Origin of the sequence: Pseudomonas sp. CROZ-RG-20F-R04-15 (assembly GCF_022662375.1) — a bacterium.
Lineage (GTDB): Bacteria > Pseudomonadota > Gammaproteobacteria > Pseudomonadales > Pseudomonadaceae > Aquipseudomonas.
Window position 1 is genome coordinate 1 of the sequence record NZ_JAKNQL010000011.1, and the last position, 57,671, is coordinate 57,671.

Genomic DNA, 57,671 nt, shown 5'->3' on the forward strand with positions numbered 1-57,671 from the left:
TATGAGCCATCAAAATACGTGCCAACTTCAATTTAAGCCTTATAAAACAAGGCTTTCAGTGAATCGACCGCGATCTTTAGCCATCGAGCCAAGGAAAATTTGAAAGAAGTGCGCAACTTCTTGCGCAGTGGTGTGCAAGAAGTTGCGCACTCGGCTGTAGCCCTTTAAATACATGGGCTTCAGAGGATTTAACAGTCGAAAATCGAGCAGGCACTGCGCAACTTCTTGCGCACTTCAAAAAATGGAAGATTTCAAAACCCAATCACCCAAGTGTTGGTGGTAATGCGGATCTCCGCTCACCATCGCTCTTCCGGCTGTCAGATTTTTCCTGGTTCAAATTGACCAAAATGCCTCAAACCCGTTAACTGTATATTCGTACAGTATCGGAAGTCGTGCGTCATGAGCTTTTCAGTCCTAGGCCCCATCGCCGTGGGCGGTCGAAAACTGCCCCTTTGTCTCTCGAGTGTGCCTGCGGGATTTCCTTCGCCCGCAGCAGATCACATCGAAGCCCACATCTCGTTGGATGAGGTCCTGAACATCCGCGCACCGCATGTTTATCTTGTTTCTATTTCTGGAGACAGCATGCAGGGTGCAGGTATTTTTGAGGGAGATCTCGCGATTGTGGATCGCTCTATTGAACCTGTTCACGGGAATATCGTGGTTGCCCTGTTGAACAACGATCCCGTGTGCAAACGACTGTGTCTGCGCGGCAAGGAAATCATCTTGCTGTCTGAAAACCCGAAATTTCCCCCACGCTACGTCCTTGAAAGCGATGAGTTGACCATTTGGGGAGTCATTACCGGCAGCGTACGCAGCCATGTCTAACACCCCGCCTGTATTTGGCCTCATCGACTGCAACAGCTTTTTACGCTAGCTGTGAGCGTGTATTCCGTCCGGATTTGGCCAGAGTACCGATAGTGGTTTTATCCAACAACGATGGTTGTGTGATCGCTCGATCCGCCGACGCTAAGCCTTTCGTGAAAATGGGTGAGCCGTACTTTCAAATCAAAGCGAAGCTTCGCCAGCACGGTATTGTTCCCTTCTCGTCCAACTATGCGCTCTATGGAGATATGAGCGAACGGGTCATGACCGTTATTGAGTCTCTGGTGCCCGCTGTGGAGGTTTACAGCATTGATGAAGCGTTCGCAGACCTCACCGGCATTAAGAATCTAGATGGACTCGGCCGTCAGATTCGTAACCAAGTTCTGCGCTCCACAGGTATTCCCGTTGGCGTCGGTATCGCACACACGAAAACCCTGTCCAAGCTGGCTAATCACACGGCCAAACGGTTGCAGGCACAAACGGGTGGTGTCGTGAACATTTGTGATTCCACCAAGCGGGATTGGGTACTGCGCAATACCGATGTATCAGAAGTATGGGGCGTCGGGCGACGAATGAAGCTTCACCTGGATGCGATGGGCATCAAAACCGCCATGGATCTCGCCAAAGCCGATCCTTGGACGTTGCGCAAAAACTTCAGCGTAGTGATCGAGAAAACTGCCCGTGAGTTGGCGGGGACACCCTGCTTGGAACTCGATGAACCAGATCCACCTAAACAGGAGATTTGCTGCAGTCGAATGTTCGGGCAACGACTGAAAGAGCTTCCACCGATAAAGGAAGCCGTCGCCACCTACACGCAAAGAGCTGCAGAAAAACTGAGGGCTCAGCAGTCACTGTGCAAAAAAATTCGAGTCAGCATTCGCACAGGCATGTTCAATCCAGAGGTGCTCACCGCGCTGCGAATGACGCAATTGCCAGGTACGCCGTGGTGGGGAGCGTCGGGAACCCGCTGGGTGCCGGAGGTAAACGGCGACATGCTGGAAATCCATGTGCATCTCGATCTGCTCGGCTGCACTGACGGCCATTTAGGAGTCGCCTTGCGCTGCAGCGACGATGGCCGTGAAGAAACCCTGCTCTATTACGATGCGTCACTGCAGCGCCTGGTGCTTGACCGCAGCCGCTCGGGTGCGCAAGTCACAGGCCAGCGCAGCGTCTCGATAGACCCGACACAAGAGCGACTCGAGCTGCGCGTGTTCCTCGATCGCTCATCCATCGAGGTGTTCGACGAAAACGGCCGTTTCAGCCTCAGCAGTCGCCTCTATCCGCGTTCCGACAGTCTGGGCGTGAAGCTGCTGGCAAGCGGGAGTGGCGGACGCGTCTCGATTGCCAAGGCATGGCCGCTCGGTTCTGCATGGTCATGAGCGGCGTCATTCGGGTCGCGAGAAGCCCGGGCCCTGTGTCATGATTCGGCGTCAACCTGACCGGCCGCACTTCGCATGACTTCAGTGAAAGACGTTGCACAGCTGGCCGGCGTGTCCCTGATGACGGTGTCTCGAGCGCTCAATACTCCGGAAAAACTGAGCCCCGAAACCCTCCTACGGGTGCGTCGTGCCATTGATGAACTGCAATTCGTACCCAGCCTGTCAGCGCGCAAGATGCGCGGTGACAACCTCCAGTCGCGCACCATCGGTGTGTTCGCGCTGGACACTGCAACCACACCTTTCGCGGTCGAGCTGCTGCTGTCCATTGAGCAAACTGCGCAGCAAGCCGGCTGGAATGTCTTTATCCTCAACCTGCTCAGCAACCCGCCCACCGACCAGAACATTGACCTGATGCTGTCGCACCGTCCGGATGGATTGATCTTCAGCGCCATGGGGGTTCGTCACGTAAGCATTCCCGAGCGCTTGAAGAGCAAGCCTCTGGTGCTCGCCAATTGCCTGGCAGATGACAGCGGCCTCGTCAGCTATGTACCCGACGACGAAATGGGCCAGTATCGCGCCGTACACCACGCGTTGAGCCTCGGCTACAAGCGTCCTCTGTGTATCAATCTGCCGAAACAGAGTCTGGCATGGGGGGCTGCGACAAAAAGGCCTGCAGCGTGCCTGTCAGGCATTCGGGCTGGCGCCGGACACGCTCCTGCAATACGACCTTTCCGATCATGATGCCTACAGTGAAACAGCCGCCATCCTCGACCGGCATGTCATTGATGGTCGTCCCCAATTCGATATTCTGATCTGTGGCAACGACCGTATCGCCTTTTGTGCCTATCAGCTGTTGTTGGGGCGTGGCCTGAAAATTCCCGACGATGTCGCCGTCCTCGGCTACGACAACATGATCGGCATTGCCGAGTTGTTCATCCCGCCGCTGACTACCGTGCAACTGCCGTACTACGAGATTGGGCGCCAAGCTGCACGGCATCTGATCGAGACCCTGGAGCTATCGGGAACCCAGCGAGTCGACTGTCCATTGGTGGTCAGGACATCACTGTAAGATTGGGTCAGCTCGCTGATAGCACGCTTTTGACTTGCCGAGTGGAATCAGAAATCCACTGTCGCTGAAAGCAGATAGGTTCTCGGCGTCGATAACGTCAACCCCGGCTCGCTGTCATCCGAGGCCCCGGCCGAACTCCAATAACGCTTGTCCAGCACATTCTCGATATTGCCGCGCAAGGTGATGGTCTTGTCGTCAACCTTAAAGGCATAACGCGTACCCACATCGAAGCGCTCCCAAGAGTCGATCTCCTTCTCGTTGGACTGATCCAGATACTGCGAACTCGAATAGATGCCCCGTGTTGTCAGCGTCAAGCCCGGCACAGTCGGCACGTCCCACTCTGCGCCCAGATTGACGTTGTATTTCGGCGTCGCCGGCGCGCGATTGCCGTCGAAGGTGCCGTTGGTGGTGTGAGTCAGCTCGCTGTCGATGTACATCACGCCGCCGAGCAAGCGAAAGCCTTTGAGCGGTTCGCCGAACACACTCAGTTCCACGCCGTCGTTCTGTCGTTTGCCGTTCGGCCCGAAGACACGCGTCGTGGCGTTGGTTTCGTAGGCCGGTTGTTTGATCCTGAACACGGCAGCCGTCAACGCATACGAACCGGCGTCGTACTTGGCACCCACCTCGACCTGACGACTGATAAACGGCGGGAAGATTTCGTCTTCGTTGACTGACGTCGACGGCGCGATCTTGCCCTGGCTCAGGCCTTCCATGTAATTGGCGTACAGCGACAATCGGTCCGTAACCTTGAACAGAATCCCGCCCGATGGCGAGACCTTTTCTTCGTCGTAAGCCGTGTCGCCTTTGACGTCATCGCTCCAGTCGTCGACTTTCACTCGTTGCCAGCGCGCACCAAGGGTCAGCAGCAATCGATCGTCGAAAAAGCCCAGGGTGTCGGACAACGCCACGCCGCTGAAGCGGTTTTCCGTGTAGACCTTGGCGTCGTAGCGCGTCGGTGTGCCCGGCTTGGCGGTTTCCACCGGGTCGTACAAATTGCTTCGGCCTGCGGCATAACGTGCGCCGCCATTCTCGAAATCCATATAAAAGTAGCTGGCCGCCAAATTGACTTCGTGGCTCACAGGCCCGGTGTGGAACCAGTTGCGCACACCGGCCGTGGCGGTACGGACATTCTCGTCACGGGTGAAATCACGCGGTTGCACACTGAAGTCGCCAGCATCGTTGGTCACGGAAACCGCATGCCGGAGGAAGTCATGATTACTTTTTCGCGCACCGACGCCGCCGTACACCATCACCGAATCACTGACGTCGAACTCAGCGTTGACGGTGCCGAAGGTGTCTTTGGTCCGCGCCTGGCTCCACGGTTGCGCGTAGTTATCGCGCACATCGTTGGCGTTGGGCACCTTGGCATTGGCCGCGACCTGCACGCGCTCCTGCGGCGCGTCGGTGTCGCGCTCGGTGTGGCCGATGTCGGTCGAAAGCCGTAGGCGCTCACCGCGAAAATCCAGGCCGAGTACGGCCATGTCACGGTCGACACTTTGATCATCCCATTCGGTATCACCGGACTGTTTGACGCCGTTGAAACGCAGGCCGAACTGGTTGTCCTCACCGAAACGGCGCCCGACATCCACCGCACCACCGACCTGATTATTCGACGCGTAATTGGCCGTCAGCGAAGTGATCGGCTTATCGGTAGCGCGCTTGGGTACCACGTTGATCCCCCCGCCCACACTGCCTCTCGGCGAAATCCCGTTGATGAGTTGGCTCGGGCCTTTGAGGATGTCGACGCGATCGGCCATTTCCATGTCGATCGTGTAAGTCGGCAGCACCCCATAGAGACCGTTATAGGCCACGTCACTGTTGAACAGACTGAAACCACGGATGGTGAACTGCTCGTAGCGGCCACCGGCCGGGTTGGTCGCGCGCACCGACGGATCGCTGGCAATCAGATCGCCCAAGGTGCGCGCCTGCTGATTCTTCACCGCCTCGCTAGTGTAGGTAGTCATGCTCAACGGGGTTTCCATGAAGTCTTTCGACCCGAGCAAACCCTGTGAACCGCGACGCGCTACCTGCCCGCCGGCAAAGACATCGGCGCCTGTCGAATCACTGGCACCGAGGATCGAAGTCGGCGCCAGTTGCAGGCTGCCGGCCTCCGGTGCAGGCACCAGGGTGTAAGCCTGATCGCCCACCGGTTGCAGTTGCAAACCAGAGCCCAGCAACAACCGGGTAAACCCCTCCTCCACGCCAAACTCGCCGGACAAACCATTGCTGCTGCGCCCGCTGACCAGCGCCGGATCGACTGACAGATTGACCCCGGCCAACCCGGCAAAGCGCGTCAACGCCGCACTCAGACTCCCGCCGGGCACCTGATAACTGCGCCGGGCGTCTTCGGCCCAGCTCGACTGGATCAACACCGGGCTGGCACTCAGGCTCAGCAGGAGGCTCAACTGCAACAACGGACGCAAACGACTTGGGAATACTGCGGGCATTGGAAGAAGCTCTCGATTTTGTTCACTTGCCTGGAATGACCAGCGAGGCAAAAAAAAGGGACAGGCTTCAGCCAACATTTTGCCGAGGCGCAAGAGAAACCCAGAACCGCGTACGGGTGTGGACTTCAATCGGCAGACTCGCCGCGAGCAGTGCAAGCACTTGATCGGTATTGTCGAGGCGGAAACTCCCGGTGATGCGCAACGCTTCCAGCGCCGGATCCCAGCGCAACAGCCCCGGACGATAGCGACTCAGTTCACGCAGGAAATCCCCCAGCGGTTGGTTCTGCGCCATCAACACACCGTCACGCCAGTCCGGCATTTTTTCGTCGAACAGCGCGATCGGTCCGGCGCCGGAAGCTTGCAGACTGACCTGTTGCCCGGCGTTCAAATTCAGCGCCGGCCCATGCAACGGCTGCAATTGCACCGAACCGCTGACCACCGATACGTGGCAATCACGCTCGTTGAGGCGCACACAGATTTCGCTGCGGCTGACGATGATCCGACCGTACGCAGCGTTGACCGTCAACGCCCTGCTGCCGGGGACGTTGAGCGCCATTTCGCCACGCACCAGGGTCAACTGATGGCTGGCCAGATCGACGTTTACCGCACTGGCGGTGTTCAGTTGCACCGTGCTGCCGTCGGCCAACCGTGTTCGGGTGTGCTCGCCAGTGCCGGTCTGTAAATCGGCGCGCCAGACGTCGAGCGGCAACTGACGACTGATCAACCACGCCGTCGGTACCAACGCCGCCAGACCCAGCGCTCGTTTCAGTGCCGCACGCCGCGCCAGATCCGGGCGATCCAGCGTGGCCATGGCCAATTCTGTCGGCAGACTGGAAAAGCGCTGGCGCAGCAATTGAATCTTCTGCCAGGCGTTTTCATGACGACTGTCGCTGCTGCGCCAATGCTGCAATTGCGCATGATCGTCATCGGAAGCATCACCGGATTCGAGTAACGCCAGCCATTGCGCAGCGGCACGTGCAACTTCGCGCGCGTCTGCGTCAGGCGCCATGCGCATCATAGATCCAACATCAAGCAATGCTCGTAAGCCATTGCCATGTAACGTTTTATGGTGCGATCGGAAACCTGCAAGCGCTCGGCAATCTCGCGATAACCGAGGCCCTCAAGCTGACTCCACAAAAACGCCCGACGCACCGGTCGTGGCAAACCATCGAGTAATTCGTCGAGCGCTTGCAGGGTTTCCAGCAGCAGCCAACGCTGCTCGGGCGACGGCGCGCACTCCTCCGGCAATTGCGCCAGTGCTTCGAGGTAGGCTTTTTCCAGACTGCGGCGGGTGTAGAAATTGCTCAGCAAGCGTTTGCCCACAGTCAGCAGATAAGCGCGCGGCTCGCGCATGTCGGCAATCGGCTGAGCGCTGCACAGCACGCGCAAGAAGGTGTCCTGACTGAGGTCAGCCGCATCCCACGCGTTGCCCATGCGTCGGCGCAGCCAGGTTTCCAGCCAGCCGCGATGATCGCGATACAGTTCGTGCAGGTGCTGCGGCGAGGGCGTCGCTGCTTCAGTCATCTCAAGAGTCCCGGCGCGAAGTAAGAATTCAAATGAGACTGATTCTATTTAACTCGCTCGCCGACACAAAGCCTTTTTATCCCGCGCGTTTTATGAGCGCTTCAGCGTTTCACTCGGAAACTCCTTGAACAATGCCCGATAACTGCTTGAAAACCTTCCCAAATGCCAGAACGACCAGTGCATCGCCACCTCGGCCACCGTAGTTTCCGTGGGCCGTCGCTTGAGCAATTCGCGGTGTGCGCTGTTCAACCGGCGCAGGCGCAGCCAGTGACTTGGCGTCATCCCGGTATAGGCCTTGAATGCCTGCTGCAATTGCCGCAATGGCACCCCTGCCACCTGCGAAAGCTCAAGCAGATTGACCGTGTCTTCCGGCGAATCCGCCGCCCACTCGCCTACCCGTTTCATGATCATCCGTTCTTCGCTACGTTTCTGTAACCCGCCGCGATCGAGGCTGGTATGAGCGTTGTCGAGAATGAACAAACAGTCTTCCAGCAGCTGCTGAGTCAGTGCATCTTTATCAAGCAGATCAACAGCTTGCGACACCTTCGTGAGAGTCGAGCTTAACCAGCGACTGAACAAGGCGTTCTGTCCGCAGTTGAGTTGGGTCATGAACAACCCTTCAAGTTTCGCCACATTCAAACCGTGCTGAAGGACGAATTGCGGGCCGAACACCACGGCGATTTCCTGGTAGTTCTCCGGAGTGATCCAGATGTTGCGGCTGTCTTCGTTGAGCAGGTACAGCGCGTTGTCGCTGCGATCAAAACAGAACGCCAAAGCACCCGACGGCGCGCTGAAATTCTGCTCGACCCGGGTGTTCATCTGCTCTTCGTAGACCTCGACGCCTTGCAGATCCAGATAGCGGATCTGCCCGGCGAAATGGCCCGGCGACATTTGTTGGTAATGCTGGACCCAGCCCGGTGTAACACGGACTTGTTCGGCGACATCGGCGGTGTTGAACGCTTGGACTTGTAGCGGATTGCACGTCGTCATGGGGTGACCTTGCGCACTCTTTTGGTGCGCTTTGGTGCTGCTTAAAGTGGATAGATGGAACTGCAAGGCTCGCCCAAGATAGTCGTCAACGCGCCACAGGGGAAGGGGCGGAAGATGAAACCCGCCCTCCCCGGCGTCTATAAAACCAATAACGAGGTCTTTATGAATGCCCCTTTCGATCAGCTGTTCACGTGGCTGAAAGATCACAAGATTACCGAAGTCGAATGTGTGGTCAGCGACCTGACCGGCATCGCCCGCGGCAAGATCGCACCGACCAACAAGTTCCTGCATGAGCGCGGCATGCGCCTGCCGGAAAGTGTGCTGCTGCAAACGGTAACCGGGGATTTTGTCGACGACGACATCTACTACGACCTGCTCGATCCTGCCGACATCGACATGGTCTGCAAGCCAGTGGCTGACGCGGTCTACGTGATTCCGTGGGCGATCGAACCGACCGCCATCGTCATCCACGACACCTTCGACAAGTTCGGCAACCCGATCGAACTGTCGCCGCGCAACGTGCTGAAGAAAGTCTTGCAGCTCTACACCGACAAAGGCTGGAAGCCGATTGTGGCGCCGGAAATGGAGTTTTACCTGACCCAACGCTGCGAAGACCCGGACTTGCCGCTCAAGGCACCGCTGGGCCGCTCGGGCCGTGCGGAAAGTGGCCGGCAGTCGTTCTCGATCGATGCCGCCAACGAATTCGATCCGCTGTTCGAAGACGTCTACGACTGGTGCGAACTGCAAGGTCTGGATCTCGACACCTTGATTCACGAGGACGGCCCGGCGCAGATGGAAATCAACTTCCGTCACGGCGACGCGCTGGATCTGGCTGACCAGATCACCGTGTTCAAACGCACCATGCGTGAGGCTGCGCTCAAGCACAACGTCGCCGCGACGTTCATGGCCAAGCCGATCGGCGATGAGCCGGGCAGTGCCATGCACATTCACCAGAGTGTGGTCGACATCGCCACCGGCAAACCAATCTTCGCCAATGAAGATGGGCAGATGAGCGAACTGTTCCTGCACTACATCGGCGGTTTGCAGAAGTACATCCCGAAAGTGCTGCCGATGTTTGCGCCCAACGTCAACTCGTTCCGCCGCTTCCTGCCGGACACCTCGGCGCCGGTCAACGTCGAATGGGGCGAAGAAAACCGCACCGTCGGCCTGCGCGTGCCGACTTCCAGCCCAGAGGCCATGCGCGTGGAAAACCGCTTGCCGGGCGCAGATGCCAACCCGTATCTGGCGATTGCTGCGAGCCTGCTCTGCGGGTACATCGGCATGGTCGAAGGCATCGAGCCGAGCGCTGCCGTACAGGGCCGTGCGTACGAGCGTCGCAACCTGCGCCTGCCGATCACCATCGAAGAAGCGCTGACACAAATGGAAGAGTGCGAGACCGTTGCGCAGTACCTGGGCGACAAATTCGTCCGGGGCTATGTCGCGGTGAAGCGTGCCGAGCATGAAAATTTCAAGCGCGTGATCAGCTCGTGGGAGCGTGAGTTCCTGATGCTCAGCGTCTAACCCAACCCAAAAGATCCCCCTGTGTCGATCGTTCCCACGCTCTGCGTGGGAATGCAGCCCGGGACGCTCCGCGTCCTATCCAAAGCCGAACGCGGAGCGTCCGTTGAGGCATTCCCACGCAGAGCGTGGGAACGATCATTATAAGAAGAGGTGTCGAAATGCGTCTGTTGAAATCCGTACTCCCGGTCGCCCTGAGCGTGCTGTTCAGCGCTGTAGCCCAAGCCCAACCCCAGGTCAGCGTCTACAACTGGACCGACTACATCGGCGAAACCACCCTCGCCGACTTCCAGAGCAAAACCGGGATCAAGGTGATCTACGATGTTTTCGACTCCAACGAAACCCTCGAAGGCAAACTCCTCGCCGGCCGCACCGGCTATGACGTGGTCGTGCCGTCCAACCACTTTCTTGCTCGTCAGGTGAAGGCCGGCGCGTTCCTCAAACTCGATCGCTCGCAGTTGCCGAACTTCAAGAACCTCGATCCGAAGCTGCTCGAACTGCTGGAAAAGAACGACCCGGGTAACGAACACTCGGTGCCGTACCTGTGGGGCACCAACGGCATCGGCTACAACGTCGACAAGGTCAAACAAGTGCTGGGCATCGACCACATCGATTCCTGGGCCGTGCTGTTTGAACCCGAGAACCTGAAGAAACTCACCCAGTGCGGCGTGTCGATGATGGACTCCGCCGACGAAGTCTTCCCTGCCGTGCTTAATTACATGGGCATGGACCCGCGCAGCGAGAACCCGGAAGACTACAAAAAAGCCGAAGCCAAACTGCTGAGCATCCGTCCATACATCACCTATTTCCACTCTTCGAAATACGTGTCGGACCTGGCCAACGGCGATATCTGCGTAGCCTTCGGTTATTCCGGCGACGTGTTCCAGGCCGCCAACCGCGCCAAGGAAGCCAAGAACGGCGTGAACATCGCCTACGCGATTCCAAAGGAAGGCGCCAACCTCTGGTTCGATCTGTTGGCGATCCCGGCCGACGCCAGCAACACCAAAGAAGCCCACGCCTTCATCAATTACCTGCTCGATCCACAAGTGATCGCCAAGGTCAGCGCTTCGGTCGGTTACGCCAACCCGAACCCGGCCGCCAAGCAGTTCATGGATCCGGAACTGGTCAACAACCCAGAGGTTTATCCACCTCAAGCCGTGCTCGACAAACTCTACATTTCTACCACCCCGCCCCAGGCGATCATGCGTCTGATGACCCGCTCCTGGAGCAAAGTGAAGTCGAACAAATGAATCAGTACACCCAAGAACACGCTCGCTCCTACTACGCAGCTTCGGCGCGGGCGACCACACCTTATCCGGTATTGGACGCTGACCTGACCGCCGATGTCTGCGTGATCGGCGGCGGGTTCACCGGGGTCAACACCGCCATCGAGCTGGCTCAGCGCGGATTGTCGGTGGTGTTGATCGAAGCCCGGCGTATCGGCTGGGGCGCCAGCGGGCGCAACGGCGGTCAGTTGATTCGCGGGATTGGTCATGAAGTTGAAGGCTTCGCCAAATATGTCGGCCAGGAAGGCGTGCGTTATTTGCAGCGCGCCGGCATCGATTCGGTGGAACTGGTGCGTCAGCGCATCGGCGACAACGGCATCGAATGTGATCTGCGCTGGGGCTTCTGCGATCTGGCCAATACCCCGGCGCAGTTCGCTGCCTTCAAGGATGAGCTGGTCGACCTCGCCGAACTCGGTTACGCCCACGAAACCCGTCTGATCGGCGCGGAGCAGATCCGCCAGCAAGTGGTGAATTCCGACATCTATGCCGGCGGACTGGTCGACATGGGTTCCGGGCACCTGCACCCGCTGGATCTGGTGCAGGGCGAGGCGCGATTGGCAGCGTCGCTCGGCGTGAAGATTTTCGAGCAGAGCGAAGTGCTGGAAATCATCCACGGTCCGACCGTGCAAGTGCGTTGCGCCAAGGGCTCAGTGCGTGCCGGCAGTCTGGTGCTCGGCTGCAATGCGCATCTGGACGAACTGGAACAACAACTCAGTGGCAAAGTCCTGCCCGCCGGCAGCTACATCATCGCCACCGAACCGTTGTCCGAGGAACGTGCCGCGCAACTGATTCCGCACAATCTCGCGGTGTGCGATCAGAAAGTCGGCCTCGATTACTACCGACTCTCGGCGGATCGACGCCTGCTGTTCGGCGGTGCCTGCCACTATTCCGGACGCGATCCGGCGGACATCGCCGCCTATATGCGACCGAAGATGCTCAAAGTCTTCCCGCAGCTGGCGGACGTGCGCATCGATTACCAGTGGGGCGGCAAGATCGGCATCACCGCCAACCGCTTCCCCCAAGTCGGTCGCCTCAAGCAACAGCCGAACGTGTTCTACGCGCAGGGTTATTCCGGCCATGGCCTGAACGTTACGCACTGGTGCGCAAAACTGCTCGGCGAGGCGATTCACGCCGGTCACAGTCAGGGCATGGACGTGTTCAGCGGCGTGCCGCACATGACCTTCCCCGGCGGCCCGGCCTTGCGCTCGCCGCTGCTGGCACTGGGCATGTTCTGGTATCGCTTGCGGGAAATGCTCGGCTGACAGCACTGTCGCGATCTGATCATTCCAACGCTCTGCGTGGGAACGCAGCCCGTGACGCTCCGCGTCACTGGACGCAGAGCGTCCCTTGAGGCATTCCCACGCAGAGCGTGGGAACGATCATCCTGCCAACAATGCGCGCTATACACATTTGCTCTATCGCCAAGCACTTCTATATTGATGAGGTGCTTTTGCGTTCCTGACGCTCAGTGCCCAATCAATCGAGGAGGACATGGATGAAGTCGTCAGCCACCGACGAGCCGCGAGCACCAGGCCAAGCCCCCGTGAAAACCCGCCGTTTCGGCATCTCGCTCGTCTGGATCGTACCGATCGTTGCCGTGCTGGTGGGCATCTCGCTGGTGGTGCATAACATCCTGCAGGAAGGCCCGACCATCACCGTCACCTTCAAGACCGGGGACGGTCTGACTGCCAACAAGACCGAAGTCAAATACCGCAATGTGGTGATCGGCCATGTCTCGGATGTGGAACTGGCCAGCGATCACAAAAGCGTCAACGCCACGATCAAACTGGCCAAGCAGGCCGAAGAGTTTACCCGCGAAGACTCGCAGTTCTGGGTCGTGCGCCCACGGATTGGTGCGGGTGGCGTCTCGGGTATCGACACCCTGCTTTCCGGCGATTACATCGGCGCCGACATTGGCGAGGCCAATAACCGCGCGAAGAACTTCAAGGGTCTGGAAAACCCGCCACCGATCACCTATGGCGAACCCGGCAAGACATTCTCGTTGCACACCGCCGACCTGGGCTCGCTGGACATCGGTTCACCGGTCTACTTCCGCAAGATCCCCGTGGGCCAAGTGGTCTCCTACGCGCTGGATCCTGATGGCAAAGGCGTGAACATCGAAGTGTTCATCCATTCACCCAACGACGCCTACGTCACCGAAAACACCCGTTTCTGGAACGCCAGTGGCGTGGATGTCAGCGTCGGCGCCAACGGTTTTGCGGTGAAAACCGAATCACTGTCGACCCTGCTGGTTGGCGGCATCGCCTTCCGGGCACCGGATTACAGCCCCAACGATAGTGTCGCTGCAGAAAACAAAGACTTCGAGCTCTTCGCCGATCAGACCGCCGCCCTCGCCCCGCCCAACGGCAAGGCGCAATACCTGAGCCTGCGTTTCGATCAGGCCTTGCGTGGGCTCAAAGTCGATGCGCCGGTCGAGTTCCTCGGTGTCGAGATCGGTCGCGTGGTGGCGGTCAATCTGGACTTCGACGAAGTCAAACGTACGTTCCCGGTCAACGTCGGCATCGTCATTTATCCGCAGCGTCTGGGCCGGGCGCATCAGAAAATGCTCAAGGCATTCAATGGCGACGAAAACGACGAAGCCACCGGCGCGCGCCTGCTCGGCACCTTCATCGAAAACGGATTGCGCGCCCAGGCACGCAACGGCAACCTGCTCACCGGCCAGTTGTACATCGCTCTGGATTTCTACCCGAAAGCGCCGAAAGTCGCGTTTGACGCCACCGCCCGACCGATCAGCATCCCGACCATCCCGGGCAGCCTCGAACAGTTGCAGGAAAAACTCGAAGCGATGGTCAACAAGATCAACGCACTGCCAATTGAACGCATCGCCGGCAACCTCGACAGCAATCTGGTCGAACTGCGCAAAGGCCTGGCCCAGTTCAACGCCAAGACCTTGCCGGGCGTGCAGAGCACTCTCGCTGATGTCAGCAAGACCTTGCAGTCTGCCAGCTCGACCCTGGCCGAGGACTCACCGCAGCGCGAGAAACTCACCGAGACTCTCGACGAACTCGGGCGTATGTCGCGCTCCCTGCGTGAGCTCTCCGACTATCTCGGTCGTCACCCGGAATCGCTGATTCGTGGCCGTCCCGACAACGCCGCACCGCTGGACCTGAAAGGACCGCCACGCAATTGAGCACAGGAGCTAACTCAATGGCTTTACCGCTGAAGATCACCGTGCTCGCTGCTTTCATGTTGCTGGGCGCTTGCCGCAGCGACCCGATCAGCTTTCATACGCTGACTCCGGTGCAACCGGGCAGCAGCCGCGCCGGGGCGCAAATCCCGATTGAAGGCATCAGCGTGCCGCCGCAAGTTGATCGCCCGCAAATCGTCATTCGCCAGGGCAATAGCGGTCTGGCGATTCTGGAGACTGAATGGTGGGGCGCGAGTCTTGCCGATGAATTGCGCAGTGCGCTGATCGATCAGTTGAACAACACCAGCGGGCGTGGCAATGTCTCGGTGCGCATCGAGGTGCAGCGCTTCGATTCGATTCCCGGCCAATACGCCTTGATCGATGCCAAATGGCGGTTGCGGCCATTGGGTGATACCGACAGTGAACTGGTGACCTGTCGCTCAACCTTGCAAACACCTTCGGGGCCGAGCATCGACGAACTGGTCAGCGCCCAGCAGAACAACGTCAAACGCCTCGCTGCGTTGATCAGTCAGGCGGCAGGCAACCCGCGCGGCTGTCCGCCCTCTTCCTGACACAGCGTTACCGTGAAGCGACAGCCATTCGGTTCGCGGGTGGTGAGTTGCACGCGCCAGTGTTGCTGCGTGCAGATCCGCTGCACCAGCGAAAGCCCCAGGCCGAGCCCTTCCCCGCGCTGTTCATCACCGCGCACGAAGGGCTGAAACATCGCGTGGCGTTGCTCTTCGGGGATGCCGATGCCGCTGTCTTCGACCACAAAACTGTTTTCGTTGAGGGTCAGGCGTACGTAACCGTGGTCGGTGTAATGCCAGGCGTTGCGCAACAGATTGCCCATCACTGATTGCAGGAAGGTCAGATTGAAACGCGCTGCGCCGGCGAATTGAGGATCGTAGATAAACTCCAGACCTTTTTCGCGAATCAAACGTCCCCAAACTTCAGTCTGCGCATCGGCGATGTCCTTCAAGGTGCAAGTCGACTGCACACTGACTTCTTCAGGCTTGCGTGCAAGCATCAAAAAGGTTTCGACCAATTGGCGCATCTCGTGACTGGCCCGGGCAATCCGGCTGACTTGTGCCGTTGAACGGGCATCGAGTGACGGGTTGACCAGCAGCAGCTCACAGGAGGTCGCCAGCACCATCAGCGGCGTGCGCAATTCATGGCTGACGTCGCTGGTGAAGAGTTTTTCCCGACTCAAAGTGGCCCGCAGGCGGCCTAACGTCTGATCGAATGACAGCGCCAGTTCGCCGACTTCATCTGCGGCGTAATCGGGGTGCAATGGCGGCGCGACCTCAATGAGCTGATCGCGATGGCGCACCTGTTGCGCCAGTCGAATCACCGGTGCCATGACCCTTCGTGCGAGCAATCGCCCAAGCACCAGCGCCAAAACGATGCTCAGGATAAATCCGACAATCACCACAATAAACAGCAGGCGCTCACGCTGTTCGAGGCTTTCCTGGTCGCGCAACAGCACGTATTTGCGACCGCCGACGGCTTCGACCATCGCGTAGAAGTCATCGTTATGGAATCTGATTTCCTGAAACCCCATCGGCAGCGCCGCCAGTTGCTCGGTCAGCGCCAGCGGCCCCTTGCCACCCTCGAAGAAAAACAGTTCGCTTTTTTCCGGTGTGTGGCTCCACAGACTGATGTCGTCCATTGCCAGCAAACGACGCAGACCGCCGCTGAGGGTGGTGCTGGTCAACTTGCGCTCGACCACATGCACGGTGGCGACGATGCCCAATGCAAATACACCCGCGACGAAGGCGCTCATCAGGGCAAATACAATCACGATCCGTTTCGTCAGGCTTTGCTTGAGATCCATGCGCTCGGGTGGCTCCTGTGTGGTTGTCCGGCGTCAAGGCAACGATAGACCAGGCCAGGCCGTTACTCGACAGGACAGAGCTTCACCGCAACGGTGAACGCCGGGTAAGGCCCTCGATGAATAAAAACAGTATTTGAGTTTATTTATCAAATAGCCGATTTAGTTGCACCGATCAACTTCTGGCATTTTTTTCACATGTTCTTCACTGCGCCCCAACGTGTGTAAACGTAGTGTTCAGCCTGCATTCAAGTAAACAGTCGTAAAGTTGCTCGCTGCCCAAGCCTTGCGTTGCACTGAATGAACTATCCGGCGTTTAAAGAGGCAACATTGTGGCGCAATTATTTCAATTGAAAAGTTTATTCCGCTACCGGCGTACGCCGCGCTTTCGGCTATGGATTGCACTGGTGTGTGTCGTGGTCGTGGCCATTCTGGTCAGTGGTTTTGTCTGGTGGCCACGCTCGCCGACCGACCTCGATCATGCCGGGCGCAGCACCACCGCTGAATGGATAAAAGCCTGGCGGGCCGGTGAAGTCGTTGCGCTGGTGCGGCACACCGAACGCTGCGACCGGTCGAGCAATACCTGCCTGGGCCCGGCGGATGGCATTACCGAAGTGGGCAGCAGCGCGGCGCAAGAGGTCGGCCAAGGCTTCGTCAGATTGGGGATGCAACAGGCTGCAGTGTTGAGCAGCCCGCTGACCCGTACGGCGCAAACCGCGCATTACATGTTCGGCCACGAGGCCCTCGCCGAAGACTGGCTGGCCACCTGCGGACCAACACTTCGCGATGAAATCATCGCGCGCAAAGTGGCGCAGCAGAATCTTGTGCTGGTCACCCACAGCGGTTGCATCAGTGATTTTGAAAAACAGACCGGTTTTCCTCACGCGATTGCCGCGGAGTATGGAAGTACCTTACTTGTACGAATTGATAACCAGAAACAACTTACAGTGCTGGGCATTATCAATACGCCGTTCTGGCAGACATTAGACGTCACACATAACCAATGAAAAAACCGCCACGGCTTCCAGTGTTTTAAGCCAGATACTTTTTTATTCGCCCCAAGGCTCAGTCATGACGTCCGATAACCCACCGTTGCGCCACGCTGCCCGTCATTTGCTGCAATCCCCGTCGCTGGTCGAACGCTGGGCGATCCCCGGGCTGATTCTGGCGTTTGTGCTGTTTTATCTATTGCCGCTGATGACCCACGGGCTGTGGATCCCCGATGAAACCCGTTATGGCCAGATCAGCCAGGAAATGCTCCTGAGCGGCAACTGGGTCGCGCCGCATTTCATGGGTATTCGCTACTTCGAGAAACCAATCGCTGGCTACTGGATGATCGCCATCGGCCAGGCGATTTTCGGCGACAACCTGTTCGGTGTGCGCATCGCTTCGGCCGTCAGCACGGGGGTCAGCGTCTGGCTCGCCTATCTGTTGGCGCGCAGGCTCTGGAACAACCCGCGCATCAGCGCTGCCTGTGCCTTGCTCTACATGAGTTTTGGTCTGATCGCCGGCCAGGCCGGTTACGCCAACCTCGATCCGCAGTTCACTTTGTGGGTCAACCTCAGTCTGGTCGCGGTGTGGTTTGCCATCGACAGCACTACCGCAAAGGCGCGCCTTGGCAGTTGGGCATTGCTCGGCGCTGCTTGCGGCATGGGCCTGATGACCAAGGGCTTTCTGGCCCTGCTGCTGCCGGTGCTGATCGCCCTGCCCTACATGATCTGGCAGCGCCGCTTCGGCGAACTGCTGCGCTACGGTCTGGTGGCGGTGCTGGTCGCTGCGCTGATCAGTGTGCCGTGGGCATTGGCCGTACACGTTCGTGAACCGGACTTCTGGCGGTTCTTCTTCTGGCATGAACACATTCGCCGTTTCGCTGCGGGCGATGATGCCCAGCATGCGCGGCCATGGTGGTTCTACCTGCCGTTGCTATTTGCTGCGACATTGCCGTGGGCCGTGCTGTTGCCGTCGACGTTGATCCGCACATGGCGCGAAAAGCGCGAGGCAAAAACTGCGTTTCTGGCGCTGTGGTTTGTGTTGCCGCTGGCCTTCTTCAGTCTGAGCAGCGGCAAACTGCCGACCTACATCATGCCGTGCCTGTTGCCGCTGGCCTTGCTCATGGGCCACACCGTGGTGAAATGGCTGGAGCAGCGCCACACCAAGGCTTTGCGCCTCAACGGCGTGATCAATACGGTTCTGGCCAGCGTTGCCCTGATTGCGCTGATCTATCTGCAGGCCACTAAAGAAGTCTACGAACACACCGAGATGTTCAGCCTGTCGCTGGTGTTTATCGTGCTGATCGGCTGGATCATCGCCAACGCTCTGCAAATCATGCGACCGCTGACGATGTGGGCCATGCCGGCGCTCGGCATTGGCCTGTTGGTTGCCTTGCTGCCCGCCGCCATGCCGGCAACGATCGTCGACAGCAAGATGCCCGACCAGTTTATTGCCGAGCATCAACAGGCCTTGAGCGAAACCTCGTCGTTGTTGAGTAACGATCTGGGCGCCGCGTCGGCCTTGGCGTGGCGTCTGAAGCGGCCGCAAGTGGATCTGTTCAATACCGTCGGTGAACTGAAATACGGCCTCGACGATCCGGCCATGGCTGCCCGCAAGGTCGGTCTGGACGATGTCGGTCAGTGGATGACTGACGCGCGCAAAAAAGGCTCGGTGGCGGTGGTGATGCGCGTCAACAGCACGCAGGAAGCCCAGGAAATCGAATTGTTGCCGGCCGACGGTACGCATTACCAGCGTGGCAACCTGCAGATCTACATCTTTGCCAAGCGCCAGCCATGACCGCCACGGCCCAAGAACGCAGGGCGTTATGGATTCTGCTGTCCGCGACTGCCCTGATGCTGCTGCTCGGGCTGGGCAGTCGCGAACTGTGGGGCGCGGAAACCCGTTGGGCCAATATCGCCTTGCAGATGCTGCAGAGCGGTAACTACTTCGACCCCTATCTCAAGGGCGATCCGTACTACGACAAACCACTGCTGTCGTATTGGCTGATCACGGCTTCGTCCTGGCTGACTGGCGGGCTGGGGCCGTGGTCACTGCGTTTGTCCTCGGTGATTTCAGCGTGGCTCAGCGTGTGGCTGGTGTATTTGCTGGGCGAGCAGCTGTTCCGCAAGGGCACCGGCTTGATTTCCGGATGGATGCTGGCGACGACGTTCTATTTTGTCTTCTGGGCGCGGGTCGCCACGGCCGACATTCTCACGGTCTGCGGGGTCCTGGCGGCGGTCTGGTGGTACTGGCGCGGGCCGGATGACACTCGGCTGGGGCGTTACGTGGTGTTTTTCGCCCTGCTGTCGCTGACGTCGCTGTTCAAGGGACTGATCGGTTTCATTCTGCCGGGGCTGGTGTTGCTGCCGCATCTGCTGCAAGGCCAGCGCTGGAAACGCCATCTCAATCGGCGTTTGTTCGCCGCATTGCTGATCGCCGGGGCGTTCTACATGACGCCGTTCCTGCTCTCACATGTCTATGGATCGCCTGACTATCGGCAAAGCGGCCTGGATCTGGTGTTGCGAGAAAACGTCGTGCGGTTTTTCCAGCCGTTCGACAACATCGGGCCGATTTACACCTATTTGTTGTACCTGCCGGTCTACACCCTGCCATGGGCGCCGTGCTGGCTCATTGCGTTGTGGGTGGCGCTGCGAAACTGGCGAAACATCGAACCAGACACCCGCTGGCTGATTCAGGGGCTAGGTCTGTTGCTGCTGTTTTTCACCGCCAGCGGCAGTCGGCGCAGCTATTACGTGTTGCCACTGGTGCCCTTCGCGCAACTGCTCGGTGCGTGGTGGATCACCCGGCGCATGGCGGCGCGCAATCTCGAAGGGCGAGGCTTGAAAATCGGTTTTGCGATCGCTACGACCTTGATGGCCGGTGTGCTCGGCATACTGTATCCATGGACCAATAGCGGTGGCGGCGTGATCCGTTTCGGCGAAACCGTGCGCGAGCAGGCCAGCCAACAGGCACCACTGAATCAGTGGCGTATGGTCATGATCGAGGTCGACAACAAAGTGCCGATGTACCTGCAAACCGGCGGCGCGCCCTTCTACTATGTGGCAGAAACCGCAGACTTCCCCCGTGCGGGCGACAGCGCGGCGATGTGGGCCTGGCTAGAGCGCAGCAGCGGCCAGCACTGGGACCCGCAACGCACCATCATCGTTGCGCAATATCGAAGCGGCGATCCGCTGCCGCTCGACTACCTCAGCGCCGACCACCGAACCATCACTACCACGCCGACTCGCGGTGAACAGGTGTTCCACGGCCGCCAGGACCAGAGCGTCGCCTACCTGCCCAATCCCTCCTGAACACCTGACGTGAAATGACGCACGGCAATCGTGCGTCGTCGAGTCGCTGCTAATCTGAATGGCAATGACATGTATTAACGGTTTGTTTGACGTTTTTTTCTCATTTGCCTCTCTACATTGCCTGCGGCTGAATATCTGCAAATCATTCGCATTGAAGTCTGCCCGCGAATGCCTGCCCATAACGTCTAAAAAATCAGGAGCGTTGTCGTCATGAATCCACAGGTTCCGTCCTTTCTGAAACGCGCATTGCTGGTCACTGCCCTGCTTGGCGCAGGCCCGGCCTTTGCGGCTGACGGTGTTGGTTTGCTGGTTTACAACGCCCAGCACGAAAGCCTGACCAAAGCCTGGGTGGCCGCATTCACCGAAGAGACGGGCATTCCGGTGACGATCCGCAATGGCGATGACACTGAGATGGGCAACCAACTGGTGCAGGAAGGCGCGGCCTCGCCGGCCGATGTGTTCCTCACCGAAAACTCCCCGGCGATGGTGCTGGTCGACAACGCCAAGCTGTTCGCCTCGATCGCGCCAGCCACGCTGGAACAAGTCGATGCGGCGTACCGCCCGGCTCACGGCCAGTGGATCGGCATCGCCGCGCGCTCAACGGTGTTCGTCTACAACCCGGCAAAACTGGCTGAGAAAGACCTGCCGAAATCCCTGCTGGATCTGGCTAGACCGGAGTGGAAAGGTCGCTGGGCTGCCTCGCCGGCCGGCGCAGACTTCCAGGCCATCGTCGCTGCCGTGCTCGAGCAGAAAGGCGAAGCCGCCACACTGGACTGGCTCAAAGGCATGAAAACCAACGCCACCGTGTATCGCGGCAACAGCGCCGTGCTCAAAGCGGTCAACGCCGGGCAGATCGACAGCGGCGTGATCTATCACTATTACAGCTTCGTCGATCAGTCCAAGACCGGCGAAAACAGCAAAAACACCCAGCTCTATTATTTCAAACACCAGGATCCGGGCGCGTTTGTCAGCACCTCCGGCGCTGGCGTGCTGGCCTCCAGCAAACATCAGGAAGAGGCGCAGAAGTTCGTCAAATACATCACCAGCAAAGAAGGCCAGGAGATTCTGCACAGCGGCACCTCGTTTGAGTACGCGGTCGGCAAGGACGCACCGTCCAACCCGAAACTGACGCCGCTGAAAGATCTCGACGCACCCAAAGTCGATGCGTCGAAACTCGACAGCAAAAAAGCCGTCGAGCTGATGACCCAGGCGGGAATCCTGTAAGTGCTCCCCGAAACCCTTCCTGCGCAGGTCGCTGCGGCCTCCTCCGCCAGCCTGAGGCTAAAACCCCGCGCCCTGACCGGGCGCGGTGGTTCTTGGGTGGTTGCACTGGCCGTCGGCGTTTCACTGTTGTCGTTGCTGCCGATCGCGTTTGTGCTCGGTGTGTCGTGGGCCACCGGTTGGGCGACCATCGAAGCGTTGGTGTTTCGCCCACGGGTGGCGGAACTGCTGATCAACACCGTGCTGCTGGTGTTGATCACCCTGCCGCTGTGCATTCTGCTCGGCACCGCACTGGCCTGGCTGACCGAGCGCACCAACCTGCCCGGTCGACGCCTGTGGTCATTGCTGGCCGTGGCGCCGCTGGCGGTGCCGGCGTTCGTGCATAGCTATGCGTGGGTCAGTCTGATTCCTTCGATTCACGGATTGCCGGCCGGGGTGCTGGTGTCGGTGATCGCTTATTTTCCGTTTCTGTACCTGCCGGTGGCGGCGACATTGCGTCGCCTCGACCCGGCGATTGAGGACGTTGCCGAATCCCTCGGCCTGAAACCGTGGGCGGTGTTTTTCCGGGTAGTGTTGCCACAGTTGCGTCTGGCCATTTGTGGCGGTGCGTTGCTGGTCGGCTTGCACCTGCTGGCCGAATACGGCCTCTACGCGATGATCCGGTTCGACACCTTCACCACGGCGATTTTCGATCAGTTCAAGTCAACCTTTAACGGCCCGGCGGCGAACATGCTGGCGGGCGTTCTGGCCTTGTGTTGTCTGGCGATGCTCACCGTCGAATCCGCCGCCAGAGGCAAGGCGCGCTACGCCCGCGTCGGTTCCGGCAGCGCTCGCGAGCAACGCACGGTGCGCTTGAATCGCGCCAGCGTATTCCTTGGCTTGAGCCTGCAAGTGCTGACCTGTGTGCTCGCGCTCGGCGTACCGTTGCTGACGTTGGGGCGCTGGCTGATTGCCGGTGGCGCCGAGGTCTGGGGCGGCGGCGAACTGTTGCCGGCGCTGCTGCAAACCCTGTCGTTCGGTGTGGCCGGCGCACTGTTGACCAGTCTGGCGGCGATTCCGATTGCCTGGCTGTCGATTCGTGCGCCGGGCAGGTTGCAGCGCTTGCTCGAAGGCTGCAACTACATCACCAGTTCGCTGCCGGGGATTGTCGTGGCGCTGGCCCTGGTCACCGTGACCATCCACTTCGCCCGGCCGATCTACCAGACCACCATCACCGTGTTGCTCGCCTACTTGCTGATGTTCCTGCCGCGCGCCTTGGTCAGCCTGCGCGCCGGGTTCGCCCAGGCGCCGGTCGAGCTGGAAAACATTGCGCAAAGTCTCGGCCGTTCACCGTTGCGCGCCTTGTGGCTGATCACTTTGCGCCTTGCCGCGCCGGGCGCTGCTGCCGGTGCCGCGTTGGTGTTTCTGGCGATCACCAATGAATTGACCGCGACCTTGCTGCTCGCGCCTAACGGCACCCGCACCCTGGCCACCGGTTTCTGGGCCATGACCAGCGAAATCGATTACGCCGCCGCCGCGCCTTATGCGCTGCTGATGGTGCTGTTATCGCTGCCGCTGACCGCCCTTCTCTATCACCAATCCAGGCGCACCGCTGGCCGATGAACGCACTTGAACTGATCTCTCTGAGCAAATCCTTTGGCGCGCAGAAAGCGCTGGATGACATCTGTCTGTCGGTGCCGACCGGCAGCCGTACGGTGATTGTCGGCCCGTCCGGCTCCGGCAAAACCACATTGCTGCGGATGATTGCCGGTTTCGAATTCCCCGATGCCGGCAGCCTGACTCTCAACGGTCAGGTGCTGGTCGACAGCACTCATGCCGTGCCCGCTTACCAGCGGCAAATCGGTTATGTTCCCCAGGATGGCGCACTGTTTCCGCACATGACGGTCGCCGCCAATATCGGCTTCGGTCTGGCGCTGACCGGCACCGCCAGAGAGGAACGGATCAAGGCATTGATGGACAGCGTTTCGCTGGACGCCAACATGGCCAACCGTTGGCCGCATGAACTGTCCGGCGGCCAGCAGCAACGGGTTTCCCTTGCCCGGGCGCTCGCCCAGCAACCACGACTGATGCTCCTTGATGAGCCGTTCTCCGCCCTCGACACCGGCCTGCGCAGTGCCATGCGCAAAATGGTCGCGCGTTTGCTGGAGGACGCCGGCGTCACCACGATTCTGGTGACCCACGATCAGGGCGAAGCGCTGTCATTTGCCGATCAGTTGGCGGTGATGCGCGGCGGACGGCTGGTGCAGTCCGGGCATCCGATGGATCTTTACCGATACCCGCACGACGAGCAGACCGCACACTTTCTCGGCGAAGCCGTGGTGATGCCGGCGCGGATCGACTCCGGTCTCGCCCACTGCGATCTCGGTCCGGTGCCGGTGAACAGCAACGGTTTTAGCGGCAACGCGCAGATCATGCTCAGGCCCGAGCAGTTGCAGTTGTCCGGTACGGTGATCGGTAACCAAGGCTGTCACGCCGTGGTGACCGAACGGGATTTCGCCGGCAACACCTGCACCCTCACAGTCGAACTGCGCTCGCCGATCAATCAGGATCCTGGCCGCTCGCTATTGGTACGCAGCTCCGGCATGCACGCGCCGCCGGCCGGTAGCGACGTGCAGCTATCGGTACTCGGCGCTGCTCACATCTTCACGCTTTCCTGATCACAGATCGAAGCGATCCACCGCCCGCCGCCGCTCGTTGTCATCACGGACATCGTAGTTGGCGGTGGTCTGGATGTTGCTGTGGTGCGCGAGCTTCTGGGCGATCGACAGATCATGTTCTTCGATGACCCGTGTGATAAACGAACGGCGGAAATCGTGGGGCATGATCTTCACCCCGACTTGCGTGCCACGCTGACGGGCAATGTAGTAGATCGCGTGTTTGGTGATGCGCTCGCGGGTGATATGGCTGCCGCGACGGATACGGTTGAACAGAAAGGCATCGTCACTCTCGCCTTCCTTGAGTTCTGAACGCCGCAGCTCCAGCCACGCATTGAGTTTGGCGAAGGCCCAGGCCGGCGCGTACTTGATCAGTTGCTTGTTGCCCTTGCCGGTGACGGTCAGGCTGCGCTCAGTGAAGTCGACCTGATTCAAGTCCAGATCCACCGACTCCGATTTACGCATGCCGGTGCCGTACAACAACGCAATCACCGCCGCATCGCGCAGGCCTTGCGGGCGTGGATCGGCGGCGCAAACTTCCATCAGTTCATGAATCAAAGTGCGCTTCAAGTTGCGCCCCTGCGACAACCGCGTACCGGCAATGGCTTTGACCGAGCGCATTTTCAACAGATGATCCTGAGAAATCAGACTCATGCGCCACGCTTCATTCATCACCCCGCGCACGGCATTTACATAAAGCGAAGAAGTGTTCGGCGCATAGTTGTCTTCGCGCAAAGCGGCAACCAGGGCGACCACATCTTCAGGTTGTAATGCGTGCCAGGGAATTTCCTCGACATTCATGTCTTCAAAACCGAGACGGTCGGCCGCGTCCTGCAAAACATAGCGCATGGTCAGCTGGCTGGAGGGGGCCAGGCGCGCCAGATACAGGGTCATCGGATTGGTTTGGCGGGTTTGCAACGGTACAACGGACAAGTCAGTCAAACGTAAAGGCCTTGAGTAAAAACAATTCAACACAGCAACTAACAACTGCAACATTCCCTCTATAAAGGGAACACTTCCGTAGGACTTTTCCACTAAAAACGACGATAAACGGTAGAAGCCTGAACAGCGGCTGTATGAGCTCTAGATAAACGATTCGCCGACCGGGTTTTCATGTTCCTTTCACAAAAACGGGCATAACCTTAATTCCAACAGATCCCGTGTCGGCCCTGTCCAAACTGCCGCGCGAAGCCACAAAAGTCAACCGCACACCGACGGTATGTCATTTCAGCAACTTATTGATGCAAAGGTATTTTTTGCGTCTACGCTGAGATTGGATCCTATTGGGTGAGTTGGTTTTCTTCTGATCGTTTGTGATGAGGTGTTCATGAGTCAGGCGTTTCTCCCCTTCTCCCGCCCAAGTATCGGCGATGAAGAAATTGCAGCCGTAGAACAAGTCTTGCGTTCCGGCTGGATCACCACCGGGCCGAAAAACCAGGCACTCGAAGAGCAATTCGCACAGTACGTTGGCTGCCGTCACGCGGTGGCACTGTCTTCAGCCACCGGCGGCATGCACATCACTCTGCTGGCCTTGGGAATTGGCCCCGGCGACGAAGTCATCACCCCGTCGCAGACTTGGGTGTCGACCGCCAACATGATCTCGCTGCTCGGCGCCACACCGGTGTTCGTCGACGTCGACCGCGACACCCTGATGACCGACGCAGAGCGCATCGAAGCCGCCATCACCCCGCGCACCAAAGCGATCATCCCCGTGCATTACGCCGGCGCCGCGTTCGATCTCGATCCGCTGTATGCGTTGGCCGACAAGCACGGCATCGCTGTGATCGAAGACGCCGCCCACGCCGCCGGTACTCGTTACAAGGGCCGCCACGTCGGTTCGCAAGGCACGGCGATTTTTTCTTTCCACGCGATCAAGAACATGACCTGTGCCGAAGGCGCGATGTTCGTCACCGACAACGAAGCCTTGGCCAGCCGTGTGCGCATGCTCAAGTTCCACGGGCTCGGCGTTGACGCCTACGATCGCCTCACCGGTGGCCGCAAACCGCAGGCGCAAGTGATGGAGCCGGGGTTCAAATACAACCTCGCCGACATCAACGCTGCAATTGCCTTGGTGCAGCTTGAGCGTCTGGACGCAATCAACGCCCGTCGCACCGAACTGGCTACCGCCTACCGGCAAAAACTCGAGGGCCTGCCGGTGCAACCACTGGCCGTACCGACTTACGCCCAGACACACGCCTGGCACCTGTTCATCCTGCGCATCGACAGCGAGCGCTGCGGCATGGACCGCGAATCCTTCATGAAAGGCTTGCAGGACCAGGGCATCGGCACCGGTATCCATTTCATCGCCACCCACCTGCACACCTGGTACCGCCAGCGTGACCCCGACCTGTACCTGCCCAACACCGAATGGAACTCGGCGCGGCTGTGCTCGATTCCGTTGTTCCCCGACATGAGCGATCAAGACCTTGATCGCGTGGTCGGCGCCATCGCCACTCTTATGGACAAACGCCCGTGAAACCTTATCCGATCCGCTGTGTGTCGATCGTCATCCCGGTCTACAACGAACAGGACAGCCTGCCGGAACTGCTGCGCCGCACCGAAGCGGCCTGCCGCATGTTGCGTCACGACTATGAAATCGTCCTCGTCGACGACGGCAGCCGTGATGAATCCGCCAACCTTCTGGAAGAAGCTGCGAGCCGTGAAGACAGCCCGTTCGTAGCGGTCATCCTCAACCGCAACTACGGCCAGCACGCGGCAATCATGGCCGGTTTCGAGCAGTGCAAAGGCGATGTCGTCATCACCCTCGACGCCGATCTGCAGAACCCGCCGGAAGAAATTCCGCGCCTGGTTGCTGAAGCGGAAAAGGGTTACGACGTCGTCGGCACCGTGCGCGGCAACCGTCAGGATTCGGCCCTGCGCCGCTATCCGTCGAAGCTGATCAACCTCGCCGTGCAGCGCTCCACCGGCGTCGCCATGAGCGACTACGGCTGCATGCTGCGCGCTTACCGCCGCACGATCATCGACGCCATGCTGGCCTGCCGGGAACGCAGCACCTTCATCCCGATTCTGGCCAACAGCTTCGCCCGCCACACCACGGAAATCGTCGTCGCCCACGCCGAGCGTGAACACGGCGATTCGAAATACAGCCCGATGCGCCTGATCAACCTGATGTTCGACTTGATCACCTGCATGACCACCACGCCGTTGCGCCTGCTCAGCATCGTCGGTTTCACCATGGCCGGTCTGGGTCTGCTGTTTGCCTTCGCGCTGATAGTCCTGCGCCTGGCGCTCGGCGCCGGTTGGGGCGGTGATGGTCTGTTCGTGCTGTTCGCCGTGCTGTTCGTATTTACCGGTGGCCAGTTCATCGGCATGGGCCTGCTCGGCGAATACCTGGGGCGCATGTACAGCGACGTGCGCGCCCGCCCGCGTTTCTTCATTGAAAAAGTCTTGCGCAGCCACGCCGCCGAGCCGGCGCCTGCGGTCACCGTTGATGGTCTCTCCACTACTACTTCTACTACCGGTCAGGTTCACTCATGAGTGCAAAAACTGTTGTCTTCGCTTACCACGATATTGGCTGCGCCGGCATTCAAGGCCTGCTCGACAGCGGCTATGACATCGCAGCGGTGTTCACTCACGCGGATGACCCGAAAGAAAACGCGTTTTACGGCTCGGTTGCACAGCTGTGCGCCACCAAAGGTATCCCGGTGCATGCACCGGAAGACGTCAATCACCCGCTGTGGATCGAGCGCATTGCCAAACTCGATCCTGATTACATTTTCTCGTTCTACTATCGCAACCTGCTGAGCGAACCACTGCTGGCCCTGGCCAAAAAAGGCGCGTTCAACCTGCACGGCTCGTTGCTGCCAAGCTACCGTGGTCGCGCCCCGGCCAACTGGGTTCTGGTCAACGGCGAAACCGAAACCGGCGTGACCCTGCACCGCATGGTCAAGCGTGCCGATGCCGGCGCCATCGTCGCCCAGCAGCGTGTTGCCATTGAACGCAGCGACACCGCGTTGAGCCTGCACGGCAAGCTGCGCACCGCCGCCGCTGATCTGTTGCGTGACACCCTGCCAGCAATGCTGCAAGGCAAAATCAGCGAAACCGCGCAGGACGAATCGAAGGCTACCGTGTTTGGTCGTCGCACCGCAGCGGACGGCAAATTGGTCTGGGCGCAACCGGCCGAGCAGTTGTTCAACCTGGTTCGCGCCGTGACACAACCTTATCCGGGTGCATTCTGCGCCGTGGGTGAGCACAAACTGATCGTCTGGAGCGCCGAAGTTGCCAAGGGCAACGACGGCCAGGCGCCGGGCCGGGTGATCAGCGTCGATCCGCTGCGCATTGCCTGCGGTGAAGACTCGCTGGTGATCCTCTCCGGTCAACGCAACGACAACGGTCTGTTCCTCAGCGGCCCGCAACTGGCCAACGAACTGGGTCTGGTCGATGGCTCGCTGCTGCGCGGCGCCGAATCCGGTCGTGCGCCACGTCGTACCCGCGTGCTGATCCTCGGCGTCAACGGCTTTATCGGCAATCACTTGTCCGAGCGTCTGCTGCGCGATGACCGTTACGAAGTCTATGGTCTGGACATCGGTTCCGACGCCATCGACCGTCTGCGCAGCCACCCGCACTTCCACTACGTCGAAGGCGATATCAGCATTCACTCCGAGTGGATCGAGTACCACATCAAGAAGTGCGACGTGGTCCTGCCGCTCGTGGCCATCGCCACCCCGATCGAATACACCCGCAACCCGCTACGCGTGTTCGAACTCGACTTCGAAGAAAACCTGAAACTGGTGCGCTACTGCGTCAAGTACAACAAGCGCGTGATCTTCCCGTCGACCTCGGAAGTCTATGGCATGTGCCAGGACAAGCACTTCGATGAGGACACCTCCAACCTGATCGTCGGCCCGATCAACAAGCAGCGCTGGATCTACTCCGTCTCCAAACAACTGCTGGACCGGGTGATCTGGGCGTACGGCGCCAAGGGTTTGAATTTCACCCTGTTCCGCCCGTTCAACTGGATGGGCCCGCGCCTTGATCGTCTGGATTCGGCCCGGATCGGCAGCTCCCGCGCCATCACCCAATTGATCCTCAATCTGGTCGAAGGCACGCCAATCCGTCTGTTCGACGGCGGCGAGCAGAAACGCTGCTTCACCGACATCGCTGACGGCGTCGAGGCACTGGCGCGGATCATCGACAACGACAACGACGTCTGCAACGGCCAGATCATCAACATCGGCAACCCGGACAACGAAGCCAGCATCCGTCAGCTGGGCGAAGAACTGCTGCGTCAGTTCGAAGCGCACCCGCTGCGTGACAACTTCCCGCCGTTCGCCGGTTTCCGCGACGTGGAAAGCAAGGCGTTCTATGGCGCTGGCTATCAGGACGTTGAACACCGCAAACCCAGCATTGCCAACGCCAAGCGTCTGCTCGACTGGACGCCAACCGTGGAAATGCGCGAGACCATTGGCAACACGCTCGACTTTTTCTTGCGTGAAGCCATGCTCGAACAAGCGGACAAGCGCTAATGCAGGCAGGCCTTCGTATCGATGTCGACACCTACCGAGGCACCCGTGAAGGGGTGCCGCGGCTGCTCGAAATACTCGACGAGGCGCAGATCAAGGCAACGTTTTTCTTCAGTGTCGGCCCCGACAACATGGGCCGGCATCTGTGGCGCCTGATCCGCCCGCAGTTCCTCTGGAAGATGCTCCGCTCCAACGCGGCCGGCCTGTACGGCTGGGACATTCTGCTGGCCGGCACCGCGTGGCCGGGCAAACCGATTGGCCGTGATCTCGGGCACCTGATGCGTCAGGCCCGCGATGCCGGTCATGAGGTAGGCCTGCATGCGTGGGATCACCACGGCTGGCAGGCCAACGCCGGGACCTGGAGCAACAAGCAACTGATCGAGCAGATTCGTCAGGGCGTCGACACCTTGAGCGACATTCTCGGCGCGAAAGTCGACTGTTCCGCCGCCGCTGGTTGGCGTGCCGACGAGCGCGTGATCGAGGCCAAACAAGCCTTCGGCTTTCGCTACAACAGCGATTGCCGAGGGCAACGCCTGTTTCGTCCGCTGCTGGCCGACGGCACACCGGGCACGCCGCAGATTCCGGTGGACCTGCCGACCTTCGACGAAGTCGTCGGACCGATCGTCGCGGCGCGGGACTTCAACGGATTCATCCTTGATCACTTCCGCCCGCAACAGCTCAACGTCTACACCATTCACGCCGAAGTAGAAGGGATTCTGATGGCTGAGGATTTTCGTCAATTGCTGGCCGATGCGCGCCAGCGAGATATCGATTTCAAACCGCTGGGCGATTTGCTGCCCGAGTTCTTCAACACCTTGCCCGTGGGTCGCGTGCAACGCGGCGCCCTCGACGGCCGTGAAGGCTGGCTGGGAGTGCAAGGCGCATGACCAAACGCTGGACGCTGCCACTGCTGTTGCTGGTCATTTGCTTGCTGGCCTATCTGCTGCCGCTGGGCACGCACGGCTTGTGGATTCCCGACGAAACCCGTTACGCACAGATCAGTCAGGACATGCTGCTGAGCGGCAACTGGGTGTCGCCGCACTTCATGAGCCTGCGCTACTTCGAGAAGCCGATTGCCGGTTACTGGATGATCGCGCTGGGTCAGGAGTTGTTTGGGCAGAACCTGTTCGGCGTGCGCTTTGCTTCGGCGCTGAGCACTGGGTTGAGCGTGCTGCTGTGCTATCTGGTCGCTCGGCGCTTGTGGAACGAGCCGCGCAAAAGCTTCGTCTGCGCCCTGCTCTACATGAGTTTTACCGTGGTCGCCGGTCAGGCCGGTTACGCCAACCTCGATCCGCAATTCACCTTCTGGGTCAACCTGAGTCTGGTGGCGCTGTGGTTTGCCCTCGACAGTCACACCGGCGGCAAGCGCATGGCAGCCTGGGCGGTAATGGGGCTCGCCTGCGGCATGGGTTTCATGACCAAGGGATTCCTCGCCTGGCTGCTGCCGGTGTTGATCGCGCTGCCGTGGATGCTCTGGCAAAAACGCTGGCGTGAACTGCTGATGTTTGGCCCGGTGGCGATTGCCGTGGCGATCATCGTCAGTCTGCCGTGGGTGCTCTCGGTGCATGCGCAGGAGCCGGACTACTGGCGGTTCTTCTTCTGGCACGAGCACATCCGGCGCTTTGCCGGTGACGATGCGCAACACGACGCGCCGTGGTGGTTTTATCTGCCGCTGTTGGTGGCGTTCAGTTTGCCGTGGGTGGGCTTGCTGCCGACGGCGTTCAAGCAGGCATGGCAAACCCGCGTCCAGCCAAAAGTCGTGTTTGTGTTGCTGTGGCTGCTGATGCCGCTGGGGTTTTTCAGCCTGGCCAACGGCAAGCTGCCGACCTACATCCTGCCGTGCCTGCTACCGATGGCCTTGCTGCTCGGTAACGTCGTGGCCGACCGTTTGCGTCTGGAGCAAGGCCGGGCGCTGAGCCTCAATGGCCTGCTCAACCTGGCATTGGGCATCGTGTTGCTGGTGGCGCTGGTCTATCTGCAACTGACTAAACCGGTCTACGACCACGAACTGCACAGCATGGTGCTGGTGTTCATTGCGTTGATCGGCTGGATCATCGCCAACCTCCTGCAAGCCTTCTTGCCGCTGCAATGCTGGGCGGCACCGGCGCTGGGCAGCCTGTTGCTGATCGCGGTGTTGCCGGCGGCGCTGCCGAAATCGGTGGTTGCCAACAAGACGCCGGATCAGTTCATCAAGCATCACGTCACCGAACTGGCGCAGGCCGAGCACCTGCTGAGCAACGATCTGGGCGCCGCTTCGGCGCTGGCCTGGCGCCTGAAAACCCCGCAAGTGGCGTTGTACAACACGATAGGCGAATTGAAATATGGCCTTGCCTATCCTGACGGCATTCAACAGCGGGTTGATCCCGAACACGTACAACAGTGGATGCGCGAGGCGCGCCGCAGCGGTTCGGTCGGCGTGGTGATGCGCGTCAAGGGGCAGGACGAACTGGACGAAATCGACAAGTTGCCAAAGGACGGCGTCCGTTACGAGCAGGGCAACCTGGTGATCATGATTCTGCCCAAGGAGGCGTCATGAGCCTGTTGCTGCTGTTGGCCGCGTGCCTGCTGACCTGTCTCGGGCAGGTTGCGCAGAAATACGCGGTGGAGAGTTGGCGCGGTGTCGATTCGACCTGGGCCGACAAACTGCGCTCGCCATGGTTATGGCTGGCGCTGCTCGCCCTCGGCTCGGGGCTGTTGGTCTGGCTGCTGGTGTTGCAGCGTCTGGAAGTCGGCATCGCCTACCCGATGCTCAGCCTCAACTTCGTGTTGATCACCCTGATCGCGCGCTTCGTCTTCCGTGAACCCATCGACCGTCAGCATTGGCTCGGCGTGGCGTTGGTGATCGGCGGCGTGGTGTTGCTGGGGCAACAGTCATGAATCAACGTCGTGGCATCACCTTCGCACTGGGCAGCGTGTTGTTGGTCAGCGCTGCGCAACTGGGCATGCGCTGGAGCATGACCCGTCTGCCCGCACCGGACCAATGGCTGCACATCGACAGTCTCGACTGGCGCGCGCTGGCCGTGGTCATCGCGGCGATCTTCGCCTACGCCCTGTCGATGCTCTGCTGGCTCGCCGCCCTGCGCGATCTGCCGCTGGGCCGGGCGTACTCACTGCTGAGCATCAGCTATGCGCTGGTGTATCTGCTGGCGGCCAGTCTGCCGCTGTTCAACGAATCTTTCAGCTTCACTAAATCACTGGGCGTGGCGCTGGTCATGCTCGGGGTCATCACTATTAACACTCGTCCGGCTCGTGCGCCCGAATTCAGGAGTGCTCCATGAAAATCACAGTATTTGGCAGCGGTTACGTCGGTCTGGTGCAAGCGGCTGTGTTGGCCGAGGTCGGCCATGATGTCGTGTGCATGGACGTCGACCAGAAGAAGGTCGACCTGTTGCGCCAGGGTCATGTCAGCATTTTCGAACCGGGGCTGGCCAGCCTGGTGCGCGAAGGTCTCGATTCGAAACGCCTGCAATTCACCACTGATGAGCAACTTGCCGTGCAGCACGGTCGGGTGGCGTTTATTGCCGTCGGTACGCCGTCGCGGGAGGACGGCTCGGCCGATCTGCGTTATGTGCTGTCAGTGGGCGACGCGATTGCCAGGCATCGTGAGCAGCCGCTGATTCTGGTGGAAAAATCCACGGTGCCGGTGGGCACTGGCGATACGTTGCGCACGCACATCGAAAAGGCCTTGATCAAGGTTGGCCGCCTGCTGCAATTCGATATCGTCTCCAACCCGGAATTTCTCAAGGAAGGATCGGCGGTAGCTGACTGCCGTCGTCCGGACCGCATCGTCATCGGCTGCGAGGGTGATGAAGTGCGTGACGTGATGCGCGATCTGTACTCGCCGTTCAACCGCAACCACGACCGCATCATGTTCATGGACCTGCGCAGCGCCGAGCTGACCAAGTACGCCGCCAACTGCATGCTGGCGACCAAGATCAGCTTCATCAACCAGATCGCCGAACTCGCCGAACACCTGGGCGCCGACATCGAATCGGTGCGCCAGGGCATCGGTGCCGACACGCGCATCGGTTACCACTTTATCTATCCGGGCTGCGGTTATGGCGGCTCGTGCTTCCCCAAAGACATGCGCGCGTTGATCCACAGTGCCGAAGAAGCGCATTGCTCCAGCGACTTGCTGCAAGCCGTCGAGGCGATCAACCAGCGGCAGAAACACAAGTTGTTCGAGCGTATCAATGCGTTCTACAAGGGTGATCTGCGCGGCAAGACCTTCGCCCTGTGGGGCCTGGCATTCAAACCCAACACCGACGACATGCGCGATGCACCGAGCCGGGTGTTGCTGGAAGAGTTGTGGGCGGCCGGTGCCAGCGTGCGCGCGTTCGACCCGGAAGCCATGCAGGAAACCCAGAACCTCTACCCGGACGAGTCGAAACTGATGCTGATGGGCACGCCGGAATCGGTGTTGCCCGGCGCCGACGCACTGATCATCTGCACCGAGTGGCAGCAGTTCAAGGCCCCGGACTTTGACCTGATCAAACAGCGCCTCAACACCCCGGTGATCTTTGACGGGCGCAACCTGTACGACGCCGAGCGTCTGGCGCGCAACGGTTTCCATTATTTCCCGATGGGCCGTGGCGAATCGCGCAAATTGCCGATCCCGCTGCAACAGTGGCCGCACGCGTCCGACGTCGCTTGATCGCGTTATCGCCCGAGATTCGCCGGCAGTCCCTGATCGCAGGGCTGCTGGCGTTTTTAGTGTTCATGGCCGGGGTCTATGGGCAGGCTCCGATCGGTTTCGACTCGCGATTTGTGTTGTTCGCGCAGGAAATGTTGCGCCATGGGCCGACGGTGTTTCCGACCACTTATGGTCAGCCGTACGCGGACTATTCGGCCGTGTCGACCTTGTTCATCTGGCTGCTGTCGCTGCCGTTCGGCGCGGTGAATGCGTTGACTGCATGGGCGCCGAGCGCGATCGCGGGCGCGTTGATCGTGACGCAGATGTATCGACTGCTGGCACCGTACTCACGGCGTTGGGCGTTGATCAGTATTGCCTTGCTGATGCTGACCAGCGGTTTCGTCACCGAAGTGCGCGCGGTGTCGCAGGACTTGATGCTCGCGGCGGTGGCGTTCGCGGTGTTCTATCTGGGTTATGCCCATGATCATTTTGGCGGCGGCCGTCGTTGGCCGCTGATCTTCGTATTGCTCTTGCTGGGTTTCGGGATTCGCGGGCCGATCGGGCTGGTGGTGCCGACCGGCATGCTCTGCAGCTATTACCTGCTCAACCGAGAATGGTCGCGGTTGCTGGTGTTCGGCGTGTTGGCTTCACTGTTGCTGGTCGCGTGTGTCGGGCTGTTGTTATGGCTGGCGCAGGTCAGCGCTGGCCCGGTGTTCCTGCAGGACGTGATCCGCATGCAGTTCATGGGGCGCATGGACGGCAGCGAAGGTGTCAGCGGTTCGCTGTATTACTTCACCAGCTCGTTCGGTAACTATGCGCTGGCGTATCCGTTGGCATTGCTGGTGTTGGCGGCGGCGTGGCTGAGCAAACCCCAGCAACGTGGCCCGGCGTTGCGTCTGGTGCAGTATTGCGCGGCGGCGGGGTTGATTGTGATGGTCGGGCTGTCGATTCCTCAGGCGAAGAAGGCCCGGTATCTGCTGCCGATGCTGCCGATGGCGGCGATCATTGCGGCGTATCCGTTTCAGGTCGCGCACGGGCGCGTGTTCCGCTGGTTGCGCGGTTTGCTCATGGGCTTGTGGCTGGTCACACCGGGCTTGTTGCTGGTGGTTTTGCTGGTCGCGCAACGGCGCTTTCCCGAGCAACTGAGTGACATGACATTTGTGGTGATCGCCCTGGGCGTGCTGCAACTGCTGGCGCTGTCGCGATTATTGATCCCGCGCTGGCGCGTCGAGGTATTGGCATTGTGCGCCGTATTGGCGCTATGGACGGTGTATGCGGCAGTGTTTGAACCCGTAGAACGTCGCCTGTATGACACGCAAGCGTTCAGTCACGCGGTGTTCGCCCAGGTTCAGCAAAATCCGGCGCCACTGGTATTGCACGGCATGGGCAAGGACGCGAAGGCGATCAAGTTCATGGTCAATGTCGGGCAGGACCTGCAACCGCAGTTCAGCGACTCGGTGCAGCAACTGGAGGCGCTCAAAGGTCCGGCGTGGTTGATGATGGATCGCAGTGATCTGCCATCCCTCAAAGCCACGCCGCTGGAAAACGCGCAGCCGGTGTTGAGTGGGCGTTTCGACAAAAACGACTATGTATTGCTGTGGCTGAAACCGTAACCTGTCGACCTTTTGATCGGCAGGATGCGCCTCAACATGACCATCGACGTACGCCGCGCCAGCCTCGCTGACGCGGTGGCCCTCCCCGCGATCGAGCGCTCGGCAGCGCAATTGTTTCGTCTTGATCCTTCTCTGGCGTGGCTGGCTGATGCCGAGGTGCCCGCTGCTGCCCGACATTTGCAAGCCATCGAACAGGCGTACGTGTGGGTTGCGGCAAATCGCGACGGGCAACTGACTGGATTTGTTCGTGCTGTAGCTATCGATCAGCACCTGCACATTGAGGAGCTCTCCGTCAGCCAGGCTTTTCAAGGACAAGGCATGGGGCGCGCACTGGTTGCGGCCGTCATTGAACAAGCGCGCGCGATGCAGTTGATCTCAGTGACGCTGACCACTTTTCGCGATCTGCCGTGGAATGCGCCGTTTTATCAACGCATGGGGTTTGTCGAGTTGACGAATGTACAAGCCGATCGCCATTTACACGATGCGCTGCAAGCCGAAATCCGTTATGGCTTTCCCGCAGAGCGGCGCTGCGCCATGCGCCTGCGCCTGATTTGAACGCAATGAAGGTAATTGTGGGAGCGAGCCTGCTCGCGAAGGCGGAGTGTCAGTCAACATTGATGTACCTGACCCAACGCATTCGCGAGCAGGCTCGCTCCCACAGGGATAGTGTTGTGGCAGCTTGACCGGTGGTGATTGCCCGGTGAGGATGACGCACGCCCGCCAGGCATTTTGAAATAAGGACATTGACCCTTCGTGGCCACCTACTCGCGTCTCATCCGCCGGTTGATGATCAGTTCGCTGAGCGTCGTCATCAGCCGCGCGCTGATCAGCCCGCTACTGACGTTGTTCCTCAGCAACAAGCTCGGCCTCAACCCGCAGGACGTCGGTCTGTTGCTGGGCATCGCGGTGTTCAGCGCCACGTTGCTGTCGCTGTACGGCGGCTACATCATCGATCGGCTCGACAAGCGCCGGTTACTGATCCTGACCATGCTCTCCAGTGGTATCGGTCTGATCCTGCTGACCTTCGCGCAGAACCTGTATCTGGTCACCCTGGTACTGATCATCAGCGAAACGGCGTCGGCACTGTTCCTCATCTGCTCCAAAGCCATCCTCAGTGAAAACCTGCCAGTCGGCCAACGGGTCAAGGCGTTTTCCCTCAACTACACATTGACCAACATCGGCTATGCCGTCGGCCCGATGATCGGCGTGGTGATTGCCGGGGTACAGCCCTCGGCGCCCTTCATCGTGGCCGGTGCGATTGCCATCGGCAGTATTTTTTTGCTGCTCGGCGCCACCCGGGAAGTGCGCCCGATAGCAGCTGTCACTGCGCCTCCGAGTTTTCTGAAAACCCTGATCATCCTGAAAAACGACCGCACGATGATTCTGTTTACGCTGGGTTGCCTGCTCAGCACGCTGGTACACGGACGTTTCACCCTGTACCTGTCGCAATACCTGCTGGTCACCCACACCCAGCAACAGACGCTGGACACCATGGCCGCCCTGCTCGCCTGCAACGCGATCACGGTGATCCTGTTGCAGTACCAGATCGGCCGCTTGCTCAGCCGCGAGCACCTGCGCTACTGGATTGCCGGCGGCACCGCGTTGTTCATCGTCGGGCTGATCGGCTTCAGTCTGGCCGACAGTCTGCTCGGTTGGTGCGTAGCGATGTTCATCTTCACCTTGGGCGAGATGATCATTTACCCGGCCGATTTTCTGTTTGTCGACACCCTCGCCCCGGAAGAACTGCGCGGCAGCTATTACGGCGCGCAGAACCTCGCAGCGCTGGGCGGTGCGGCGAGCCCGGTGATGTGCGGGTTTCTGCTGATGCACACACCCGCGCCGAGCATGTTCTATGCCTTGAGCGCATTGGCGGCGGTGGGCGGCTATTTGTGCTTCGTGAGTGGCCGCCGCGTCGCTTCAATACAAAATTAATGCACTAAATGTGCATTAATATGAATTTGTCAGCATCGAGTTTGATCGGCACACTGTGCACGTTCCTCCCCCAATGTTGGAACGCTTCGAGGGCTTTCCGGATATGCCGGACAAGTCCTTTTTTTTGCCTCGAATTTGCTGCAAGGACCGGATTCACATGCTCGCTCGCTGGTTGCCCGCCGCCATTAATACCCGCCCGACTGAATGGAGCCGTGCCGCCATCGGCATGGCATTAGGCACATTGTTCAGCGTGTGGCTGTGCGCGCAGGTGTTCGGCCATGAAGTCGCCTATCACTTGATCGGGCCGCTGGGCGCTTCGGCGGTGTTGCTGTTCGCCGTGTCCTCTGGTGCCCTCGCTCAGCCGTGGTCGATTCTCGGCGGCTATTTATGTGCCGGCGTTGTCGCATTGCTGGTCGCCCACGTGCTCGGTCGAACTCTGGGCAGCGCCTGTCTGGCGGCGGGCATGGCGCTGATTCTGATGTGCTGGCTGCGTTGCCTGCACCCACCGGCAGGCGCGTTGGCATTGACGCTGGTGCTGGCCGATCCTGCGACCATCGCCCTGGACTGGAAGGCCATGGAACCGGTGATGCTCGGCGCGGCGTGCATGCTGCTCAGCGCCCTGGCCTACAACAATCTGACGCGAATCCGTTACCCGAAACGTCCGGCAGAGCCGGCGCCGATCGTTGCGCCCGTCGACACTCAGGCCATCACCGCCGAAGACCTCAAACTCGCTTTGGCCGACATGGAAGGCTTCATCGACATCACCCCCGAGGATCTCGAGCAATTGATCCATGCCAGCGAAATGCACGCCAGACGCCGCAGTATCGGTGAGGTTTTTTCGAAGTAATCTTCTGCATATCGTCTAAGGTAAAAACGCAGACAGCGCCTGCACATATCCCCGTTGTACAGGGCAAATTTGCACTGTTACGATCCGGTAACGCTCGCGCGCGAGTTTTTCGAATAAAGACAATAAAAGCAGGGAGTTACTGATGACTGCTCAGGCTTCATCCCCGCGGACCCAGTCCATGGACGCCACGCAAAACGAAGTGCTGGCCGAGGTTCGCAACCATATCGGTCACCTGACCCTCAATCGCCCCGCCGGCCTCAACGCCATTACCCTCGACATGGTGCGTTTGCTGCAACAGCAACTCGACGCTTGGGCGACCGACGCCAATGTCCACGCCGTTGTGCTGCGCGGTGCCGGTGAAAAAGCCTTCTGCGCCGGCGGTGATATTCGTTCCCTGTACGACAGTTTCAAAAGCGGCGACACGCTGCACGAAGATTTCTTTGTTGAGGAATACGCCCTCGACCTGACGATTCATCACTACCGCAAACCGGTGCTGGCCTTGATGGACGGTTTTGTCCTCGGCGGCGGCATGGGCCTGGTGCAAGGCGCCGATCTGCGCGTGGTCACTGAAAAGAGCCGTCTGGCGATGCCGGAAGTGGCCATCGGATATTTTCCCGATGTCGGCGGCAGTTATTTCCTGCCGCGCATTCCCGGTGAGCTGGGGATTTATCTGGGGGTCAGTGGCGTGCAGATCCGCGCGGCCGATGCGTTGTATTGCGGGCTGGCTGACTGGTATCTGGACAGCAGCAAACTGGCGCTGCTCGACGAAAAACTCGATCAGATGGAATGGCAGGACACTCCGCTCAAGGCGCTGCAGAACCTGTTGGCCAAACACGCCGTACAGACTTTGCCTGATGCGCCGTTGCAAGCCTTGCGCCCGGCCATCGATCACTTTTTCGCCCTGCCGGATGTGCCGAGCATGGTCGAGCAATTGCGCGCAGTGACCGTGGCTGACAGCCACGCATGGGCGACCACCACGGCCGACCTGCTGGAAACCCGCTCGCCGCTGGCCATGGCGGTGACCCTGGAAATGCTCCGTCGCGGCCGGCACTTGAGCCTGGAACATTGCTTCGCGCTCGAACTGCATCTGGATCGCCAATGGTTCGAGCGTGGCGACCTGATCGAAGGCGTGCGCGCGCTGCTGATCGATAAAGACAAGACACCGCGCTGGAACCCGCCGACCCTGGCTGCGCTGGACGCAGAGCATGTCGCGAGTTTCTTTCACGAATTTGCCGAGAGCGGGAGCTGAGCCATGCACGATCTCGAACTGACTGAAGAACAAGTAATGATCCGCGACATGGCCCGGGACTTTGCCCGTGGCGAAATCGCGCCGCACGCGCAGGCCTGGGAAAAGGCTGGCTGGATCGATGACGCGCTCGTCGCGAAGATGGGTGAACTCGGTTTGCTCGGCATGGTGGTGCCTGAGGAATGGGGTGGCACCTACGTCGATTACGTCGCTTATGCGCTGGCCGTGGAAGAGATTTCCGCCGGTGACGGCGCGACCGGCGCGTTCATGAGCATCCACAACTCGGTCGGTTGCGGCCCGGTGCTCAATTACGGCAGCGAAGCACAGAAGCAAACGTGGCTGGCGGATCTGGCCAGCGGGAAAACCATCGGTTGCTTCTGCCTGACCGAACCGCAGGCCGGCTCCGAAGCGCACAACCTGCGCACCCGCGCCGAACTGCGCGATGGCCAGTGGGTGATCAATGGCGCCAAGCAATTTGTCAGCAACGGCAAACGCGCGAAACTGGCGATCGTGTTTGCGGTGACCGATCCGGATCTGGGCAAGAAAGGTATTTCGGCGTTTCTGGTGCCGACCGATACCGCCGGTTTTATCGTGGATCGCACCGAACACAAGATGGGCATCCGCGCTTCTGATACCTGCGCGGTGACGCTGAATAACTGCAGCATCCCCGAGGCCAATCTGCTCGGCGAGCGTGGCAAAGGTCTGGCGATCGCCCTGTCCAACCTTGAAGGCGGACGCATCGGCATCGCCGCGCAAGCATTGGGTATCGCCCGTGCGGCGTTCGAAGCAGCGCTGGTGTATTCGCGCGACCGTATCCAGTTCGGCAAACCGATCAATGAACATCAGAGCATTGCCAATCTGCTGGCCGACATGCACATGCAGATCAACGCGGCGCGGTTAATGATTCTGCATGCGGCGCGACTGCGGACGGCAGGAAAACCGTGTTTGTCCGAGGCTTCGCAGGCCAAGTTGTTTGCGTCGGAAATGGCCGAGAAAGTATGTTCCTCGGCGATTCAGATTCATGGCGGGTATGGATATCTGGAGGATTATCCGGTCGAGAAGTACTACCGCGATGCACGGATTACCCAGATCTATGAAGGCTCGAGCGAGATTCAGCGGATGGTCATTGCGCGGGAGCTGAAGAACTACCAGATGTAATGGTGTAGGCCCCTTTCCCTCACCCCAGCCCTCTCCCAGAGGGAGAGGGGGCCGACCGAGTTGTCTGGCGTTATCCATCGACCTGAAAGACCAGGTCGATTATGGATTCGCTAAAGCAGAATCAAGTCGGCGTATTTCCAAAGCATTCCCAATCAGCCCTCTCCCACCGGAGGGGCCAACCGAGGTATCTGGCGTTCTCCATCGTCCTGAAAGAACGGGTCGATTATCGATTGAATAAACCAGGTCGATCAGGGATTCAGTAAAGCTCTTTCAGGTCGGCGCAGATCACCAATATCCCCCAATCAGTCCCCTCTCCCTCCGGGAGAGGGTTAGGGTGAGGGGCTTTTGATTTTGATGTACATCAAGCCTTAAAAGCTTCGCGAGCAGGCTCGCTCCCACAGAGATCTCCAGCGAATACAGGTTTTGTGAACGCCGAGAACCTCATGTGGGAGCGAGCCTGCTCGCGAAGGCGTCAGTCAGATCCGCGCGTTACTTGCCTTGGAACGCAGCCTCACGCTTGGCAATAAACGCCGCCATCCCTTCCTTCTGATCCTGCGTGGCAAACGCCGCATGGAATACCCGACGCTCAAAACGCACGCCTTCCGTCAGATTGACTTCGAAGGCACGGTTCACGCTCTCCTTGATCATCATCGCAATCGGCAGCGACTTGCTGGCGATCACTGCGGCCACTTTCAGCGCCTCATCAAGCAGTTCATCACTCGGCACGATCCGCGCAACGATGCCGCAACGCTCAGCCTCCACCGCATCAATCAAACGCCCGCTCAGGCACATTTCCATGGCCTTGGCCTTGCCCACGGCGCGAGTCAGGCGCTGGGTGCCGCCCATGCCCGGTAACACACCGAGATTGATTTCCGGTTGACCGAATTTTGCGTTGTCACCGGCCAGAATGAAGTCGCACATCAACGCCAGTTCACAGCCGCCGCCCAAGGCGAAACCGTTGACCGCAGCGATGATCGGTTTACGCCGATTAGCCACGCGATCGCTGTCGCTGAACAGGTCGTCCATGTAGATCTGCGGGTAAGTAAGCTCGGCCATTTCCTTGATGTCGGCGCCGGCGGCAAAGGCTTTTTTCGAGCCAGTGATGACGATGCAACCGATGTCCGCATCGGCTTCCAGCGCATCAAGGGCCTGGTTCACTTCGCTGACCAGTTGCGCATTCAGCGCGTTCAGCGCCTGCGGGCGGTTGAGAGTGATCAGGCCAACGCGGCCGTGGGTGTCCAGCAGAATGGTTTCATAAGTCATGAATAAAAATTCCTTCTCAAAGATTGCGCGAAATGACCATGCGCTGAATATCGCTGGTGCCTTCGTAGATCTGGCAGACGCGCACGTCGCGGTAGATCCGTTCCAGCGGGAAGTCGTTGAGGTAACCGTAACCACCAAGGGTTTGCAACGCCATCGAGCAGACCTTTTCGGCCATTTCCGAGGCGAACAGTTTGGCCATTGACGCCTCGACCAGTGCCGGTTGGCCGCTGTCACGCAGGGCCGCCGCGTAGTGCACCATTTGCCGGGCGACGGCGATCTGCGTGGCCATGTCGGCCAAGCGGAATGCCACGGCCTGATGCTCGATGATCGGCTTGCCGAAGGTGTCGCGCTCGCGGGCGTAATCACGCGCCGCTTCGAACGCCGCGCGGGCCATGCCCACCGATTGCGAAGCGATACCGACGCGGCCGCCTTCGAGGTTGGCCAAGGCGATCTTGTAGCCCTCGCCCTCTTCGCCCAAGCGGTTGGCCACCGGCACTTGCACATCTTCGAAGAGGATCTGGCAGGTGTCGGAGGCGTGCTGGCCGAGCTTGTCTTCGACGCGGGCGACTTTATAGCCCGGCGAATCGGTCGGCACGATAAACGCACTGATACCGCGCTTGCCGGCACTCGGATCGGTCACGGCAAAGACGATGACGATCCCGGCGTTTTGCCCGGAGGTGATGAACTGTTTGCAGCCATTCAGCACGTAGTGATCGCCTTCCAGGCGTGCGCGGGTTTTCAGGCTGCTGGCGTCGGAACCGGCCTGCGGTTCGGTCAGCGCAAAGGCGCCGAGCATGGCACCGCTGGCCAACGGCTTGAGAAAGCGTTCACGCTGATCATCGTTGCCGAACTTGAGGATCGGCACGCAACCCACCGAGTTGTGCACGCTCATGATCGTCGAGCAGGCGCCGTCGCCGGCGGCGATTTCTTCCAGGGCCATGGCGTAGGCCAGGTAACCGGTGTCGCAACCGCCCCACTGCTCCGGCACAAGCATGCCGAAGAAGCCCAGTTCGGCCATTTCGCCGATGGCTTCCTTGGGGAAACGGTGCTCGCGATCCCACTCGGCGGCGAACGGCTTCAGGCGTTCCTCGGCGAACTGCCGGGCCATGTCGCGGATCTGGGTTTGGTCTTCGTTGGGAATCATGGTGAATCCTTACTTCAAGTTCAGACACAAATCCTGTGGGAGCGAGCCTGCTCGCGAATGCGGTGTGTCATTCAACTCCAATGCTGGCTGACACGACGCCTTCGCGAGCAGGCTCGCTCCCACAGGGATTGGCGTTTGTTTCAATACACGCATTCCACAGCCATGGCCGTGGCTTCGCCGCCGCCGATGCAGATCGCCGCGATGCCGCGTTTCTGCTTCCGCTGACGCAAGGCCGACAGCAACGTCACCAGAATCCGCGCGCCAGAGGCACCGATCGGATGGCCCAGCGCACAGGCACCGCCATGCACATTCAACTTGTCATGGGGAATTTCCAGATGCGTCATCGCTGCCATGCCAACCACGGCAAACGCTTCGTTGACCTCGAACAGATCGACGTCACCCAGCGACCAGCCGGTTTTCTTGATCAGCTTCTTGATCGCGCCAATCGGCGCCACCGGGAACAGGCCCGGGGTGTCAGCGAACGCGGCATGACCGTGAATCACCGCCAGCGGTTTCAGCCCGAGCTTCTGCGCCTGCGACTGGCGCATCAGCACCAGCGCCGCCGCACCGTCAGAGATCGAACTGGAATTTGCCGCCGTCACCGTGCCGCCTTCGCGAAACGCCGGTTTCAGCGAGGCCACTTTGTCGAGTTTGGCTTTCGGCGGCTGCTCGTCATCGCTGATCAGCACCTGCTCTTTGCCGACGGTCACGGTCAGCGGGACGATTTCGTCTTTGAAGCTACCGTCCTTGATCGCCTGTTGCGCGCGGGTGGTCGAGGCGATAGCAAAGGCGTCTTGCGCTTCACGACTGAAGTGGTTGGTCTCGGCGCAATCCTCGGCGAAGGTGCCCATCAGGCGGCCCTTGTCGTAGGCGTCTTCGAGACCGTCGAGGAACATCGAATCAAGCACGCGACCTTGGCCCATGCGATAACCGGCGCGGGCACGATCGAGCAGATACGGCGAGTTGGACATGCTTTCCATGCCACCGGCGATCACCACGTCGGCGCTGCCGGCAACCAGCATGTCGTGGGCGAGAATGGTGGTTTCCATGCCCGAACCGCACATCTTGTTGACGGTGGTGCAGCGGGTCGATTTATCCAGCCCGGCGCCCAGCGCAGCCTGGCGTGCAGGCGCCTGACCGAGCCCGGCAGGCAGCACACAACCGAACAGCACTTCATCGACCGAGTCGCTGGCGATACTGGCACGTTCCACTGCGGCTTTGATCGCCGCAGCGCCGAGTTGCGGCGCAGTGAGGCTTTTCAGTTCGCCCTGAAAACCGCCCATGGGCGTGCGCACGGCGCTGACGATAACAATCGGATCACTGGAAATAGTCATGAAAAATCCTCCTTACTTGGCGGCCATGCGCAAGGCGCCGTCGAGACGGATCACCTCGCCGTTGAGCATGCTGTTTTCGATGATATGCCGAACCAGTGCGGCGTACTCGGCAGGCTTGCCCAGACGCGGCGGGAACGGTACGCCGGCGGCCAGCGAGTCGCGGACTTCCGGGGTCATGCCGGCCATCATCGGCGTTTCGAAAATGCCCGGGGCGATGGTCATCACGCGGATGCCGAAGCGCGCCAGTTCGCGGGCGGCTGGCAGCGTCAGGCTGGCGATCGCGCCTTTGGACGCCGCGTAAGCCGCTTGGCCGATCTGGCCGTCGAACGCTGCCACCGAGGCAGTGTTGATGATCACGCCGCGTTCGCCGTCGGCGTTGGCTTCGCTCTCGGCGATCGCCGCAGCAGCCAGACGCAGCATGTTGAAGCTGCCGATCAGGTTGACGTTGATTACCTGAGCAAAACTGCTCAGTGCATGCGGGCCGTTCTTACCGAGGATCTTCTCGCCACGCACGATACCGGCGCAGTTGACCAGACCGTTGAGGCTGCCAAACGCTGCGACGGTCGCTTGCACGGCGGCTTCGGCGGCAGCTTCATTGCTGATATCGGCAACCACGCTTTTTGCGCCGAGACGCTGAGCCTGCGCGGCCACCGCTTCGGCATTCATGTCCACCAGCATCACTTTGGCGCCGGCACTCACCAGCAATTCAGCGCTGGCGGCTCCGAGGCCGGAGGCACCGCCGGTGACGATAAAAACCTTGTTCTCGATCTGCATGACTGTAGTTCCTGATTCAAGCTGAAACGTTAAGCGCTGCGGCCTCTTGAGCCTTGGCGATTTCCTGGTTGCGCAAGATAAAGCGCTGCAATTTGCCACTCGGGGTCTTGGGCAATTCGCTGACAAATTCGATTTCACGCGGGTACGAATGCGCCGCCAGACGTTTGCGCACGTGTTGGCGCAACTCTTCGGCCAACTCCGGCGCGGCGCGGTATTGCGCGCTGAGCACCACGAAGGCTTTGACCAGCTCGGTGCGCTCCGGGTCCGGTTTGCCGACGACCGCCGCTTCGACCACCGCCGGGTGTTCGATCAGCGCGCTTTCCACATCGAACGGGCCAACGCGGTAGCCGGAGGTGGTGATCACGTCGTCACTGCGGCCGACGAAGCTGATGCTGCCGTCCGGATTCCATTCCACGGTGTCGCCGCTCAGGTAGTAATCGCCGACGAACGCCTTGGTTGGCGCGCCTTCGTAACCGCCGAACCAGCACATCGGCGATTGCGGACGATCGATGGCGAGGATGCCGGGCTGGCCGACACCGAGTTCGTTGTATTGCTCGTCGAGCACGACGATACGGTGGCCCGGCGAGGTGAAGCCGGCGGCACCGACGTGCACCGGATGCTCAAGTCCATGGTGGTTGCACAGCACCATGCCCAGTTCGGTCTGGCCGTAATGGTCGTGAATGACCACATTGAGGTTGTCGGCGAACCAGCGGATCACTTCCGGGTTCAGCGGTTCGCCAGCGCTGCTGACAATGCGCAATTTGCCTTTGATCAACTTGGCGAATTCGTCACCGCCGGCAATCAGCAAGCGATAAGCCGTTGGCGAACCGGTGAGGTTGGTGATGCCGTATTTGTTGATCACCCGGCAGGTGCTTTCAAGGGTGAACGGGCCATCGTAGAAAGTGATCGGATGGCCCATCGACAGCGGGCCGGTGACGCCGAAATAGATGCCGTAGGCCCAACCCGGATCGGCGACGTTCCAGAACGAATCTTCCGGGCGCAGATCGACGGCGTCGCGGGTGTAACTCTGGAACGCAACGATGGCTTTGAGCGGTACCGACAGCGCTTTCGACGGGCCGGTGGTGCCTGAGGTGAACATCAGCAGGAATGGATCTTCGCCGGTCAGCAGCACCGGTTGGCAAACGTTGGAATAGTTGGCCAGTTCGGCCCAGAAGCTGTAATCACCACGGACGATGCCCTGGCCTTTGGCGCCGCCAACGGTGACGAGTGTCGGGCAGTCGGCAACCTCAGCGAGTTTCGGCCGGTTGACCGCGTCAGTGACCACGACTTTGGCGCCGGAGCTGTTCAGGCGATGCTCAAGGGCTTTGGGGCCGAACGCGGTGAACAGCGGCTGATACACCGCACCGATACGCCAGGTGGCCAACACGGTGATGAGCAATTCGCTGTTGCGCGGCAGCAGGCCGGCGACTTTGTCACCCTTCTGCACGCCTTGGCCGAGAAGGAAATTGGCGAAACGCGCGGCTTTGTCCTGCAGGTCGCTGAAGGTGTACGTCGCACTGGCGCCGTCGCGGCCTTCCCAGAACAGTGCGATGCGACCCGGCAAGGCATGGCGGTCGCAGCATTCGACGCAGGCGTTGAGCGCCTCAAGCGTACCGCTGAGCGCGGCATCCACGGTGTGCTGATAGTTGAACTGTTCGGTGGCAGACAAGTAATCGCGCATTGCCAGAATCCCTCTGTTTTTTATTAGGCTGGGAAGCGTAAACAACAGGGGGATAGTCGCGCTGTGCGGGGCTTGGGGCAATGGTCAAAGCCATCAAAGTGGCTGACTGGTTTGGCCAAGGTTTAAGTTTTGTGTTGCCTGGACTGACCTCTTCGCGAGCAAGCTCGCTCCCACAGGGGGAATGCATTCCAAATGTGGGAGCGAGCCTGCTCGCGAAGAGGCCGGGTCAGACAACCTCATTCAGGATCAGCGTGCGGTAATGCCCGGGATTGGACCCCGACCACTTGCGAAACGCCTTGTAAAACGAACTCGCATCGGCAAATCCCAACCGCGCGGCAATCTCGACAAAACTGATCGAAGGCTCTGCCAGCCAGATAATCGCCAATTCCTTGCGCACGCTGTCCTTGAGCCCCTGATAGGTCTGCCCTTCTTCCGCCAAGCGTCGGCGCAAGGTCGAGGCCGACATGCACAGCTGCTGCGCCAGCGCTTCAGTTTCAGGCCACTGCTCGGCGGGCAGTTGCCGCAGATCCTGCTTGATCCGACTGGCCAGGCTCTCCGGGTCGCGGTACTTCACCAGAATGTTCGCCGGTGCGTGGGCCAGAAAGCGTTTCAACTCTTCGGTAGAACGCTTGATCGGCAGATCGAGGCAATCGGCAGAGAAAATCATCCGCGTACGTGGCCGCTCAAAACGCAGATTCTCCGAGAACATCACCCGGTAGTCATCGGTGAAATCCGGCGCGGGGCAGCGCAGTTCGATCGCCAGAATCGGAATCCGCCGCCCGGCCAGCCAGCAGGCCACACCGTGGACGATCATCCAGTAGGTGAAATAAGTGAAGGCGCGGCGTGGATCGGGGTCGTCTTCCAGCAGGACAATTTCCGCCAGACTTTGCTGGTGCACCAGTTGCGCCGGCATGCGTTCAAGCATCAATGACAGAAAACTCAGGCCGGTACTCAATCCCGCCGCCAGCGTCGATTGCGCCATCGCACTGCGACAGAGGAACTCAAGGCTGCCGGACTTGAGCTTGCGCGGGTCCATGCCGAAAAACTCGTCATCGCCACGCCGGGCCAATAACCGCCAGAGTTTCGCGTACTGCGAGGCCGGCACCCGGCTGTGTTCGGTGTGCAGCAACGCCGGATCAATTCCGACCTTGTTCAAGACCTCTTCGGTGGCTGCGCCCGGGGCACAACTTTGCAGCAGCGCTTCACGCAAGAGCTGGACGGCAATGGTGTCTTTTTCCGACATGGAACGCGGTGAGCCTTGTTGTTTTTGGATGACGCGCATCTTACCGCATCCAACTCAAATTCCTGTGTAGGAGCTGCCGAAGGCTGCGATCTTTTGATTTTTAGAATCAAGATCAAAAGATCGCAGCCTTCGGCAGCTCCTACACGGCTTTGGCGTCACCCGCATGAGAATGGTTGTTCTTTAACTTGTTCAGCTTGCGTTCAGGTTTGTGTCAATGATTGTCATGTGAGAATGCTTGTCATTATGTTACAACTTGTAACCTCTTCGAATGACTTGTTGGATACCGAATGCTCGTTCCCTTCCTGATCATGCTGCGCGAAGGCATTGAAGCCGCGCTGATCGTTGGCATTATCGCCAGCTACCTGCAACAGACTGGTCGCGGTCAATGGATGCCTGCCGTGTGGATCGGCGTATTCCTCGCCGCCGCCCTCGCCCTGCTGGTCGGCGGTGGTCTGGAACTGGTCAGTGCCGAATTCCCGCAAAAGCAGCAGGAGTTGTTCGAAGGCATTGTCGGCCTGGTGGCCGTGGGTATTCTCAGTTCCATGGTGTTCTGGATGCGCAAGGTTGCGCGTTCGATCAAGCATTCGCTGCAAGCCTCGCTGGATCACGCGCTGACCTCTTCGAAGCATCAGGTCATTGCGCTGATCGCCATGGTCTTTTTCGCTGTCGCCCGTGAAGGTCTGGAAACGGTGTTCTTCCTGCTCGCGGTGTTCCAGCAAAGCGAAGGCCCGGGCGCGCCGATCGGCGCCCTGCTCGGGCTGATTCTGGCGATCATCGTCGGTTTCCTGATCTACAGCGGCAGCATGCGCCTGAACCTTTCGGCGTTCTTCAAGTGGACCGGCCTGTTCATTCTGGTGGTCGCCGCCGGGATTCTTGCCAACTCGGTGCAAGCGCTGCATGAAGCCGGGCTGTGGAATCACCTGCAAACCGTGCTCTTCGATTTCAGCGCGACGCTGCCAATGGACGGCCCGTTGGGCTCGGTGCTGGCCGGCATGTTCGGTTATCAGGATGCGCCGACTGTCAGCACCCTTGGGGCGTATCTGATCTATCTGCTGGTGGCGCTGGTGATGTTCTTTTACCCGGCGCCGAAGCCCTCCGCACAACCGTCTTCCGTTTCCAGCCAATAAGGGCATTCATGTCAAAGCCTAACTCTCCTCAGGCCTCCCCTCCCCGCGCCTTGCGCTGGGCGGTGGCCGGCTCGGTGGTGGTGATGATCGCCGCCGGTGGCCTGTTTTATTACGCCTCGAAAATGGCCGCCGCCAAGCGTCAGCACAACCACGATGAAGTGGTGGTGAACATTCATCCCGGTAACTGCGAGCCGAATGCACTGACGGTGCCGGCCGGCCGCGCCAGTTTCCGCATCGTCAACCGCTCCGACCGTGCGGTGGAATGGGAAATTCTCGATGGCGTGCTCGTTGTCGAAGAACGCGAAAACATCGCGCCGGGCCTGAGTCAGGTGATCAACGCCAACCTGCAGCCCGGTGACTATGCAATCACCTGCGGCCTGCTGAGCAACCCGCGCGGCACCTTGCACGTGACGCCAACCGCCGCCTCCGACGCTGCCGCCAAGGCCAAACCTTCAATGGTCGCTTTCGTCGGGCCGCTGTCGGAATTTCGCGTGTACCTGGCCAGCCAAAGCAGCGCGCTGATCAAAGCCGTGACGGCGCTCAATCAAGCGATTGAAAGCGGCGACTTGAGCCAGGCTCAGGCGCTGTATTTGCCGGCACGTGCGGCATATCAACATCTGGCCCCGGCCGCGCAGCGCTTGGCGGAGCTGGACAACAGCATCAACGCCCGCGCCGATTACTTCGAGAAACGCGAGCAGGATCCGGCCTTCGTCGGTTTCCACCGTCTCGAATTCGGCCTGTTCCAACAGCGCAAACTCGACGATCTGACGCCGGTCGCCCAGCGCCTGCTCAGCGACGTCACCACGCTCAAACAGCAACTGCTCGCGCAATCGCTGCCACCGGAGCAACTGGTCAACATCGTCGTGCGTAACCTCAACACACTGGCCGACGTGCGCGCCGCGAGCGGTGAGGAAGAACGCTATAGCCACAGCGACCTCAACGGTTTCGCCGCCAATGCGCAAACCGCGCACAAAGTCGTCGATCTGCTGCGGCCGATGCTGAGCAAATCAGCCGCCGACCTGCTGCCGAAAATCGACAAGGCACTGGCGGATTTCGACAGCGAACTCGACAGCTACAAGATCAAGGACGGCTACGCCAGCTACGACTCCATCAGCGGCGCACAACGCAAGCAGATCGCCGACAAGGCTCAGGCCCTGGCCGACGCACTGGATGGCATCGATCCCGCCCTCGGCCTCTCCGGCCTGTAAGCAGAAGACCCATTCCCGATGAAAGATTCAGAAAACCTCAACCTGCAACGTCGCCGTGTCCTGATGGGCATGGGCGCCGCCGGTGTCGCCCTCGCAGGTTCAGCCCTGAGCTGCCCGGCCATGGCCGCCGCGCCGGCGCAAGTCACCGAAGCGCCGAGCAGCGACAAGACTGAGGACCGCCACGATTTCCACGGCGTGCACCAGACCGGCATCGTCACCCCGCGCCCGGCCTCGGGCATGCTGGTGTCGTTCGATGTCTTGGCCAGCGACCGCGAAGACCTCGAGCGGTTGTTCCGCACCCTCAACGAGCGCATTGCGTTCCTGATGAAGGGCGGCCCGGTCGCGCAGATCGATCCGAAACTGCCACCGCCGGATTCCGGCATCCTCGGCCCGAACGTCACGCCGGACAACCTGACCATCACCGTTTCCGTCGGTGAATCGCTGTTCGACGAACGCTTCGGGCTGGCCGACGCCAAACCCAAACGGCTGATCCGTATGGTCGGTTTCCCCAACGACGCGCTGGAAGCCGATTGTTGCCATGGCGACCTGAGCCTGCAGTTCTGCTCGAACACCGCCGACACCAACATTCACGCCCTGCGCGACATCGTCAAAAACCTGCCCGACCTGCTGCTGGTGCGCTGGAAACAGGAAGGCAGCGTGCCGCCGCAAGCCCCGGCGAAACCGGGTGTGCCAGCGCAATCGGCGCGGAACTTCCTCGGCTTCCGCGACGGTTCGGCCAACCCTGATTCAAACGATGGCAAAGCCATGGATCGCCTGGTCTGGGTGCAGCCGGGCAGCGACGAGCCGGCCTGGGCCGCGCACGGCAGTTATCAGGCCGTACGCATCATCCGCAATTTCGTCGAACGCTGGGACCGGACGCCGTTGCAGGAGCAAGAAAGCATCCTTGGCCGGGTCAAAACCACCGGCGCACCGATGGGTGGCCAGCATGAAAGCGAAGTCCCGGATTACAGCAAGGACCCGGCGGGCAAGCTGACCAAACTCGACGCGCACATTCGTCTGGCCAACCCGCGCACGGCCGCGACTCAGGCCAACCTGATCCTGCGCAGGCCGTTCAACTATTCCAACGGCGTGAACAAGAACGGCCAGCTCGACATGGGCCTGCTGTTCATCTGTTACCAGGCTGATCTGGAAAAAGGCTTCATCACTGTGCAGACCCGCCTCAACGGCGAACCGCTTGAGGAATACCTCAAACCGGTCGGCGGTGGTTACTTCTTCACCCTGCCGGGTGTCACGGGCGACAAGGACTTCATCGGTCGCTCGCTGCTCAACGCCACACAACCGAAAACCGCTGCATAAAACAATCTCAACACTGGAGCCGCCCCCATGAAAAAGACGCCACTCGCGTTATTGCTGACCCTTGGTTTGCTCAACACCCCGCTGTCGGCGTTTGCCGCGACAGCACCGCTGGATCTGGTGGGGCCGGTGTCGGACTACAAGATTTACGTCACCGAACAACTCGATGAACTGGCCAGCCACACGCAGCAGTTCACCGACGCGGTGAAAAAAGGCGACCTGGCCACCGCGCAAAAGCTCTACGCACCGACCCGCGTTTACTACGAGTCGATCGAGCCGATTGCCGAGCTGTTCAGTGACCTCGATGCGTCCATCGACTCGCGCGTCGACGACCACGAGAAAGGCGTGAAAGCGGAAGACTTCACCGGTTTCCACCGCATCGAGTACTCGCTGTTTTCGGAGAAAAGCACCAAAGACCTCGATGCACTGGCAGACGGTTTGAACAAAGACGTCAAAGACCTGCAAACCCGTGTCGCCGGCCTGACCTTCCCGCCTGAGAAAGTCGTCGGTGGTGCTGCTGCGCTGCTGGAAGAAGTGGCCGCGACCAAGATCTCTGGTGAAGAAGATCGCTACAGCCACACCGACCTGTATGACTTCCAGGGCAATATCGACGGCGCGAAGAAAATCGTCGACCTGTTCCGTCCGCAGATCGAGAAGCAGGACAAGGCTTTCGTAGCGAAAGTGGACAAGAACTTTGCCACGGTCGACAAGATTCTGGCCAAGTACAAGACCAAGGATGGTGGGTTCGAGACTTACGACAAGGTGAAGGATAACGATCGTAAAGCGTTGGTTGGGCCGGTGAATACTTTGGCGGAAGACCTGTCCACGTTGCGTGGCAAGCTGGGTCTCAACTAGTTTTGTAGCGTTTGAGCGGGCCCCTTCGCGAGCAGGCTCGCTCCCACATTTTGAACTGCATTTCCCTGTGGGAGGGAGCTTGCTCCCACATCTGGAATGCATTCCCCCTGTGGGAGCGAGCCTGCTCGCGAAGGCATTTTCAGCCGCACAAAATAATCTGAAGGTTTAAAGAATCCGATAGAGCAACCGCTCAATCCGCACCCGACTCACACGCTTGAGAAACTTGGCCACCCCGGCCGGGTATTCCGGCAGCGTCTCCAGACTCTGGAAATTCTCGATCCGCGTGGTATGGCGGAAAATCTCCTCCAGCTCCTTCGCCCGAGGCGCCAGCCATTCGCCTTTCGGGTCATCAATCAGCAACGCGTTTTCCAGATCCAGACGGAATGCCCGTGGATTGAGGTTGTTGCCGGTCAGCAGCGTATAGCGCTGGTCGATCCACATACCTTTGAGGTGATAGGTGTTGTCGCCATCACGCCACAGGTGCAGGTTCAACTGGCCGCTGTCGATGTTGCGCTGATGCCGTTTGGCGAAGCGGCGCAAGCTGATCTCGTACAGATACGGCAGCGCCGCAATCACCTTGAACGGCTCGCTCGGCGGGATATAGAAGTCGTTGGCAGTCTTGTCGCCGACCACGATGTCGATCTTCACACCACGGGCCAACGCACGATTGACCTCACGGATCACCCCCAGCGGCAGGTTGAAGTACGGCGTGCAGATGGTCAGCTGTTTTTGCGCGCTGGCGATCAACTCAAGAATCGCCCGGTTCAACGGGTTGTTCTTGCCGACGCCGAGCAACGGGGTAACGGACAAGCCGTCTCGGGCAGTACTGCCCGTGGCCGTGTCGTAAGTGGCATATTTCAAGCGGCTGCGCAGATCGCCGATGTCGTTGCGCAGACTGCGCGTGGTCGGCAGGTTCGGCAGATCGAGGCGGTGCACTGCTTTTGACTCGATCAGGCCGTGCTTGACCAGGTGATGCATCGAATCCGCCAGTTCGTGGCTTTGCAGGACGTGGTAGCGGTCGAAACGGTATTTATCGAACTTGTGCAGATAAACGTTGTTCAGGCTCGCGCCGCTGTAAACCACGCAATCGTCAATCACGAAGCCCTTCAGATGCAGCACGCCGAACAGTTCACGGGTCTGCACCGGCACGCCGTACACCGGCACTTCGCTCTGGTGCGTGCGGGTCATTTCCTGATACCACGCCGAATTGCCCGGCTGCTTGCCGGCACCGATCAGCCCGCGTTGCGCGCGCAGCCAATCGACGACCACGGCGATTTCCAGCTCCGGGCGCTTGAGCTTGGCAGCGTGCAGCGCATCGAGGATTTCCTGACCGGCTTCGTCTTGCTGCAGATACAGCGCAACGATGTAGATGCGCTGGGTCGCGGCAGCGATTTTCTCCAGCAGGCAACGACGGAACTCGGCGGCGCCGGACAGTATGGTCACGGCCTCGGCGGTCAGCGGAAAGCTGCGCAGTTTGGGCAGCAAGGAACGTTTGAAAAGCAACGGCATAGGGCTCGCAATGGGTCGAATCCGAAGAACCCGAGAGCTTACACCATCACATCCTTCGGGTCTTGTTAGTGTCCGTAATGACCTCTTCGCGAGCAGGCTCGCTCCCACCTTTGAAACGCATTCCCCTGTGGGAGCGAGCCTGCTCGCGAAGACGATTTTACAGCCAACAAAAACACCCGCTTGACCAAGGAGAACAATCGTTCTACTGTTTGCCTCATGAGCGAAATCACTAGCAACGACACACGCGACATCATTCTGGATGTCACCGAAAAGCTGATCTACAAAAGTGGCATCGCTGCCACCAGCATGGATCTTCTGGTGAAAACCGCCGGCGTCTCCAGAAAAAGCATTTACCGTTACTTTGCCGACAAGGACGCCTTGACCGTTGCCGCCCTGCAACGCCGCGATGTGCGCTGGATGCACTGGTACCGAAGCGCTGTCGATCAAGCCGAAACCCCGGCCGATCGCCTGCTCAATCTGTTTACCGTGCTCAGGAGCTGGTTCGCCTCGGAAGGTTTTCGCGGCTGCGCCTTCATCAACACCAGCGGCGAGACCGGCGATCCGCAGGACCCGGTGCGCCTGGTCGCCAAAGAACACAAACAGAAGCTGCTCGACTACGTGTGCGAGCTGTGTACCGAACATGGCGCCGAAGATCCGCAACTGCTGGCCAAACAGCTGCTGATCCTGATTGACGGTGCCATTACCGTAGCGCTTGTGATGGGTGATCACAGTGCCGCCGATAATGCGCAATGCATGGCGCGAAAGTTATTGGACCTGTAACGCCTTAATAAGCCGGACTTGTTGTTCAATTATTAATTAGATCGGGAGACTGAACATGTCTACTGCAGCCCAGGTACGTCCGCCATTGCCACCTTTCAACCGTGAATCGGCGATCGAGAAAGTTCGTCTGGCCGAGGATGGCTGGAACTCGCGTGATCCGGAACGGGTTTCGCTGGCTTACACCCTCGACACTAAATGGCGCAACCGCGCCGAATTCGCCAACAACCGTGAAGAGGCGAAGGCGTTTCTGACCCGTAAATGGGCGAAGGAACTGGATTACCGTTTGATCAAGGAACTGTGGGCTTACTCGGATACCCGCATCGCCGTGCGTTATGCCTATGAATGGCACGATGATTCGGGCAACTGGTTCCGCTCCTACGGCAATGAAAACTGGGAGTTCGATGAGCAAGGCCTGATGTTCCAGCGTTACGCGTGCATCAACGACATGCCGATCAAAGAGAGCGAACGCAAGTTCCACTGGCCACTGGGCCGACGCCCGGATGATCACCCAGGCCTGTCCGACCTCGGTCTCTAAGACACCGTAGATCTAATGTGGGAGCGAGCTTGCTCGCGAATGCGGTGTATCAGTAATCACAATATTTACTGAAAGGACGCCTTCGCGAGCAAGCTCGCTCCCACAGGTTTTGCATAGGATTCAGGCGACGGCGGCAGTCTTTTCTGCCTCCAGCTCGCGCACCAGCGGCAACACTCGCTCGCCGAAATACTGCACCTCTTCCTGAAAGTGCAGAAACCCCGCCAGCACCAGATCCACCCCCACCGCTTTCAGCGCGACAATCCGCTCGGCAATTTGCAACGGCGTACCAATCAGATTGGTCTTGAAGCCATCGTTGTACTGCACCAGATCCTCAAACGTCGATTTCGCCCAGTTGCCCTCACCTTCCGGCGACGCCCTGCCCGCCTGTTTCGCCGCGTCGCCAAACGCATTCACTGCCTCTGGATCCGCCTGATCGATGATCTGCGCCAGTACGGCTCTGGCCTCTTCTTCGGTGTCACGGGCGATGACAAAGGCATTCACACCAACCTTCACCGAATGATTGTTCGCCGCTGCTTTGGTACGAATATCGTCGACCTGCGCCTTGATCCCTTCAACGCTGTTGCCATTGGTGAAATACCAGTCCGACACCCGCGCCGCCATGTCCCGTGCCGCACGGGAACTGCCGCCCTGAAAGATCTCCGGACGGCCCAAGGGTTTCGGTTTCAGGCTGTAGTTGTCGAAACGGTAGAAGTCGCCGCGAAAGGTGAAGTTGTCCTGACTCCACACGCCGCGCAATGAGCGAATGAACTCCTCGGAACGACGATAACGCTCGTCATGCTCCAGCCAATGCTCGCCGATGGCCTGAAACTCGCCTTTGAACCAGCCGCTGACGATGTTCACCGCGATGCGGCCGTTGGTGAGTTGATCGATGGTTGCCAGTTGCTTGGCCGCCAGCGCCGGCTGCCACGGACCGGGCAGGATCGCTGCAATTACCTTGAGTTTGCTGGTGGCCGCGAGCAACGCGTGGCTGAACGCGACTGACTCATGCTGAAACTCGGCACCGTAACCGGCGGTGAAGCGGATCTGCGTCAGCGCATATTCGAACCCGGCCGCTTCGGCGATCTGTGCCAGTTTGCGGTTGTAGTCGATGCCCCAATCGGTGCGCTGTTCGATCTTGCTGACCACCAGCCCACCGCTGACGTTCGGCACCCAGTAGGCAAATTTCACGGCTTGCTGACTCATTGGCGTGTCCTCGGGACATTTGCGGAGATGGGAGTGGTAGAGCAGCAAGCGTGCCAGGGCTGGAATGCCCGGGTTTGTTGGGTTTCCCGGCTATCGAGATGTTTTTTTAAGGGGGATTTGTTGGCTGGATGTTGAGTGGGCAACAGTAAGTTTTTCATTGGCTGGGATGCCGCCTTCGCGAGCAAGCTCGCTCCCACAGGGGATTTGTAGTGAATATTGATTTTGTGAACACCCCAAAAAACTGTGGGAGCGAGCCTGCTCGCGAAGGCATCAGACGGGTCGCCGCAACACTTGGAAATGAGTAACATGACCGCCCTCCCCGCAGCCAAATCTGCGCCCTGCCGAATAAGCCGATTTCCATGCCTTTCGAACTCAGCGTTGACCTCACCACCCTGGCCATTCTGGCCCTTGTCGCTTTCATTGCCGGTTTCATCGACGCCATCGCCGGCGGCGGTGGTCTGTTGACCACCCCGGCGCTGCTGACCGCAGGCCTACCGCCGCATCTGGTGCTGGGCACCAACAAACTGAGCTCAACGTTTGGCTCGGCCACCGCCAGTTTCACCTTTTACCGCCGCAAACTGTTCCACCCACGGCAGTGG

47 protein-coding genes and 4 pseudogenes (1 of these 51 running past the window's edge) are annotated in these 57,671 nt (G+C 59.7%); 36 read left to right on the forward strand and 15 right to left on the reverse strand.

The genetic code is table 11. From position 1 onward, the window contains the following. Nucleotides 1-399: 399 nt before the first annotated feature. The 4 genes and pseudogenes from L8H52_RS17325 to L8H52_RS17340 all read left to right on the forward strand — a co-directional run bounded on the left by L8H52_RS17325 (nucleotide 400) and on the right by L8H52_RS17340 (nucleotide 3,270). Nucleotides 400-825, forward strand: a complete 426-nt coding sequence (locus L8H52_RS17325) for a S24 family peptidase (protein ID WP_110718481.1) — start codon at nucleotides 400-402, stop codon at nucleotides 823-825. Continuing rightward, nucleotides 818-1,724: pseudogene (locus L8H52_RS17330) on the forward strand (Y-family DNA polymerase); the annotation flags it as partial. The gene L8H52_RS17325 and the pseudogene L8H52_RS17330, both read left to right, overlap by 8 nt. Nucleotides 1,725-1,814: 90 nt before the next feature. Then, a pseudogene (locus L8H52_RS17335) lies at nucleotides 1,815-2,201 on the forward strand (GH32 C-terminal domain-containing protein); the annotation flags it as partial. A gap of 120 nt (nucleotides 2,202-2,321) precedes the next feature. Next, nucleotides 2,322-3,270 (forward strand): annotated as a pseudogene (locus tag L8H52_RS17340) (LacI family DNA-binding transcriptional regulator). 47 nt (nucleotides 3,271-3,317) lie between these two features. On the opposite strand, the gene L8H52_RS17345 reads toward L8H52_RS17340, so the two are convergent. The 4 genes from L8H52_RS17345 to L8H52_RS17360 all read right to left on the reverse strand — a co-directional run bounded on the left by L8H52_RS17345 (nucleotide 3,318) and on the right by L8H52_RS17360 (nucleotide 8,231). Continuing rightward, a complete protein-coding gene (locus L8H52_RS17345) occupies nucleotides 3,318-5,717 on the reverse strand; it encodes a TonB-dependent siderophore receptor (protein WP_242208131.1) in 2,400 nt (799 codons plus the stop codon). Between the two features lie 67 nt (nucleotides 5,718-5,784). Next, nucleotides 5,785-6,732, reverse strand: a complete 948-nt coding sequence (locus L8H52_RS17350; protein WP_242208130.1) for a FecR domain-containing protein — start codon at nucleotides 6,730-6,732, stop codon at nucleotides 5,785-5,787. Beyond that, entirely contained in the window at nucleotides 6,732-7,241 is a 510-nt protein-coding gene (locus L8H52_RS17355) for a sigma-70 family RNA polymerase sigma factor (protein ID WP_242208129.1), read from the reverse strand. Before L8H52_RS17355 ends, L8H52_RS17350 begins: the two co-directional genes overlap by 1 nt. A 90-nt stretch (nucleotides 7,242-7,331) precedes the next feature. Next, entirely contained in the window at nucleotides 7,332-8,231 is a 900-nt protein-coding gene (locus L8H52_RS17360; RefSeq protein ID WP_242208128.1) for a helix-turn-helix domain-containing protein, read from the reverse strand. Nucleotides 8,232-8,393: 162 nt separating this feature from the next. On the opposite strand from L8H52_RS17360, the gene L8H52_RS17365 reads away from it, so the two are divergent. The 5 genes from L8H52_RS17365 (at nucleotide 8,394) to L8H52_RS17385 (ending at nucleotide 14,755) form a co-directional block, all read left to right on the forward strand. Then, entirely contained in the window at nucleotides 8,394-9,752 is a 1,359-nt protein-coding gene (locus L8H52_RS17365) for a glutamine synthetase family protein (protein WP_242208127.1), read from the forward strand. Nucleotides 9,753-9,910: 158 nt separating this feature from the next. Continuing rightward, nucleotides 9,911-10,999: a polyamine ABC transporter substrate-binding protein gene (locus tag L8H52_RS17370; protein ID WP_242208126.1), complete on the forward strand. Its 1,089-nt coding sequence runs from the start codon at nucleotides 9,911-9,913 to the stop codon at nucleotides 10,997-10,999. Continuing rightward, complete coding sequence (locus L8H52_RS17375) at nucleotides 10,996-12,297, forward strand: FAD-binding oxidoreductase (protein WP_242208125.1); 1,302 nt, start codon at nucleotides 10,996-10,998, stop codon at nucleotides 12,295-12,297. The genes L8H52_RS17370 and L8H52_RS17375 overlap by 4 nt, the downstream gene beginning before the upstream one ends. 233 nt (nucleotides 12,298-12,530) lie before the next feature. After that, on the forward strand, nucleotides 12,531-14,186 hold the full coding sequence (locus L8H52_RS17380) for an MlaD family protein (RefSeq protein ID WP_242208124.1): 1,656 nt from the start codon (nucleotides 12,531-12,533) through the stop codon (nucleotides 14,184-14,186). Nucleotides 14,187-14,203: 17 nt separating this feature from the next. After that, entirely contained in the window at nucleotides 14,204-14,755 is a 552-nt protein-coding gene (locus L8H52_RS17385) for a PqiC family protein (protein ID WP_242208123.1), read from the forward strand. Here the strand turns inward: L8H52_RS17385 and L8H52_RS17390 are convergent. Continuing rightward, complete coding sequence (locus tag L8H52_RS17390) at nucleotides 14,713-16,017, reverse strand: HAMP domain-containing sensor histidine kinase (protein ID WP_242208122.1); 1,305 nt, start codon at nucleotides 16,015-16,017, stop codon at nucleotides 14,713-14,715. The two genes, L8H52_RS17385 and L8H52_RS17390, sit on opposite strands and share 43 nt — an antisense overlap. 347 nt (nucleotides 16,018-16,364) lie before the next feature. On the opposite strand from L8H52_RS17390, the gene L8H52_RS17395 reads away from it, so the two are divergent. From L8H52_RS17395 to L8H52_RS17420, 6 genes are all read left to right on the forward strand, one after another. Then, nucleotides 16,365-17,021 carry a histidine phosphatase family protein gene (locus L8H52_RS17395; RefSeq protein WP_347340754.1) on the forward strand — a complete coding sequence of 219 codons (657 nt, stop codon included), beginning with the start codon at nucleotides 16,365-16,367 and terminating at the stop codon, nucleotides 17,019-17,021. A gap of 64 nt (nucleotides 17,022-17,085) precedes the next feature. Then, the gene (gene arnT / locus L8H52_RS17400) at nucleotides 17,086-18,801 is read left to right on the forward strand and encodes a lipid IV(A) 4-amino-4-deoxy-L-arabinosyltransferase (protein ID WP_242208121.1); all 1,716 of its coding nucleotides are present in this window, start codon (nucleotides 17,086-17,088) and stop codon (nucleotides 18,799-18,801) included. After that, entirely contained in the window at nucleotides 18,798-20,315 is a 1,518-nt protein-coding gene (locus tag L8H52_RS17405; RefSeq protein ID WP_242208120.1) for a glycosyltransferase family 39 protein, read from the forward strand. Before arnT (L8H52_RS17400) ends, L8H52_RS17405 begins: the two co-directional genes overlap by 4 nt. A gap of 210 nt (nucleotides 20,316-20,525) precedes the next feature. Continuing rightward, complete coding sequence (locus L8H52_RS17410; protein WP_242208119.1) at nucleotides 20,526-21,539, forward strand: iron ABC transporter substrate-binding protein; 1,014 nt, start codon at nucleotides 20,526-20,528, stop codon at nucleotides 21,537-21,539. Next, nucleotides 21,540-23,138: an iron ABC transporter permease gene (locus L8H52_RS17415; protein ID WP_242208118.1), complete on the forward strand. Its 1,599-nt coding sequence runs from the start codon at nucleotides 21,540-21,542 to the stop codon at nucleotides 23,136-23,138. It abuts the gene before it with no gap. After that, the gene (locus L8H52_RS17420) at nucleotides 23,135-24,193 is read left to right on the forward strand and encodes an ABC transporter ATP-binding protein (RefSeq protein WP_242208117.1); all 1,059 of its coding nucleotides are present in this window, start codon (nucleotides 23,135-23,137) and stop codon (nucleotides 24,191-24,193) included. Before L8H52_RS17415 ends, L8H52_RS17420 begins: the two co-directional genes overlap by 4 nt. Here L8H52_RS17420 and L8H52_RS17425 read toward each other — a convergent pair whose 3' ends face one another. Beyond that, entirely contained in the window at nucleotides 24,194-25,084 is an 891-nt protein-coding gene (locus L8H52_RS17425) for a tyrosine-type recombinase/integrase (RefSeq protein WP_242208135.1), read from the reverse strand. 433 nt (nucleotides 25,085-25,517) lie between these two features. On the opposite strand from L8H52_RS17425, the gene arnB reads away from it, so the two are divergent. The 14 genes from arnB to L8H52_RS17495 all read left to right on the forward strand — a co-directional run bounded on the left by arnB (nucleotide 25,518) and on the right by L8H52_RS17495 (nucleotide 41,102). Next, nucleotides 25,518-26,666 carry a UDP-4-amino-4-deoxy-L-arabinose aminotransferase gene (gene arnB, locus L8H52_RS17430; RefSeq protein WP_242208116.1) on the forward strand — a complete coding sequence of 383 codons (1,149 nt, stop codon included), beginning with the start codon at nucleotides 25,518-25,520 and terminating at the stop codon, nucleotides 26,664-26,666. Then, on the forward strand, nucleotides 26,663-27,688 hold the full coding sequence (gene arnC, locus L8H52_RS17435; protein WP_242208115.1) for an undecaprenyl-phosphate 4-deoxy-4-formamido-L-arabinose transferase: 1,026 nt from the start codon (nucleotides 26,663-26,665) through the stop codon (nucleotides 27,686-27,688). Before arnB ends, arnC begins: the two co-directional genes overlap by 4 nt. Then, nucleotides 27,685-29,676, forward strand: coding sequence for a bifunctional UDP-4-amino-4-deoxy-L-arabinose formyltransferase/UDP-glucuronic acid oxidase ArnA (arnA, locus tag L8H52_RS17440; protein WP_242208114.1), 1,992 nt, complete (start codon nucleotides 27,685-27,687; stop codon nucleotides 29,674-29,676). The genes arnC and arnA overlap by 4 nt, the downstream gene beginning before the upstream one ends. Beyond that, nucleotides 29,676-30,560, forward strand: a complete 885-nt coding sequence (gene arnD, locus L8H52_RS17445; RefSeq protein WP_242208113.1) for a 4-deoxy-4-formamido-L-arabinose-phosphoundecaprenol deformylase — start codon at nucleotides 29,676-29,678, stop codon at nucleotides 30,558-30,560. The genes arnA and arnD overlap by 1 nt, the downstream gene beginning before the upstream one ends. Then, complete coding sequence (arnT, locus tag L8H52_RS17450; RefSeq protein WP_242208112.1) at nucleotides 30,557-32,209, forward strand: lipid IV(A) 4-amino-4-deoxy-L-arabinosyltransferase; 1,653 nt, start codon at nucleotides 30,557-30,559, stop codon at nucleotides 32,207-32,209. The genes arnD and arnT (L8H52_RS17450) overlap by 4 nt, the downstream gene beginning before the upstream one ends. Beyond that, complete coding sequence (arnE, locus tag L8H52_RS17455) at nucleotides 32,206-32,550, forward strand: 4-amino-4-deoxy-L-arabinose-phosphoundecaprenol flippase subunit ArnE (protein ID WP_242208111.1); 345 nt, start codon at nucleotides 32,206-32,208, stop codon at nucleotides 32,548-32,550. Before arnT (L8H52_RS17450) ends, arnE begins: the two co-directional genes overlap by 4 nt. After that, nucleotides 32,547-32,951, forward strand: coding sequence for a 4-amino-4-deoxy-L-arabinose-phosphoundecaprenol flippase subunit ArnF (gene arnF, locus L8H52_RS17460; RefSeq protein ID WP_242208110.1), 405 nt, complete (start codon nucleotides 32,547-32,549; stop codon nucleotides 32,949-32,951). Before arnE ends, arnF begins: the two co-directional genes overlap by 4 nt. After that, a complete protein-coding gene (locus L8H52_RS17465; protein WP_242208109.1) occupies nucleotides 32,948-34,327 on the forward strand; it encodes a UDP-glucose/GDP-mannose dehydrogenase family protein in 1,380 nt (459 codons plus the stop codon). Before arnF ends, L8H52_RS17465 begins: the two co-directional genes overlap by 4 nt. Then, nucleotides 34,324-35,919, forward strand: a complete 1,596-nt coding sequence (locus tag L8H52_RS17470) for a glycosyltransferase family 39 protein (protein ID WP_242208108.1) — start codon at nucleotides 34,324-34,326, stop codon at nucleotides 35,917-35,919. The genes L8H52_RS17465 and L8H52_RS17470 overlap by 4 nt, the downstream gene beginning before the upstream one ends. A 36-nt stretch (nucleotides 35,920-35,955) precedes the next feature. Continuing rightward, nucleotides 35,956-36,474, forward strand: a complete 519-nt coding sequence (locus tag L8H52_RS17475) for a GNAT family N-acetyltransferase (protein ID WP_242208107.1) — start codon at nucleotides 35,956-35,958, stop codon at nucleotides 36,472-36,474. A gap of 198 nt (nucleotides 36,475-36,672) precedes the next feature. Continuing rightward, entirely contained in the window at nucleotides 36,673-37,851 is a 1,179-nt protein-coding gene (locus tag L8H52_RS17480) for an MFS transporter (protein ID WP_242208106.1), read from the forward strand. A gap of 157 nt (nucleotides 37,852-38,008) precedes the next feature. Further along, the gene (locus tag L8H52_RS17485; RefSeq protein ID WP_242208105.1) at nucleotides 38,009-38,698 is read left to right on the forward strand and encodes an HPP family protein; all 690 of its coding nucleotides are present in this window, start codon (nucleotides 38,009-38,011) and stop codon (nucleotides 38,696-38,698) included. A gap of 142 nt (nucleotides 38,699-38,840) precedes the next feature. Continuing rightward, nucleotides 38,841-39,947 (forward strand): enoyl-CoA hydratase/isomerase family protein, encoded by a 1,107-nt coding sequence (locus tag L8H52_RS17490; protein WP_242208104.1) that lies wholly within the window; start codon nucleotides 38,841-38,843, stop codon nucleotides 39,945-39,947. 3 nt (nucleotides 39,948-39,950) lie between these two features. Further along, the gene (locus tag L8H52_RS17495; RefSeq protein ID WP_242208103.1) at nucleotides 39,951-41,102 is read left to right on the forward strand and encodes an acyl-CoA dehydrogenase family protein; all 1,152 of its coding nucleotides are present in this window, start codon (nucleotides 39,951-39,953) and stop codon (nucleotides 41,100-41,102) included. A gap of 489 nt (nucleotides 41,103-41,591) precedes the next feature. Here L8H52_RS17495 and L8H52_RS17500 read toward each other — a convergent pair whose 3' ends face one another. The 7 genes and pseudogenes from L8H52_RS17500 to L8H52_RS17530 form a co-directional block, all read right to left on the reverse strand. Then, nucleotides 41,592-42,365 (reverse strand): enoyl-CoA hydratase, encoded by a 774-nt coding sequence (locus L8H52_RS17500; protein WP_242208102.1) that lies wholly within the window; start codon nucleotides 42,363-42,365, stop codon nucleotides 41,592-41,594. Nucleotides 42,366-42,381: 16 nt separating this feature from the next. After that, nucleotides 42,382-43,509 carry an acyl-CoA dehydrogenase gene (locus tag L8H52_RS17505; protein WP_242208101.1) on the reverse strand — a complete coding sequence of 376 codons (1,128 nt, stop codon included), beginning with the start codon at nucleotides 43,507-43,509 and terminating at the stop codon, nucleotides 42,382-42,384. Between the two features lie 33 nt (nucleotides 43,510-43,542). Further along, a pseudogene (locus tag L8H52_RS17510) lies at nucleotides 43,543-43,662 on the reverse strand (metal ABC transporter ATP-binding protein); the annotation flags it as partial. Continuing rightward, nucleotides 43,650-44,843 carry an acetyl-CoA C-acyltransferase gene (locus tag L8H52_RS17515; protein ID WP_242208100.1) on the reverse strand — a complete coding sequence of 398 codons (1,194 nt, stop codon included), beginning with the start codon at nucleotides 44,841-44,843 and terminating at the stop codon, nucleotides 43,650-43,652. The gene L8H52_RS17515 and the pseudogene L8H52_RS17510, both read right to left, overlap by 13 nt. 12 nt (nucleotides 44,844-44,855) lie before the next feature. After that, nucleotides 44,856-45,617 (reverse strand): SDR family NAD(P)-dependent oxidoreductase, encoded by a 762-nt coding sequence (locus L8H52_RS17520; protein ID WP_242208099.1) that lies wholly within the window; start codon nucleotides 45,615-45,617, stop codon nucleotides 44,856-44,858. A 16-nt stretch (nucleotides 45,618-45,633) separates the two neighbouring features. Continuing rightward, nucleotides 45,634-47,298, reverse strand: coding sequence for an AMP-binding protein (locus tag L8H52_RS17525; protein WP_242208098.1), 1,665 nt, complete (start codon nucleotides 47,296-47,298; stop codon nucleotides 45,634-45,636). 226 nt (nucleotides 47,299-47,524) lie between these two features. Further along, on the reverse strand, nucleotides 47,525-48,541 hold the full coding sequence (locus L8H52_RS17530) for an AraC family transcriptional regulator (protein ID WP_242208134.1): 1,017 nt from the start codon (nucleotides 48,539-48,541) through the stop codon (nucleotides 47,525-47,527). A gap of 287 nt (nucleotides 48,542-48,828) precedes the next feature. Between L8H52_RS17530 and efeU the strand changes: the two genes are divergently transcribed. Genes efeU through efeO (L8H52_RS17550) form a run of 4 tightly spaced genes read left to right on the forward strand, consistent with a single transcriptional unit; the run spans nucleotide 48,829 to nucleotide 53,045 of the window. Next, a complete protein-coding gene (efeU, locus tag L8H52_RS17535; RefSeq protein WP_242208097.1) occupies nucleotides 48,829-49,668 on the forward strand; it encodes an iron uptake transporter permease EfeU in 840 nt (279 codons plus the stop codon). An 8-nt stretch (nucleotides 49,669-49,676) separates the two neighbouring features. Further along, complete coding sequence (efeO, locus tag L8H52_RS17540) at nucleotides 49,677-50,876, forward strand: iron uptake system protein EfeO (RefSeq protein ID WP_242208096.1); 1,200 nt, start codon at nucleotides 49,677-49,679, stop codon at nucleotides 50,874-50,876. A gap of 18 nt (nucleotides 50,877-50,894) precedes the next feature. After that, nucleotides 50,895-52,193 (forward strand): iron uptake transporter deferrochelatase/peroxidase subunit, encoded by a 1,299-nt coding sequence (gene efeB / locus L8H52_RS17545; protein WP_242208095.1) that lies wholly within the window; start codon nucleotides 50,895-50,897, stop codon nucleotides 52,191-52,193. 27 nt (nucleotides 52,194-52,220) lie between these two features. Further along, entirely contained in the window at nucleotides 52,221-53,045 is an 825-nt protein-coding gene (gene efeO / locus L8H52_RS17550; RefSeq protein ID WP_242208094.1) for an iron uptake system protein EfeO, read from the forward strand. Nucleotides 53,046-53,210: 165 nt separating this feature from the next. On the opposite strand, the gene pssA is transcribed toward efeO (L8H52_RS17550), so the two are convergent. Beyond that, on the reverse strand, nucleotides 53,211-54,554 hold the full coding sequence (pssA, locus tag L8H52_RS17555; RefSeq protein ID WP_242208093.1) for a CDP-diacylglycerol--serine O-phosphatidyltransferase: 1,344 nt from the start codon (nucleotides 54,552-54,554) through the stop codon (nucleotides 53,211-53,213). A gap of 216 nt (nucleotides 54,555-54,770) precedes the next feature. Here pssA and L8H52_RS17560 point away from each other — a divergent pair, with 216 nt between their 5' ends. Then, a complete protein-coding gene (locus L8H52_RS17560; RefSeq protein WP_242208092.1) occupies nucleotides 54,771-55,334 on the forward strand; it encodes a TetR family transcriptional regulator in 564 nt (187 codons plus the stop codon). A gap of 55 nt (nucleotides 55,335-55,389) precedes the next feature. Continuing rightward, nucleotides 55,390-55,869 carry a nuclear transport factor 2 family protein gene (locus tag L8H52_RS17565; RefSeq protein ID WP_034153955.1) on the forward strand — a complete coding sequence of 160 codons (480 nt, stop codon included), beginning with the start codon at nucleotides 55,390-55,392 and terminating at the stop codon, nucleotides 55,867-55,869. Nucleotides 55,870-55,989: 120 nt separating this feature from the next. On the opposite strand, the gene sfnG is transcribed toward L8H52_RS17565, so the two are convergent. After that, a complete protein-coding gene (gene sfnG, locus L8H52_RS17570) occupies nucleotides 55,990-57,072 on the reverse strand; it encodes a dimethylsulfone monooxygenase SfnG (protein WP_242208091.1) in 1,083 nt (360 codons plus the stop codon). A gap of 359 nt (nucleotides 57,073-57,431) precedes the next feature. Between sfnG and L8H52_RS17575 the strand changes: the two genes are divergently transcribed. Next, on the forward strand, nucleotides 57,432-57,671 hold the start of the coding sequence (locus L8H52_RS17575; protein WP_242208090.1) for a TSUP family transporter. Its footprint extends 540 nt past the window's final position; the window shows 240 of its 780 coding nt (coding positions 1-240); it begins with the start codon at nucleotides 57,432-57,434; the stop codon falls past the right edge of the window.

Coding starts and splice junctions, on each gene's coding strand:
- L8H52_RS17325 (WP_110718481.1), top strand. CDS start 400: ATGAGCTTTTCAGTCCTAGGCCCCATCGCCGTGGGCGGTCGAAAACTG.
- L8H52_RS17345 (WP_242208131.1), bottom strand. CDS start 5,717: ATGCCCGCAGTATTCCCAAGTCGTTTGCGTCCGTTGTTGCAGTTGAGC.
- L8H52_RS17350 (WP_242208130.1), bottom strand. CDS start 6,732: ATGCGCATGGCGCCTGACGCAGACGCGCGCGAAGTTGCACGTGCCGCT.
- L8H52_RS17355 (WP_242208129.1), bottom strand. CDS start 7,241: ATGACTGAAGCAGCGACGCCCTCGCCGCAGCACCTGCACGAACTGTAT.
- L8H52_RS17360 (WP_242208128.1), bottom strand. CDS start 8,231: ATGACGACGTGCAATCCGCTACAAGTCCAAGCGTTCAACACCGCCGAT.
- L8H52_RS17365 (WP_242208127.1), top strand. CDS start 8,394: ATGAATGCCCCTTTCGATCAGCTGTTCACGTGGCTGAAAGATCACAAG.
- L8H52_RS17370 (WP_242208126.1), top strand. CDS start 9,911: ATGCGTCTGTTGAAATCCGTACTCCCGGTCGCCCTGAGCGTGCTGTTC.
- L8H52_RS17375 (WP_242208125.1), top strand. CDS start 10,996: ATGAATCAGTACACCCAAGAACACGCTCGCTCCTACTACGCAGCTTCG.
- L8H52_RS17380 (WP_242208124.1), top strand. CDS start 12,531: ATGAAGTCGTCAGCCACCGACGAGCCGCGAGCACCAGGCCAAGCCCCC.
- L8H52_RS17385 (WP_242208123.1), top strand. CDS start 14,204: ATGGCTTTACCGCTGAAGATCACCGTGCTCGCTGCTTTCATGTTGCTG.
- L8H52_RS17390 (WP_242208122.1), bottom strand. CDS start 16,017: ATGGATCTCAAGCAAAGCCTGACGAAACGGATCGTGATTGTATTTGCC.
- arnT (WP_242208121.1), top strand. CDS start 17,086: ATGACGTCCGATAACCCACCGTTGCGCCACGCTGCCCGTCATTTGCTG.
- L8H52_RS17405 (WP_242208120.1), top strand. CDS start 18,798: ATGACCGCCACGGCCCAAGAACGCAGGGCGTTATGGATTCTGCTGTCC.
- L8H52_RS17410 (WP_242208119.1), top strand. CDS start 20,526: ATGAATCCACAGGTTCCGTCCTTTCTGAAACGCGCATTGCTGGTCACT.
- L8H52_RS17420 (WP_242208117.1), top strand. CDS start 23,135: ATGAACGCACTTGAACTGATCTCTCTGAGCAAATCCTTTGGCGCGCAG.
- L8H52_RS17425 (WP_242208135.1), bottom strand. CDS start 25,084: ATGACCCTGTATCTGGCGCGCCTGGCCCCCTCCAGCCAGCTGACCATG.
- arnB (WP_242208116.1), top strand. CDS start 25,518: ATGAGTCAGGCGTTTCTCCCCTTCTCCCGCCCAAGTATCGGCGATGAA.
- arnA (WP_242208114.1), top strand. CDS start 27,685: ATGAGTGCAAAAACTGTTGTCTTCGCTTACCACGATATTGGCTGCGCC.
- arnD (WP_242208113.1), top strand. CDS start 29,676: ATGCAGGCAGGCCTTCGTATCGATGTCGACACCTACCGAGGCACCCGT.
- arnT (WP_242208112.1), top strand. CDS start 30,557: ATGACCAAACGCTGGACGCTGCCACTGCTGTTGCTGGTCATTTGCTTG.
- arnE (WP_242208111.1), top strand. CDS start 32,206: ATGAGCCTGTTGCTGCTGTTGGCCGCGTGCCTGCTGACCTGTCTCGGG.
- arnF (WP_242208110.1), top strand. CDS start 32,547: ATGAATCAACGTCGTGGCATCACCTTCGCACTGGGCAGCGTGTTGTTG.
- L8H52_RS17465 (WP_242208109.1), top strand. CDS start 32,948: ATGAAAATCACAGTATTTGGCAGCGGTTACGTCGGTCTGGTGCAAGCG.
- L8H52_RS17475 (WP_242208107.1), top strand. CDS start 35,956: ATGACCATCGACGTACGCCGCGCCAGCCTCGCTGACGCGGTGGCCCTC.
- L8H52_RS17485 (WP_242208105.1), top strand. CDS start 38,009: ATGCTCGCTCGCTGGTTGCCCGCCGCCATTAATACCCGCCCGACTGAA.
- L8H52_RS17490 (WP_242208104.1), top strand. CDS start 38,841: ATGACTGCTCAGGCTTCATCCCCGCGGACCCAGTCCATGGACGCCACG.
- L8H52_RS17495 (WP_242208103.1), top strand. CDS start 39,951: ATGCACGATCTCGAACTGACTGAAGAACAAGTAATGATCCGCGACATG.
- L8H52_RS17500 (WP_242208102.1), bottom strand. CDS start 42,365: ATGACTTATGAAACCATTCTGCTGGACACCCACGGCCGCGTTGGCCTG.
- L8H52_RS17505 (WP_242208101.1), bottom strand. CDS start 43,509: ATGATTCCCAACGAAGACCAAACCCAGATCCGCGACATGGCCCGGCAG.
- L8H52_RS17515 (WP_242208100.1), bottom strand. CDS start 44,843: ATGACTATTTCCAGTGATCCGATTGTTATCGTCAGCGCCGTGCGCACG.
- L8H52_RS17520 (WP_242208099.1), bottom strand. CDS start 45,617: ATGCAGATCGAGAACAAGGTTTTTATCGTCACCGGCGGTGCCTCCGGC.
- L8H52_RS17525 (WP_242208098.1), bottom strand. CDS start 47,298: ATGCGCGATTACTTGTCTGCCACCGAACAGTTCAACTATCAGCACACC.
- L8H52_RS17530 (WP_242208134.1), bottom strand. CDS start 48,541: ATGTCGGAAAAAGACACCATTGCCGTCCAGCTCTTGCGTGAAGCGCTG.
- efeU (WP_242208097.1), top strand. CDS start 48,829: ATGCTCGTTCCCTTCCTGATCATGCTGCGCGAAGGCATTGAAGCCGCG.
- efeO (WP_242208096.1), top strand. CDS start 49,677: ATGTCAAAGCCTAACTCTCCTCAGGCCTCCCCTCCCCGCGCCTTGCGC.
- efeB (WP_242208095.1), top strand. CDS start 50,895: ATGAAAGATTCAGAAAACCTCAACCTGCAACGTCGCCGTGTCCTGATG.
- efeO (WP_242208094.1), top strand. CDS start 52,221: ATGAAAAAGACGCCACTCGCGTTATTGCTGACCCTTGGTTTGCTCAAC.
- pssA (WP_242208093.1), bottom strand. CDS start 54,554: ATGCCGTTGCTTTTCAAACGTTCCTTGCTGCCCAAACTGCGCAGCTTT.
- L8H52_RS17560 (WP_242208092.1), top strand. CDS start 54,771: ATGAGCGAAATCACTAGCAACGACACACGCGACATCATTCTGGATGTC.
- L8H52_RS17565 (WP_034153955.1), top strand. CDS start 55,390: ATGTCTACTGCAGCCCAGGTACGTCCGCCATTGCCACCTTTCAACCGT.
- sfnG (WP_242208091.1), bottom strand. CDS start 57,072: ATGAGTCAGCAAGCCGTGAAATTTGCCTACTGGGTGCCGAACGTCAGC.